The sequence below is a fragment of the Burkholderia sp. Leaf177 genome (genome assembly GCF_001424345.1).
GTDB lineage: Bacteria > Pseudomonadota > Gammaproteobacteria > Burkholderiales > Burkholderiaceae > Caballeronia.
The window spans coordinates 56,483-113,909 of the sequence record NZ_LMPF01000002.1; the positions used below are offsets into that span (position 1 = coordinate 56,483).

The following is a 57,427-nucleotide window of genomic DNA, read 5'->3' on the forward strand; positions in this document are numbered from 1 at the left end:
ACGTGCCGCGCCAGCACGTGGCCAATACTGCCGGCCCGCTGCAGCGCCGAGTAGAGCGGGTTGATTGCCGCGCCCGGCACGCCGAACGCCATCTCGATGCCTTCTTTTTCCAGCACCAGAACGGCTGCGTCTACAGCTCGCATTTTTGTCATGACTGTCTCCATCCACTTTGTGTTTCGGTGCGTCCCGCCATTGCAGAACGTCGTTTAACAAACTTTATGCGTGTGCCGGAGTGTTGATAAGATCAGCCAGAGTCGTTTGATCCGATACAAAAAGTATGGAACGGCTGAGCAACGGAGACAGAAAAATGGATCGCTTCAGGCAGATAGAGACGTTTGTGAAAGTCGCCGAGGCCGGCAGCCTCGCCGCGGCCGCGCTGGAAGAGGGCGTGTCGCCGGTGATTCTGGGGCGGCGTATCGATGCGCTGGAAAAGCGGCTGGGCGTCAAATTGATGTACCGATCGACACGCCGTCTGGTCGTAAGCGAAGAAGGCGCGGCGTTCCTGGAACGCTGCCGCGGCTTGCTGGCGGACTGGAACCAGGCGGAAAACGAGCTCGCCGATGGCCAGCGCACCGTCGACGGCCATTTGATCGTCTCGGCGCCCGCGGCATTTGGCCGGATGCATGTGGCGCCGCACGCCCCCGGTTTTCTCGCCGACAAACCCGCGTTGCAGATGTCGTTCAACCTGAACGACCGCGTTGCCGACCTGATCCGCGAAGGGTACGACCTGTCGATACGAATCGGTGGCGCGGTGGATCAGAATTTCGTGGCGGTGAAACTCGCGGAAAACCATCGCGTGGTTTGCGGCACGCCCGCGTATTTCAAGAAGCACGGCAAACCGAAATCGCTCGATGACCTGCCGCGCCACAATTGCCTCGCTTTCAACCTGCAGGGCGGCCAGAACCGCGGCTGGTACTTCCGCCGTAACGGCAAGCTGGCGACGGTGCGCGTCTCCGGAAACCTCGATTGCAACGACGGCGAATTGCTTCACCGATGGGTCTCCGAAGGCCATGGCCTCGGCTGGCGCTCGACGTGGGAGATCCAGCGGCAATTGGCGGCGGGCGAACTGGAAACGGTACTCGATGAATTCGCGCTCCCGGACTACGACATCCTTGCGGTGTACCCGCAACAGCGTTACGTGCCGGCAAAAGTACGTTACTTCATTGATTATTTGAAGAAAATCTATGCGCAGCCGGATTACTGGAGCCGTGAGCGCTGACGTCTTTCAAACGCCCGGGATCGCCGCGACGCGCCTAAGCCATTGAAAACACAGCGGAACTGAAGCGGAAAACGGCCAAATCAGTTGTACGGGCATTCATATCCCGCTATAATCGCTGGCTTCTCTCTTGCCGCACCGGTCCGACGCCCGGGTGGCTTTATATCCTCAAGGAGTAACAATGCGTCATTACGAAATCGTATTTATCGTGCATCCGGATCAGAGCGAGCAAGTGCCCGCCATGATCGAACGGTACAAGACCACGATCACGTCGCACGGTGGTTCTATCCATCGCATCGAAGACTGGGGCCGCCGTCAGCTGGCTTACATGATCGAGAAACTCGCGAAGGCTCACTACGTGTGCATGAACATTGAATGCAGCCAGGAAACCCTGGAAGAGCTGGAACACGCATTCAAGTTCAACGACGCAGTGCTGCGTCACCTGATCGTCAAGATGAAGAAGGCCGAAACCGGCCCGTCGCCGATGATGAAGGAAGTGCACCGCGAAGAAGCCAAGAAGGCGGCCAGCCAGCCGTCGACTGAAGCGCAGGCTTAATAGTCGCTTATTTCTATAAATAGGCGTCAAGCCACCAGGATTTAAGTGAACCGGCTGCAACTGACAGCAAGCGTCGTGGAACGCGAACCGGTGCGGTACACCCCCGCCGGCGTCCCCATAGCAAGCTGCACGTTGCATCACTGCACGGAAGTTGTCGAAGCGGGCATTGCCCGCCAGATCGAATTGACACTTCCTGCGGTAGCGGCCGGAGCTGCGAGCGGCAAGCTGGAAAGTCTGGCAATGGGCGTCGAAACGCTCTTTACAGGCTTCATGGCGAAGAAAAACCGCAACGCGCGAACCCTGGTGTTTCACATCACAGAATTGCAGGATATTGGAAAGGACTGAACATGCCCCGCCCGACTGGTAAGAAATTCGACAAACGTCGTCAGCAACAAAACCCGCTCTTCAAGCGCAAGAAGTTCTGCCGTTTCACCGCGGCTAATGTCGATTACATCGACTACAAGGACACGGAAACGCTGAAGGATTTCGTTGGTGAGAACGGCAAGATCACGCCGGCTCGTCTGACTGGAACCAAGGCTCACTACCAACGTCAGCTCGACACGGCTATCAAGCGCGCTCGTTTTCTCGCGCTCCTGCCGTACACCGACCTGCACAAGGCCTAATCAGACGACGCAATAAGGAAAAGCCAAATGCAAATCATTCTTTTGGAAAAAGTCGTCAACCTGGGCAACCTCGGCGACATCGTGAAGGTCAAGGACGGTTACGCACGTAACTTCCTGATCCCGGGCAAGAAGGCTCGCCGTGCAACGAAGGACGCGATCGCGGAATTCGAAGTTCGCCGTGCTGAACTGGAAAAGGTTGCGGCTGAAAAGCTGGCAGCTGCTACGGCTCAAGGCGAAAAGCTGAGCGGTGCAACCGTTCAGATCTCGCAGAAGGCTGGCGTTGACGGTCGTCTGTTCGGTTCGGTGACGAACGCGGACATCGCCGAAGCGCTGAAGAAGCAAGGCCTGGCAGAAGTCGAAAAGTCGCAAGTGCGTCTGGCCGACGGCCCGCTGAAGCTGGTTGGCGATCACGCCGTCCAGATCGCGCTGCACACGGACGTGCTGGTTGACGTGACGGTGTCGGTGCTGGGCGAGCACGCTTAAGCTTTTAGCCTGCCAGGTTTTTTGCTGGCGCTGATGCAAAAGTGATGTCGTAAAAGAAAGGCGGGAAACCTCAAGGGTTCCCGCCTTTTTTGTTTTTCCATCTCCCGCCGTCCCTTCATATCGCCGATAATTGCCCCATGAACGCACCCTCGAAAGATCCGCAAATGGATGCGCTGAAGGTCCCGCCGCATTCCATCGAAGCCGAACAGTCCGTCATTGGCGGCTTGTTGCTCGACAACGCCGCTTGGGATCGCATTGCGGACTTGATGTCGCACAGTGATTTCTACCGCTACGACCACAGGATCATTTACGAGGCGATTGGCAAGCTGATCGCGACCACGCGTCCGGCCGACGTGATCACCGTCTACGAGGCGTTGACGAATACGGGCAAGGCGGAGGAGGTCGGCGGTCTGGCCTACCTGAACGCGCTCGCCCAGAACACGCCGAGCGCGGCCAACATTCGCCGATACGCGGAAATCGTGCGCGACCGGGCGATATTGCGCCGGCTGGTTTCGGTTGCCGATGAGATTTCCGCCGATGCCTTCAATCCGCAGGGCAAGGAAGTGCGGCAGTTGCTGGACGAGGCCGAGGCGAAAGTGTTTTCGATTGCCGAAAGCGGCGCGCGGGGCACGCAAGGATTTTTGGAGATCGGCCCGCTTTTAACGGAAGTAGTCGAGCGAATCGACACGCTTTATCACACCGCAAATCCCAGCGATGTCACCGGTACGCCGACCGGGTTTGTCGATCTGGACCGCATGACTTCGGGTATGCACGGCGGTGAGTTGATCATCGTGGCAGGGCGCCCATCGATGGGTAAAACCGCGTTTTCCATGAACATTGGCGAATACGTGGCGGTCGAATATGGCCTGCCGGTCGCGGTGTTCTCCATGGAAATGCCGGGGACGCAGTTAACCATGCGGATGCTCGGTTCCGTCGGACGTCTTGATCAGCACAGAATGCGGACCGGCCGTCTCACCGACGAAGACTGGCCAAAGCTCACGCACGCCGTGCAGAAAATGAGCGAGGCGCAGATTTTCATCGATGAAACCGGCGGTTTGAACCCGATGGAATTGCGCTCGCGCTCAAGGCGTCTCGCGCGACAGTGCGGCAAACTGGGTTTGATCATTGTCGATTATTTGCAGCTGATGTCCGGATCTGGATCAGGTGGCGAAAACCGCGCAACCGAAATCTCCGAGATCTCGCGTTCGTTGAAAAGTCTCGCGAAGGAACTCGATGTTCCTGTTGTTGCGCTTTCGCAGCTGAATCGCGGGCTCGAGCAGAGACCGAACAAGCGTCCGATCATGTCGGATTTGCGCGAATCCGGCGCTATCGAGCAAGACGCGGACGTCATTTTGTTTATCTATCGCGACGAGGTTTATAACCCGGACAGTCCAGACAAGGGCACGGCCGAGATCATTATCGGCAAGCAACGTAACGGGCCGATCGGCCCAGTAAGGCTCACATTCCAGGGGCAATACACGAAGTTCGAGAATTTTGCCGGCGCTCAGAATTTTTATAGCGACTAAGGAACTAATGTTGTAACCGCGCTCGGATTGATGCCAATCAGAGTGCGGTGCCGATCCTGCAAAGGTACAATGTGGCGGTTTTATGTCAGCGCCACTTTGAGCCACTTTCCGGGATTTTCATGTTCGGTCGATTCATGCCCACCGAGGGCAAATTTTTCGAAATCTTCAACGCGCACGCAAAGTGCATCGTCGACGCGAGCCACGAACTCGAACTGCTTATCGACAACATGGACCAGATGGAAGTCCATAAGCAGAACGTCCAGACGAACGAAAAACGTGCCGACAAACTCACGCACGAAACCATCGACCTGCTGCACAAGACTTTCATCACGCCGCTCGATCGCGACGAAATCCACAAGCTCATCACGACCATGGACGACATCCTGGACCTGATGGAGGACGTCGCCACCGCGATTTCGCTCTACGACGTGCGCGAATCGACCGCGGAAATGAGCCAGTTGGCGCATATCTGCACGGCGACGTCCGAGCGCGTGCAGCAAGCCGTGCAGCTTCTCGCCGACATGAAACGCGCCAGCGAAATTCTCAAGATCTGCGAAGAAATCGACCGTCTGGAGTCGGACGCTGACCGCGTGCTGCGCTCGGCGATGTCGAAACTTTTCCGCGAAGAAGACAACGTCAAGACGCTCATCAAGTTGAAGGCGATCTACGAGTTGTTGGAAACGATCACCGACAAATGCGAGGATGTCGCGAACATTATCGAAGGCATCGTGTTGGAAAACGCCTGATTTCAGCCGCGCCACTCACTCCATAAACGATGCATTCGATTCAACTCGCCCTCTGGGCTGTCATTACGCTCGTCGTGGTCGCGCTGGTTTTCGACTTCATGAACGGCTTTCACGACGCCGCCAACTCCATTGCAACTGTCGTATCGACAGGTGTGCTGAAACCTCAGCAAGCCGTAGCTTTTGCCGCCGCATTCAACGTCATCGCGTATTTCATCTTCCATTTGAAGGTGGCGGCGACCGTGGGCAAAGGGACTATCGACCCGGCTATTGTCGATCAATATGTGATCTTCGGAGCGCTCGTTGGGGCTATCGGCTGGAACATCATCACGTGGCATTACGGCATTCCGTCGAGTTCATCGCATGCGCTGATTGGCGGATTGATGGGCTCTGCGTGGGCGAAGTCCGGTTGGGGTTCGCTCAACGTCGACGGCCTTCTAAAGACCGTTTCATTCATTTTCATCTCGCCGTTGCTCGGTTTTGTGCTCGGCTCGCTCTTCATGTTGATCGTCTCATGGATGTATTTCCGGACGCCGCCGTCGAAAGTGGACCGGCGTTTCAGGCGATGGCAACTGGTATCGGCGGGGCTTTACAGCTTGGGTCACGGCGGCAACGACGCGCAAAAAACGATCGGCATTATCTGGATGCTGCTGATTGCCGCCGGTTATGCATCGGCGACGGCCGACGCGCCGCCACTCTGGGTGATCGGCGGATGCTACCTTTCCATGGGACTCGGCACCTTGTTCGGCGGCTGGCGCATCGTGCGTACGATGGGACAGAAAATCACGAAGCTGAAACCTGTTGGCGGGTTTTGCGCGGAATCCGGCGGGGCGATCACGCTGTTCATCGCATCGTTTCTCGGGATTCCTGTTTCGACCACCCATACGATCACCGGCGCGATCGTCGGTGTCGGCGCGACGCAGAAGTTCAGCGCGGTGCGCTGGGGCGTGGCAGGCAATATTGTTTGGGCGTGGATTCTGACCATCCCGGCGTCGGCCGTGATGGCTGCGGGCGCGTGGTGGCTCGGACGACACTTCTTCTGAGCCAACCGGCCGGTCAAATCTAAAAAAACGGGCGATTTCGATCGCCCGTTTTTCGTTGGTTCAGATCAGCGGTGCACCGACACCGTCCATGGGAATGATCGCGCCCGATACGTAACTCGCGTGCCGGCTTGCCAAGAATAAAGCAACGTTGGCGATCTCCTCCGGCGTTGCGTAACGGCCGAGCGGCACTTTGGCCTGGCTTTGCGCCAACGCCTCGTCCCGCGTGATGCCTTGCCGCTGGGCCTCGAGCGCGAGTGCCTCTTCTACGCGCTCCGTCAACGTCGCGCCCGGATTGATGGCATTAATGCGAATCCCGAGCTTCGCGTAATGATGTGCAAGGCCGACTGTCGCGAGCATCAGCGCCGCGTTTGCCGCGCCGCCGGCGATATGAATGTCGCTCGCAATCTTTCCGCCCATGCCAATGATGTTCACAACAACGCCCGGGTCGCTCTTCGGATCGGCTTTCAAGCGATCCGCCATTTTCTTGAGCACAGCCTGCTGCGGATAAATACATGGAAAGTATTTAGCTTCCATCGCGGCCTTGTAGGCATCGGCATCGAGCAAATCGGGATCGTAACGTTTTGCCGCGCCCGCGGAATTTACGAGAATATCGATTGGGCCGAGCGCGCTCGTGGCTTCTTCCACCACGTCCTGCACGCTGTGTGGTTCGTGAAGATCAGCGCGCGCGAGGTGCACGTGGTGGCCGTCCTGCGCGAGTTGTTCTCGCGCGCGCGCAAGGTTCGCTGCATCGCGCGAAACAATCGCGACTCGTGCTCCTTCCGCCGCAAACGCCTTCGCGCACGCGAAGCCAATGCCCTTGCTGCCGCCGGTGATGAGCACGACTTTGCCGGCAAGTCCCAGGTCCATGAGGTCACTCCTTATCGAGGCTGATTGCGATTCCCGACGTCCGAAATCCATGCCCGGAGCCGGTTAGCAGCACACGATAGCAGAGCTCACAGTGGCGTGCGCGTTCGCGCGCGCGGAAAGATGTGCATTGCCTCGGGCTCAATAGCTACCGTTGGCGAACTTCGCGATAGGGTCGTCGGTGGCGGCGGGACGCGTGGGCGGGAGTGGATTAGTCGATGCACGCATCACGTGGGCGGCCGGGTCCGAAGCAGGAATGCGCGCGACGGACGATGGTTGTTGTTGCTGCACCGCGCGCACTTGCTGAGCGGCGAGGCGCGCGGTCGGCGGCGGCGGTTCGAAGGCGTCGGCGGCGGCCGCGATCGGATCGGGCGAATTCGATGCCGCCGCAATCGCGCTTGCTTCTGCTTGCGGTTGGCGAGCGGGCGAGGTCGCGTTGGCGGCTTGTGCCTGACGCTGTGCGGCGGCGAGCGCGGGCGGCGGCGGTTCAAACTGATCGGCGGCCGCAGTTGCGTTCGCCGTGATCGGTGACACCGCACCTGCCGATTGCGCTTGCTGCCGAGCGGCCGATAAAGCAGGGGGCGGCGGTTCGAACTGATCGGCGGCGTTAGTGGATTTGCTGGCAGCCGCTGTTGCAACTTGCGTTTCCGGCGAACGGCCGGACGGAATACCTGCAGGCACCGGCGACGCCAGGTACGTCGGCGAATCGAATGGCGTCGGGACGGCTTTCGGTGCCGCGACGCGTCGAATGCCATCGAAACGCTTCGCCCAATAAGGATTTGTCAGGTAATCGAGCCGGACGGTCCCGCCCGTGGACGGCGCGTTCACAAATCGCAGCTTGCCCACGTAGATTCCAACGTGCGAGTGCGCGCGCCCCGTGGTGTTGAAGAAAATCAGGTCGCCGGGCGCGACTTCATCGGGTTCGATGGATTCGCCGCGCGAACTCATGTCGGCGGTCGTGCGCGGCAGGTTGACCGAAGCCGCGCGATCGACGACGTACCGGACCAGTCCGCTGCAATCGAAGCCCGCTTCCGGCGTGTTCCCGCCCCATCGATACGGCACGCCAACGAGCGACATCGCCTGGATGGAAATTTCCTCCCGCCCGACGCTGTGATCGACGAAATTCGGGAAGCCGGAAGGCTTTGCGAAGGTGCGATTTGCGGCGGTCGCGCTCGATTCGGGCGGCGCACGCGAGACCCGCTGCGGCGCACTGGAGCACGCGGCAACGAGGAAGGTGAGCACCAGCAGTGACCAGAATCGACGCATCGGGAGGGCAAGCGAGCCATGATGTTAGTCTCGCGATACTAGCCCGTCAGCCGGGCCTGCGGCAAGTTTTCTTGATAAGTCACTTGAGGTTTACGCTGTAAGTTCAGCCTCATCGATGACAAAAAACCACAAAAAAAGCCCGGCAAGCATCGCTTGCCGGGCTTTTGAACGAGTTTTAAAGCTTAAAGAATGTCCGAAGCGTAATCGGCAAGACGCGAACGCTCGCCGCGCGCCAGCGTGACGTGCCCACTGTGCGTCCAGCCCTTGAAACGGTCGACCACATAGGTCAGACCCGAGCTGCCTTCAGTCAGGTAAGGCGTATCGATCTGGGCAATGTTCCCCAGACACACGATCTTCGTGCCGGGACCGGCCCGCGTGACAAGCGTTTTCATCTGTTTCGGAGTCAAGTTTTGCGCTTCATCGATGATCACGTACTTGTCCACGAACGTCCGTCCGCGCATGAAGTTCATGCTCTTCACCTTCAGGCGCGAGCGGATCAGCTCCTGCGTGGCGGCGCGGCCCCATTCGCCCGCGGCATCGTCCGTTTTCTGCAGGACTTCGAGGTTGTCATCGAATGCGCCCATCCACGGCTGCATTTTTTCTTCTTCGGTGCCCGGCAAAAAGCCGATGTCTTCGCCTACCGGAACCGTTGCCCGGGTCACGATGATCTCGTTGTAGCGTTTGTCGTCGAGCACTTGCGCGAGGCCGGCGGCGAGCGCCATCAAGGTCTTGCCCGTACCAGCCTGACCCAGCAGCGTGACGAAATCCACATCGGGGTTCATCAGCAGGTTGAGCGCGAAATTCTGCTCCCGGTTGCGCGATGTGATACCCCACACGTTGTTCTTGTGGTGGCTGTAATCGCGCAGCGTTTGCAGCAACGCTGTCTTGCCGTTCAGCTCGCGCACGATGCCATAAAACGACGGCTCGCCATTCTGTGGCTCGAAGTACACAAACTCGTTGACCAACATGGACGCGCATTGCGGACCGGTCACGCGGTAATACGTCGTGCCCGTCTTCGTGTCCTGCCAGCTTTCCATGCCCTTCGCGTGCTTCGTCCAGAAGTCCGAAGGCAGTGCGCGCACGCCGGAATAAAGCAGATCCTTGTCTTCGAGGACCTGATCGTTGAAATAATCTTCTGCTGGCAGGCCGAGCGCATGGGCCTTGATGCGCATGTTGATGTCTTTCGACACCAGTACGACCTGGCGATCCGTCCGCTCCTTTTGCAGCGCGCGGACCACGCCGAGAATCTGGTTATCGGCCTTGCCGACAGGCAGACCCTCGACCGGTTCAATGTCCGTCAGCGTTGTCTGGAAATAGAGGCGGCCGGTGGCATCGCGGTTACCCAGGGCGGAAAGCGGCAATCCCGCCGACATCTCGCCGACGTGGGCAACCAGTGCATCCAGCGTGCGGCTCACCTGGCGGGCATTGCGCGCCACTTCCGACATCCCTTTCTTGTGGTTGTCGAGTTCTTCGAGCGTCATCATGGGCAGATAGACGTCGTGTTCCTCGAACCGGAACAGCGATGACGGATCGTGCATCAGCACGTTCGTGTCGAGCACAAAGAGCTTGCCGATCTCGTTTTCCGGCTGGCCGCGCTGACGGCGCTTTTGCTGTGTGCGCGGCTGCTGGGCGGCGGCGACTGCGGGAGCAGCGGGCGCTTCGGAACGCACGCGAGCCTCGACCGGCTGCGTGGTCTCGACCTGCTCGGCAGGCGTTGGGGGCTGCAGCAAGGCTGCAGTCTGCTTCGTGCGACGCGTGCGTGCGGCGGGTGCGGTATCGGATGCTTCAACGGCCGAATCTTTCGCGGCATTCGCGAGCGTTTCGCTGGCAATTGCGCGCAACGTGTTCGCGGTGTTTGCCGCGGCGGGACGCGAAGTGCCTACGGGCGCGGCGAAATCGGTGTCGATGTCGGTATCGGTATCGGCTGTAACCAGATCGCTGTCACTCGGCTGCTTCTTCGCTGTGCGGGCAGGCCGGGCTTTGGCTTTGTATTCTTCAGACGGCAGGAGGTTGCCGAGCTTGACGGGTGCGGTAGGCAAAGGCATGGTTTCCCTCGAAAGGATCGGATCGTATGTCGTGCGTCGCCTGTCGCATCCTGCTGGGTAAGCCGTATGAAAACGGCCTGACTTCGATGCAGTTTGCGCCCGGTGACGCGCTTCGGTTTCGAAAACGCCGGTTCGCCTAGATTTCGATCGGCTCCTTGGAAGTTGCGTCCTGAAGATCAAACGGAAGTACAAACGCGCGGACGGCGCGGCGCGCAGCGGCTAAGGGAGCGTCCGCAAACAAAAAAGCCGCCGTCCCGGACGTTGGGACCAGCGGCTCGACGGCGCCTGCTTCCTGACTCCTTTCGTCTTTCGCTTCGCCCCGAAAAGACCGGAGTCCCGAGGGTTGCGTGTAGCGGAGACCCGTGCCGGCCGCGGGAATTACCGCGCTACACCGGGCGCTACGTAAAGAGAAATGGAGGAAGGGGCATGCGCTCATTGCGAATCAATATAACGTGCCTCAAAGCGCTTGTACAGCTTCCACAATCTGCTCGACGTGACCTGGAACCTTTACGCCACGGAACTCCCGGCGAAGCACGCCGCTGGCGTCGAGAAGGAAGGTCGAACGCTCGATTCCACGCACTTCCTTGCCATACATTTTCTTCATTTTGATGACGCCGAAGAGCGAGCAAATGGCTTCGTCGGAATCGGAAACGAGCGTGTACGGCAGTTCGAGCTTCGCCTTGAAGTTGTCGTGCGATTTCACGCTGTCACGCGATATGCCGATGACTTCAGCACCTGCCGCCTTGAACCGGTCGTAGAGATCGCGGAATTGCAGGCTTTCGGTCGTGCAGCCCGGCGTGTTGTCTTTCGGATAGAAAAACAGCACGACTTTCTGGCCCTTCAGGCTGGATAGCGAAAACTCGCCGCCGGTTGCGGGTGCGGTGAAATCTGGAACGGGTTGATCGACTGCGATCGGCACGGAGCTTCTCCTGTTTATATCGATGGCGCGTGTCCGGACGCCAGTTTCTGGCGAGTGAGCACTTTGAAACGGTAGATCGGCTTTCGTGTAGCGGTTGCGCGGGCGAGGGAGACATTCACGGCAGACGGTCTGGCTATATCGAGCCAGTGAGTTTTTCAGCGGACTCGCCCAAGCCGCGAAAACATCAATCAGGCTGTAGGATCAATTCTCCCGCTCGGCCCGGAATTTCGCCCCACGAAACAGGGTACGTGGGCAGCGCCGCGCGGTCCAGCGCCGCATGATAGTCGCCCATCGTGCAGAAGGTGTGGCCTTGTGCGCTCCAGCCAGCGAGCATCTGCTCGAAAACCGGCGCGAGCTTTTGTCCCTCGAGTTCGGCGTGAAGCGTGAAAACCTGATCGTGATTTTGCTTCGATGTCAGGCTGAGCAAATGAGCGGCGACGTTGCTTACGTCGATGCCATCGACTCCCAGAACTTCATCGAGCGTGGGTAGCGTGGTCGGCATCTGGACGTGGTTCAAAACACGGCCGTCGAGAACGGGAATGTAGGGCGTGTGGCCACGTCCGTCGGACGCGTACTTCATGCCCCAGGCATCGATTTGCTCGAACGCATGACCGTTCATTTGCCAGCCCGCTGCGCCATGCGTGGCCGGCGGCGTACCGAAAATCTCGATAAAACGCGCGTGGCTGCGTTGCATTTGCGCCGCAGTCCACTCGCGATTGCCAGCGCGGACATTGTCCTGCCAGTAGACGTGGTCCCACGTATGAATACCGCACTCGAAACCGGCTTCGTGGATGGCGCGCATTTCAGCAACGGCGCGCCGCCCGATGTCCGGCCCGGGCAGCAGCACGCCATACATAAGCGTTTTCACACCGTAGTGCTCGACTACCGAGGTTCGCGAAACCTTCTTCAGAAATCCCGGGCGAAACACACGGCGCAAGGCCCAACCGGTGTGATCCGGTCCGAGACTGAACAGGAACGTTGCGCGGGCGTGATATTTGTCGAGAAGACGCGCCAGATTCGGCACGCCTTCGCGCGTGCCACGCAAGGTATCGACATCGATTTTCAGAACGATACGAGCCACGCGCCGCCCTTAACTCTGGTCTTCAACAAGGCGCCGGGCCGTAGCCACATCGCCGCGATACGCCTCGAAAATCTTGCGCAGCGCGTCGTCCATGGTCGCGACCGGCTTCCAGTCGAGTTCTTCGATTGTGTTGTCGATCTTCGGCACGCGATTTTGCACGTCCTGATAACCCGCGCCGTAATAAGCGCCCGACGAGGTCTCGACCAGCTGCACGGTCTTCGCGCTTTCTGCGTACTCGCTGATCTCGTTTGCGAGCTTCAGCATCTTGTTCGCGAGTTCGCGCACCGAGAAGTTGTTGCTCGGATTGCCAATGTTGTAGATCTTGCCCGTAGCCACGCCGTCCTTGTTTTCGATGATCTTCATCAGCGCGCCGATGCCGTCGTCGATATCTGTGAACGCACGCTTTTGCGCGCCGCCATCGACAAGACTGATGTTCTCGCCGCGCACGATATGCCCGAGAAACTGCGTGACGACGCGCGAGCTGCCTTCCTTCGGCGTGTAGATGGAGTCGAGTCCTGGGCCGATCCAGTTGAACGGGCGGAACAGCGTGAAGTTCAGGCCTTCCATGCCGTAACCCCAGATCACGCGGTCCATTAGCTGCTTCGAGCACGCGTAAATCCAGCGCGGCTTGTTGATCGGGCCATAGCTCAGTTGCGACTCTTCGGGATCGAACTGCTCGTCCGTGCACATGCCGTACACCTCGGACGTCGACGGAAACACGAGATGTTTGCCGTACTTAACAGCCGAACGCACGATGGGCAAATTTGCTTCGAAGTCGAGTTCGAAGACGCGCAGCGGCTGCTTGACATACGTTGCGGGCGTTGCGATCGCGACCAGCGGGAGGATCACATCACACTTCTTGATGTGATATTCGACCCACTCCTTGTTGATCGTAATGTCGCCTTCGAAAAAATGCATGCGCTCGTGATGTGCGAGGTCGCCCAGGCGGTCGCGCTGCATGTCCATGCCGAAGACTTCCCAGTCGGTCGTCTCGAGAATGCGCTTGGAAAGGTGGTGGCCAATGAAGCCGTTGACACCCAGGATCAGGACTTTTTTCATGAATGGGGAAGTGATTGAGTGAGTCGGCCGAATTCGGCGGGACTGACGACGCGTTCGCCGCCGGCTGGTGTCTGGCGGGTTTCGCTTTCGTCCACGAATGGTTGCCGAAGTTCACGGATGGCGACGACGCGACCATCGCCGCATACGCCAAACAGCGCATTATCCTTCACGTGCAGGCCAGGGGGCAAATCCTGGAGCGCGCGTTGGGTATCGGCTGCGATGCCGGGCAGGCCCTTTTCGGGCACGAGACGGGCACGCGCGACGATAAACCGCGCCTGGCCAATATCCGTAAATGCGCCCGGATACGGCGGTGCGACTGCGCGGATCAGGTTGTAGACCTGTTGTGCGGGTTTCGTCCAGTCGATACGGCCGTCCTCCGGCTTCCTGCCACCGAAGTAGCTGCCTTTGCTGATGTCGTTCGGCAGATGCGGCGCTTCGTCCGCGATCAAGGCCGGCAATACGCGCCAGAGCGTCTGCTCGGCGGCGACCGTGGTTTTGTCGAAGACCTGGCTTGCGGTGTCGTCCGGAAGAATAGGCACGGGCGTCTGGGCGAGAATCGCCCCGGCGTCGGGCTTTGCAGCCATTTCATGCAGCGTTGCGCCCGTTTCCGTTTCACCGTTCAATACTGCCCAGTTGGTGGGAACGCGGCCGCGATATTTCGGCAGCAACGAGCCGTGCATGTTGTAAGCGCCGCGCGCGGCGAGCGCGAGCAGTTCAACCGGCAGCATGTGCCGGTAGTAGAACGAGAAGATGAAGTCCGGCGCGAGCGTCGCAATAGTTTCGTGCAACTCGGCCGATTTGGGATCGGCAGGCGTGGTCACGTTGATTCCATGATCGGCGGCTACCGATTTCACGCTGCCAAACCAGATGTTTTCGTCCGGATTGTCTTCATGGGTGACGACCAGCGCCACATCCACGCCACGGGCCAGCAACACCTGCAAGCAACGCACGCCGACGTTGTGATACGCGAATACGACTGCACGCGGTTTCATAGCGAAGACCTCATGACGGATCGACCTCGCGCGTGATCGCGGCAACGGCTTCCTGACGCGGCTTGGTGCGCGAAAGCTGGCCGTCGCGTTCTTCCAGAATGGTCTGCACCAGGTAACGCGGCCGCGCGCGAACCTGCTGATAAATCCGCCCGATGTACTCGCCGAGCAGCCCCAGCGCGAAGATGATCACGCCGAGCATGAAGAACGTAATGGCGAACAGCGTGAACACACCTTCCACTTCCGCGCCGAACATGAAGCGCCGGACCAGCAGCAGCAGGAAAAGGCCCGCGGATCCCACCGAAAGAATCACGCCGATAAACGACAACCATTGCAGCGGCACGACCGAGAAACCGGTCACGAGATCGAAGTTCAGGCGGATCAGGCTGTACAGCGAATACTTCGATTCGCCCGCAAAACGCTCTTCATGCGCGACATCGATTTCAATAGGGTTTTGCGCAAACGTATAGGCGAGGGCGGGAATGAACGTGTTGATTTCGCCGCAACGATTGATGGTATCGATGATATGGCGGCTATAGCCGCGCAGCATGCAGCCCTGGTCGGTCATGCGGATACGCGTGATGCGTTCGCGCAAGCGGTTCATCAGCCGCGAGGCTTTCTTGCGCCAGAAACTGTCCTGGCGCTGTTGACGGATCGTGCCGACGTAGTCGTAGCCGTCGCGCATCTTGGCGAGCAGCTTGCTGATTTCCTCGGGAGGATTCTGCAGGTCCGCATCGAGCGTAATGACGCTATCTCCGCGCGACTGTTCAAAGCCGGCGAGGATGGCCATGTGCTGGCCGTAATTGCCATTGAGCAGGATCACGCGCGTGGTGTCAGGGCGCGCGCGGAATTGCTGCGCGAGCAGCGCCGCGGATTTATCGCGGCTGCCGTCGTTGATGAAAATGACCTCGTAGGTCGCGCCAAGCGCGTCGAGCGCCGGATACAAGCGCGAGAAGAGCGCGGCGAGGCCCTCTTCCTCGTTGTACACCGGGACCACGACCGTCAGTTCGGGTCCGGTCGGCAGAAAATCGGTTTGACTCATATTGGCGATGGTTCCGCTAGATGTCCGTGATCAATTGATGCTGCACCGGCCGCAGCGCACGCCGCGGCATGGCTTTTCCTATTTCGCGTGGGCCGCGCAAATTTCATCTACGGCCTGTACGACTCGCGTTACATCACCGTGATTCATCTGCGTGAACAGTGGCAAGGTCACAGTGGACGCGCCGTACTTTTCGGCGTGCGGGAACATGCCTTCATGAAATCCGCGCGCCCGGTAAAGCGTGAACAAATGCAGCGCCGGGTAATGCACGCCGGTGCCGATGCCGCGTTCCTTCATCTGTCCCATGAACTCCGAGCGCGTGATCGACAGGCGTTCCAGCGGCAGCGCGATCTGGAACATGTGCCAGTTGCTGTCGGTGAAATTTTGCACCGGCAATTGCACGCCCGCGCGAACGGCCGAGCCGCCGGCAAAACTCTCGAAGTACGCGCGCGCCAGTTCGCGGCGCTTTTCGGTAAAGCGCTGGACATGCTTCAACTGCCCAAGACCAACCCGGGCTGCGACGTCGGTGAGATTGTATTTGCCGCCGAGCAGATCGCAATCCATGCCGTCGAAGCCCGTGCGCGTGATGCCTTGCAGCCGGTACTTTTGCGCAAGGATTGCTTCTTCCTCGTTGTTCAGGACCAGCGCGCCCCCCTCTATGGACGTCACGTTCTTGTTTGCATGGAAACTGAACGAAACGATGTCTCCGAACGAGCCGATTTTCTTGCCGCGCCAAGTCGAACCGAAAGCCTGCGCTGCGTCTTCGATTACCCGCAATTTATGGTCGCGCGCAATGCCGTAAAGCCGGTCCATATCCACGGGCAGACCCGAGAGATACACTGGCAGGATTGCCTTGGTGCGCGGCGTGATGGCCTTTTCCAGCAGGTCCAGGTCGATATTGCGCGTGACCGGATCGATGTCCGCGAAAACCGGCGTCGCGCCCGTTTCAATAATCACATTGCTGGTCGATACCCAGGTCATGGGCGTGGTAATGACTTCGTCGCCTTCGCCCACGCCCGCAATACGCAAGCCGATTTCCATGGTCGCCGTGCCGGAGTTGAAAGTGCGGACCGGGCGGCCGCCGCAAAAATCAGACAGTTCAGCCTCGAATTGCGTGTTTTGCGGTCCGGTCGTGATCCAGCCGGAACGGAGTACATCGGCGACGCCCTGGATCGTCTCTTCGTCAATCTCGGAGCGCACGAACGGCAGGAAAGGCAGCGTTTTGGAGGTCGCGTTCTGAGTCATGGAGTCTCTGCGTAAATAGTGGGACTGCGAGGTGCGGACACGCGCGAAACGAATGCTAGCTGCGAGTCAGCACCACTACGCCAATCAGGATGATGCCAATACCGACCAGACGCTGCATCGACAATATTTCGCCAAACAAATACCACGCCGCAAACGCGTTCACCACGTAACCCAATGAAAGCATGGGATAAGCCACGGAAACGTCGACTCGCGACAACCCCACGATCCACACCCCGACGCTGAACACATAGCAGGCGAGGCCGCCGATGATCGGCCACTGCGTCGCGATTTTCAGGCCAATCGGAACAATGTTCGATGGCGTGAATTCGAAATGGCCAACATTGTTCACACCGGCTTTTAGCAGCAACTGCGCGCCGGCGTTCAACATGACGCCGGTGATGATGCAAAAGAAGGATATAGGGTTCATCGTGGACCGTAATAGTGGTTTTTATCGGCGCATTGCAGTGCAGCATCTTCAAACGAAACGGCCTGTCTAGATGCCGCGCCATTGTTTCAAGGCTGCGGCTTTTCCACAATGACCCGCCGGTCATCGCGCGCAATCACTTTCATCGGCACGTTTTTCGCGAGCAATTCGTCGTATCGGCCGGGCGGCATCAAGGCGAGAGCATACCGGTCGGCATCCCAGCGCTGAATCCATGCATCGATCGTCGGCACCCACTTCTGCGGCTCCGTCGTCACGCCGAATTGCAACTCGTCCGGCTCCTGCACCATGATCATGGTGTGACCAAGATAAAACGGCATGGTGTGATCCAGCTTGGCAACGGAGTAGAACGGCGTGTCGGCGGGAAGTCTTGCCATGGCCGACTTGACGGCCGGCACCAGTTTCACGCCAGAACTCTCGCGGCCAAAAACATCGTGTCCCGTCCCGGCAATCGTCCCGATCAAGAGCCAGGCCGCGCCCAGCAATACAACGCCACCAATCGAACTGCGCCGGTTGTACCAGATGGCAGCAAGAGTGACCACGAACGCAACAGCGAGCGCGGCATACACCCAAAGCTGGAATTCACGGTAAAGATAGTTGGGTGTATGACCGCCGCCCATTCGGCCCAGGAAGATCGCGCCAAACGCCGCGGCGACCAGAAACACCGTGTAGCCAATTAGGTGGCGGCTCCATTGCACGCGCGTCAGCAAAGGCAAATAGATGGCGATCAGCAACGCAATCGACGGCGCGATCGGCAACGTGTAAGACAAAAGTTTGGAGTGTGACGCGCTGAAGAACAGGAAGATAAAGGCGGTCCAGACCAATAGCAACGTGACCGGCGCAAAACCGTTTGGCTGGCGCGGCACTTTCACCGCATGGCGGGCGCTCTGAAACACGACGGAAAGCCAAGGCAGGAATCCGATAATCAACACGGGCACGAAATAATAGAACGCACCCGGCCGGTTCTGTTCAGGTGTCAGATATCGCTGGAACTGCTGGACGATGAAGAAGAAATTCAAAAACTCCGGGTTCTTCATCTGCACGAGCACGAACCAGGGCACTGAGATGATCGCAAACAGGATTAGCCCGCTGCCAATATACAAACGCTTCCAGAGCGCCCAGTCGCGCGCAATCAAGGTGTACAGCACCAGAACGGCACCCGGCAGAATCAAGCCGACCAATCCTTTCGATAGCAGCGCGAGCGCCATGCCAGCCCAGCAGAGCCACATCCAGAGCCGTACTTGTTTGGCGGCCAGGTTAGGACGTTGGGCGAGCAGCAAACTGCACAGCGTAAGCTCCATCCAGAATGACAAACCCATGTCCAGCGTGTCGAAATGGGCCATCAGGTTCCAGTACGGCGACGTGGCAAGTACGACAGCCGCGCAAAATCCTGTTACGCCGTTGAATACGCGGGCACCTGTGTAGCCGACCAGAAGCACGCCGGCAAAGCCCGTCAACGCTGTGTAAAGCCGCGCTTGCCATTCGCCAATCCCGAACCACGCGAACGTCAACGCATTTGCCCAGGTTTGCAGCGGCGGTTTCTCGAAATATTTATAGCCGTTGTAGCGAGGCGTGATCCAGTCGCCGGTCACGAACATTTCGCGGGCCATTTCCGCGTAACGGCCTTCGTCGCTGGGAACGAGATGACGCAAGCCGAGCGGCGCGAACCAGATCACAGCGAGTGCAGCGATCAACAGTAGAAGCGAGAGGCGGGTGAGCGGTAGCCGGTAAGGCGTATCGTTCATAAAAGTCGACCTGTCCAGTGCCGCTGGTGCGGCGAAAAGCGAATTCAAAAAGGGGCTCGAGTGTGGCGTATCGAGACTTAAGGGCGGCTTAGGCAGGTTCCGGAGCTCAGAGTGCGCACGCCCCGCGACACATGCAGGTTCCGCTGCTTCGACAAAGTGCACAAGCTGGCCAGATGGGGTGGTAGATGAAGAAACGCGCGGCGTTTCAAATTTTTACCAGATAGCGCAGGTCCTGGCCGTTGCGACAGAGCCGCCGGGCGGCAGTTTATCGTACTGACGCGCCATTCCCGCGCGCGGACGAATGGACGGCGTATTGAAGCTGTTGCGCCAAGCGCGGATTAAGCCTCGAGCAAGAGCGCGGCGGCGACCCGGCGGCCTTCGGACATCAGAATGTTGTAAGTGCGGCATGCGGCGCCGAAGTCCATCGTCTCGACGCCAATGCGCTGTTGCGTGAGCCTGGCCGTAAGACGCGGATGAGGGAAACGCAGCCGCGAGCCGCTACCGAATACAACAACCTCGGGCGCGAGTTCAAGCAGCGCGTCGAAATTCTCAGGCGTGAGCGCCTCGAACGACGTGACAGGCCACTGGATCACGGGACTTTCCGGCATCACGATAATGCTGCCGTCATGCCGTTGAAGATTGATCGCGACGTAATCGGCGCCGTAACTCGTGATGGTGTTGAGCGCGCCGCTGGCTTCCTGATGTAATTTCAAATCGATTGTCCGACAGGCGGTTGATGGCAAGGAGTGACTGCATGCATTTGCGAAAGTCACGCTTAATCCGCTAAATTATAACTTTTCAGCCGTTTGCGGGTTGCGAGCCCCAACGGCGCAGTGCTTCGCGCGCCGCCACGAGCGGCTTGTCGAAACCCGAAAAAAGGCCGCTTTTCCTCGGCCGAATGGCCAAAAATCACACGTTTGGGCCCAAACCCGCCTCTATCCGGCGCATTTTCGCTAGACTGCCTGTTCTGCGCTGCCTTCCGGAATTCTGAAGTTTCTGCTTGGCGCTCGCGCCACAACGTCGGCCCGGTCGATCGTCGATGCTGCATTCCGGTCGGATCGGATGCATAGGCGAATTGCAGCTTTGCTAGAACGCTTTGCCGCGCAGGCCGCAATGCCCTTTGTTTGTGTCCTTCGCCGATTTTGGCCGTCGACTGCACCCGAATAACCAACAGAGCCTGTTTTCAAGTAACCGAGTGAGCCTTCCCGCCGTGAAACCGATTCTCAAGTCCAATAAATTACAGAACGTCTGTTACGACATTCGCGGGCCCGTGCTCGAGCACGCGAAGCGTCTCGAGGACGAAGGTCATCGGATCATCAAGCTCAATATCGGCAATCTTGCGTCGTTCGGTTTCGACGCGCCGGACGAGATCATCCAGGACATGATCCGCAATCTGCCGACATCGTCGGGATATTCGGATTCGAAGGGCGTGTTCGCCGCGCGCAAGGCGATCATGCATTACACGCAGCAAAAGGGCGTGCAGGGCGTGGAACTGGACGACATCTACATTGGCAATGGCGCGTCCGAATTGATCGTGATGGCCATGCAGGGTTTGCTGAACGACGGCGACGAAGTGCTGCTGCCCGCGCCGGATTATCCGCTGTGGACGGCGGCGGTAAGCCTATCGTCTGGCACGCCCGTCCATTATCTCTGCGACGAATCCGCCGACTGGATGCCCGATCTCGACGACCTGCGCTCGAAGATCACTCCCAATACGAAAGCGCTCGTCATCATCAACCCGAACAACCCGACGGGCGCGCTGTATTCCGACGCGTTGCTGACCGAAATGATCGAGATCGCGCGCATGCACGGCCTGATCATCTTCGCCGACGAGGTCTACGACAAGATCGTCTATGACGGCCGCGAGCACACCGCGGTCGCTGCGTTGTCCGAGGACGTGCTGACGGTGACGTTCAACAGCTTGTCGAAAAGTTACCGGGCGTGTGGTTATCGTGCCGGTTGGATGTTCATTTCCGGCCTGACAGGCGAAAACCGGCGTATTGCCAACGACTATATGGAAGGGCTCGGCATTCTCGCGTCCATGCGCCTGTGCGCGAACGTCCCGGGACAGTACGCCATCCAGACCGCGCTGGGCGGCTATCAGAGCATCAACGACCTGATCCTTCCGGGCGGGCGCCTGTTCAAGCAGCGCGAACTTGCGTACGACATGCTGACAGCCATTCCCGGCGTGAGCTGCGTCAAGCCGCAAGCGGCGCTGTACATGTTCCCCAAACTCGACCCGAAGATGTACCCGATCGTCGACGACCAGCAGTTCATCACGGATTTGTTGCTCGAAGAACGGACGCTGCTCGTGCAGGGCACGGGTTTCAACTGGCCGGCGCCCGATCATTTCCGCGTGGTGTTTCTGCCGAACGTGGACGATCTGGCTGACTCGATCAACCGTATCGCGCGCTTTCTCGATGGTTATCGAAAGCGTCACTCTGTTTAAACCTCTCTTAAAAGACTTACGCTGCAATGGAACCGATCAAAGTTGGCCTGCTGGGCTTCGGCACGGTCGGCAGCGGCACCTTCACGGTGCTGCGCCGCAATCAGGAAGAAATCAAACGGCGCGCCGGACGTGGCATTGAAATTTCGTGCATTGCCGTGCGCACGCCGTCCAAGGTGACGGGCGCCGAGGGCGTCGAGATTACGACCGACTTCAACGCAGTCGTGGACGATCCTTCCATCGACATCGTGGCCGAGATGATCGGCGGCACGGGCGTGGCGCGTGATTTGGTGCTGCGCGCGATTGCCAACGGCAAGCATGTGGTGACAGCGAACAAGGCGCTGCTCGCCGTGCACGGCAGCGAGATTTTCGAAGCGGCCAGCAAGAAAGGCGTGATGGTGGCGTTCGAGGCAGCGGTCGCGGGCGGTATTCCGATCATCAAGGCGCTGCGCGAAGGGTTGACGGCCAACCGGATCGAGTACATCGCCGGAATCATCAACGGGACGACGAACTACATTCTTTCGGAGATGCGCGACCGCGGGCTCGACTTCGCGACCGCGCTGAAAGCCGCGCAGGAACTGGGGTACGCCGAAGCCGACCCGACCTTCGACATTGAAGGCGTGGACGCGGCGCACAAGGTCACGATCATGAGCGCGATCGCGTTCGGCGTGCCCGTGCAGTTCGAGCGTGCGTATGTGGAAGGCATCAGCAAGCTCGATGCAATCGATATTCGCTATGCAGAAGATCTGGGGTATCGGATCAAGCTGCTGGGTATTGCGCGCCGCACGGAGAAGGGCATCGAATTGCGTACCCATCCGACGCTGATCCCCGAAAAGCGCTTGCTCGCCAACGTGGAAGGCGCGATGAACGCGGTCGTTGTCCATGGCGATGCCGTGGGCACCACGCTTTATTACGGCAAGGGCGCGGGCGCGGAGCCAACGGCGTCGGCGGTCGTCGCGGATCTCGTGGACGTGACGCGCCTGCATACGGCGGACCCTGAGCATCGCGTGCCGCATCTGGCCTTTCAGCAGGACAGCCTCGCGAACACACCCATCCTGCCCATCGAGGAAGTGACGAGCAGCTACTACCTGCGTTTGCGGGTGGCGGATGTGACCGGCGTGCTTGCCAACATTACGCGGATTCTCGCCGACAAGGTCATCTCAATCGACGCCTTGCTGCAGAAAGAATCCGAACACGTCAACGGCGAAGACAAGGGCGAGACCGACATCATCCTGCTTACGCACGAAACGGTCGAAAAGGAAATCAACGCAGCGATCACGCAGATCGAGGCGCTCTCCACGGTGGTTTCGAAGGTAACGAAACTGCGCATGGAAGGAATGAAATAAGGCACCAAAATGAACTACATCTCGACACGGGGCGCCGGCATAGGCGAGCGCCACACTTTCTCAGACATCCTTCTAGGCGGCCTCGCCAAAGACGGCGGCCTTTATTTGCCCGCGGAATATCCGCGCGTGACAGCGCAGGAACTGGACGCGTGGCGCTTACTGTCCTACGCCGATCTTGCTTACGAGATCCTGCGCAAATTCAGCGACGATATCCCCGAGGAAGACCTGCGTTCGCTCACACGCCGCACCTACACGGCGGCCACATACAGCAACGTTCGCGATCACGAAAGCGCTTCGCAGATCACGCCGATCAAGACGCTTGGCGTGGAGAACGGCACGACGCTGTCACTGCTGGAGTTGTCCAACGGGCCAACGCTCGCGTTCAAGGACATGGCCATGCAGCTGCTCGGCAATCTGTTCGAGTACACGTTGGCCCAGCATGGCGAGACGCTCAACATTCTCGGCGCGACTTCCGGCGACACCGGCAGCGCGGCAGAATACGCAATGCGCGGCAAACAGGGCGTGCGTGTGTTCATGCTTTCGCCGCATCAGAAAATGAGCGCGTTCCAGACGGCGCAGATGTTCTCGCTGCAGGACCCGAACATTTACAACCTGGCGGTGGCCGGCAACTTCGATAATTGCCAGGACATCGTCAAGGCTGTATCGAATGATCACGCGTTCAAGGCCGCCAACAAGATCGGCACGGTCAATTCGATCAACTGGGCACGCGTGGTTGCGCAAGTCGTCTATTACTTCAAAGGCTATTTCGCCGCAACGAAATCGAACGCCGAACGTGTGTCGTTCACGGTGCCTTCGGGTAATTTCGGCAATGTCTGCGCGGGGCACATTGCGCGAATGATGGGCTTGCCGATCGAGCAACTCGTCGTCGCCACGAACGAAAACGACGTGCTCGACGAATTTTTCCGCACCGGTGTTTATCGTGTGCGTACCGCCGCCGAGACGTATCACACGACGAGTCCGAGCATGGATATCTCGAAGGCATCGAATTTCGAGCGTTTCGTGTTCGATCTGCTCGGGCGCGACCCGGCTCGCGTGTTGCAACTTTTCCACGATGTCGAGGAAAAGGGCGGTTTCGATCTTGCCGCCAGCGGCGATTTCGCGCGTGTGAAGGAGTTTGGTTTTGTGTCGGGACGCAGCAGCCATGCGGATCGTGTGGAAACCATCCGCGACGCGTTCAACCAATACAACACCATGATCGACACCCACACGGCCGACGGCCTGAAGGTGGCGCGCGAACACCTGAAGCCGGGTATTCCGATGATCGTGCTGGAAACCGCGCAACCAATCAAATTCGGCGAAACCATCCGGGAGGCCTTGCAGCGCGAGCCGGAACGTCCGGCAGCTTTTATTGGCATGGAAGAATTGCCACAGAAGTTCGATATCGTCAGCGCTGACGCGGGCGTGGTGAAGGCGTACATCGCTGAGCGCGTATAGGCTCGGGAATGGCGGCGGCGGGGCATTCTGAAGAACGCTGCGCTGCCCGACTATCGGGCGTTTGCGCTGCAACGCCGCAAATCGTCGCAAAAACTGCTAAAATTGCAGGTTTTTCGCCGTACACCATTCAAAAGGACGCGCTGTGCTGTCTACTGCCAATATCACCATGCAATTCGGGCCGAAGCCCCTCTTCGAGAACATTTCGGTCAAGTTCGGGGAAGGAAATCGCTACGGCCTGATTGGGGCGAACGGCTGCGGCAAATCCACGTTGATGAAAATCCTGGGCGGCGACCTGGAACCAAGTTCGGGCACCGTAATGCTCGAGCCGAACGTTCGTTTGGGCAAATTGCGCCAGGATCAGTTCGCATATGAAGACATGCGCGTGATCGACGTGGTGATGATGGGCCACACCGAGATGTGGAAAGCCATGTCCGAGCGCGACGCCATTTACGCGAACCCGGACGCGACCGACGACGACTACATGCACGCCGCCGAACTCGAAGCGAAGTTCGCGGAATACGACGGCTACACGGCTGAGGCGCGTGCTGGCGAACTGTTGCTGGGAATCGGTATTGCGATCGAAGATCATACGGGACCGATGAGCAATGTCGCGCCGGGCTGGAAGCTGCGCGTGCTGCTGGCCCAGGCCCTGTTTTCGAAGCCGGACGTGTTGCTGCTCGACGAACCGACCAACAATCTGGACATCACGTCCATCCGCTGGCTGGAAGACGTACTGAATCAGTACAACTCCACCATGGTGATCATTTCCCACGATCGGCACTTCTTGAACCAGGTCTGCACGCACATGGCAGACATGGATTACGGCACGCTCAAGGTGTATCCGGGTAATTACGACGACTACATGCTGGCTTCGGCCCAGGCGCGCGAACGCCAGGCGAGCGCGAATCAGAAGGCGAAGGATCGCGTGGCCGATTTGCAGGATTTCGTGCGCCGCTTCTCGGCGAACAAATCGAAGGCGCGCCAGGCGACCAGCCGTGCAAAGCAGATCGAGAAGATCAAGATCGAGGAGTTCAAGCCTTCGTCACGTCAAAACCCGTTTATTCGTTTTGAGTTCGAGAAGAAGCTGCACAACATCGCGGTCGTGGCCGACGGCATCACCAAGAAATATGACCGAACCATCTTTAATCACTTCAACCTGAGCGTGCAGCCGGGCGAACGGATTGCGATCATCGGCGAGAACGGTGCGGGCAAGACCACGCTGCTACGCGCGCTGAAGGGTGCAATCGAGCTGGACGGCGGCACGGTCAAGTGGGCGGAAAACGCGCTGGTTGGCTACATGCCGCAGGACACGTACGAAGAGTTTCCAAAGGACGAGACGCTGACCGACTGGGTGGATCAGTATCGTCAGGACGGTGATGACGACCAGATGGTCCGCGGCACTTTAGGCCGTCTCCTGTTCAATGCCGACGATATTAAAAAGTCCGTGAAGGTGCTCTCGGGTGGCGAAAAAGGCCGCATGATCTGGGGCAAGCTGATGCTCGGCCGTCCGAACGTCTTGTTGATGGATGAGCCGACCAACCACATGGACATGGAATCAATCGAGTCCTTGCAGATTGCGCTGGAAAAGTACGAAGGCACGCTGATCTTCGTGTCGCACGACCGCGAGTTTGTGAATGGATTGGCGAACCGCGTGATCGAAGTGAAAAACGACGGAACGATTCGTGACTTTGGCGGCACGTACGAAGAGTAGCTGGCGAGCCAGGGCATTCAGTAATTCGTAGTTGACTATCCTGGACTGCAAAGAGCCCGTTTCGTAACGAAGCGGGCTCTTTGCGTATAGGGAAAGCAAACCCAAAAACCTGCAACAAAACAAACCGCAAACACGTTCACTCAAAGGAAACACCGCATAGTCGAACTAGGTTGATAAATCGCAAAGTGCGTTTGTCTAACCTCCTGCAAGCTCAAAACTTTGACGCAGGAGTTAACCCTTACATGACGCCTCTTTCCCCCTTGACCATTCGCGGCCGCACCTTGCTTCCTGTTGTGCAGGGAGGCATGGGCGTGGGCGTATCCGCGCATCGGCTGGCAGGTTCGGTTGCGAGAGAGGGTGCAATGGGCACGATTGCGAGCATCGACCTGCGTCACCATCATCCCGATCTGATGGAGCAATGCCGGCAGGATCCCGTAGTGGCAACGCTGGAAGCCGCGAATCAGACCGCACTTCGCCGGGAAATCATCGCAGCCAAGCAACTCAGCGAAGGCCGCGGCATGATTGCCGTGAACGTGATGCGTGCGGTCGCGTCCTACGCGACGGCGGTGAAAACGGCGTGTGATAGCGGTGCGGACGCCATTGTCATGGGGGCAGGTCTGCCGCTTGATTTGCCGGACATGACGCAAGGCGTCGATATCGCGCTGATCCCCATTCTTTCGGATAGCCGCGGTATTGCGCTGGTGCTGAAAAAGTGGATGAAGAAGAATCGTCTGCCCGATGCCATCGTGATCGAACATCCGGCGCACGCGGGCGGCCATCTAGGCGTGGCGAGCCTGGCGGATATCCCGAATGAGCGTTTTGAGTTCGCGCGCGTGATCGATGAAACTATGCTCACCTTCGATGCACTCGGTCTCAGCCGTACGCAGATCCCATTGATCGTGGCAGGAGGAATCGACAGTCACGCTGCCGTTCGGCATTGGCTTGCTGCCGGCGCGTCCGGCGTGCAACTTGGAACGGCGTTCGCGGTGACTGAAGAAGGTGATGCGCATCCGGAATTCAAGCGCATTCTCGCGGATGCAAAACCTGACGACATCGCGGAATTCGTGAGCGTGACCGGTTTGCCGGCGCGCGCCGTAAAAACGCCGTGGCTCGTGAAATACATGCGTCAGGAAACTAAGATCCGCGAGAAAATCGGCACGAAAATGCAGGAATGCGAGACCGGCTTAAATTGCCTTGTTGCCTGCGGCTGGCGGGACGGTATCGAGAAATTTGGGCATTTTTGCATCGATGCCCGTCTGTCCGCAGCTCTTCGCGGCGATCGTCAAACCGGATTATTCTTTCGCGGACGCGAGGCGCTTCCATTCGGATCGGCGATTCGCACCGTGCGCGAATTGCTCGACTTGCTGGTCGCGGACATTCGCCCTGCCGCGCAACCTTCCTGAAGACGTTCTATACGGACCCGAATCAAACTTTATCGCGTGTGAAACGCATCGCCGAGGCTTCGCGGTTGATGCGCTCCCAAATGACGCGCTTTTCGTCGTCGCTCAGAAATACCCAATTCGAGACTTCGAACGCGGTGCGGCCGCAACCCTTGCAGACGTCGTCGAAGAGAGTCGAGCACACGCCAATACATGGGCTGTCGGGTAGATCGTGAAGATTCGATGCCATAAGACGCCTGTAAAGCAAACGCTGTCTGTGTCAAACGGCAGCGTCCGCGCGAAAAGTGAATCCGATTTTACCGCGCAATGCTGTAACCGATCCGCGCGATCCAATGTTGCCGCTGGTTGTAGTCGAGAATGTCCTCGCCGTAACCGTTGAAATATCCCACCCAAAGATAACCGCCCCAGGCGCTGTTGATGAGTTTGGCGAGCGGGTAGGTGAACTGGGCATTGACGCTGCCGTATTTCGCCTTGGTCCCTTTGCGCAAGGTCGCAGCGAGCTGCCAGCTTTCCGGGCTGCCGTATTTCACGAGCAAATCCACGTATCCGCGATAGTCCTGGATGTCCTCGTTGCCGCTCTTCGTGATGTAGTAGTAAATCTTCGGCGATATGGTCAGGTGGTTCGAATTGACATCGCCGAAATCCCAGGTCGGACGTACGAACGCAATGTTGATCGCGCGCGAGTCGGCGCCGCTCTTGCCGTTCGATTCATGCCCGATGCCCGCCGTCACGCCCATGCGCGACCAGAGCGAACTCTTCCAGCCCGTGTCCTGCACGTAATAGAACAATTGCGGTTGATAGCTGGTGTCGCGGAACGGCGCGGATTCGGCGGACAAGTCCCAGATCGATGTCTGCGTGTATGCAAGATACAGGTTGTCGAGGAAGCTGCGCGAGCGCGGATCATCGGGCAGCATCAACCGGTATTTGAAGCTGAACTGGAACTTGGCGAGGTTGTCGCCGTTCTGGCCATCGGCGAAATACATGGGCTCGAACGTCGATAAACGGCCGCTCAGCATGCGGTCGCTGGTCGGCGTCGGAACAGCCGACGTATTGGCCGCTGCTTCGGCACTTGCCAATTGCTGCGGCGTTTTCGCCTGAGTCTCGGCGGTTTCGGCGGCAACGACCTGAGCCTGATTGTCCCCGCGATTCAGCACGATCAGCATCGGCGATGAATCGAAACCTACCGGATCCACTTTCACCGTGCCGCGAGCCGTTTCCGGCCAGGGCGCCGAATAACGGACTTTTCGATATTGCCCGGGGCGCAAGGTGAGTTTGTCGGGCACGTTGGCTTCGCGTGCAAGCGCGAGCGGCTTGGGCGGCAAGTCGCCGTTTGTCAGCGTGACGGTCAGGTTGCGCGGGACATCGACGGTGAGCGACTTCTTGTCGTCATCGCTGTAAAGCAACGTGAGTTCCAGCGGCTGTTGAGCTGCGGCTTCCCGAACGGGTTGCAGCACCGACACAGTTGCTTGCGCCGTCGCCGCCCAGCAGAGGCCTGCGCTGAAGGCGGCAACAAACGGGGTGCAACGGAAAGCGCCGGAAATATCGCGCTGGGCTAAACGGTTGATGAACTGCGATGGGCCTCGGGCCATGAAACGATCGTCCTTGTTGCGTTGATTGGCATCGGGCGCGCCGATGCGGCAAGGGACGACTCAGTGCTTCTCCTTGCCGTCTTTAGCGCGGCTCACATCCGCAGAACGCCGCTGCGCGCACGCATCGCCGGGCTTTTTAGTTACCGGCGATGTTTCGTGAAACGCAGAATTGTAGACGCGATGAAGGTCTAGCTCGCAATGCGCTGCAAAACGGCGAATTAGAGCAAGAAGTGGTCCCGGGCGGAAATATTGCCCGATCGTGAGACGTTAGTCGCGGAGACTTAAGGCCTCAACGTTCAAACATCCGTCACCAACTGCCACAACAAAGCGACGTTCAACACCACGATGATTCCGGCGCACATCCACGCAAGCCCAAGCGGAATGCGTCTGACGCGCCATCGGCCCATGAGGCCGGCATCGGAGGCGAAGCGCACGAGCGGAATGACCGCGAGCGGCAGTTGCAGGCTCAGCACGACCTGGCTCGCGACAAGCAGCTGATTGGAACCGTGTTCGCCGAATGCGCCAACCGCCAGCAGCGCCGGTCCTATTGCAAGCGTGCGGGTCAAAAGCGCCCGCGCCCAGCGCGCGATTTTCAGTTGCAGGAATCCTTCCATCACCGCCTGGCCCGCGAGTGTGCCGGTGACGGTCGCGTTCAGGCCGCACGCCAATAGCGCCGCTGCAAAGATGATGCTCGCCCATTGACTGCCGACGAGCGGGGCGATCAGGCGGTGTGCATCGGCGAGATCGCTTACGTCGTAATGGCCGCTTGCGTGAAAAACCGCTGCGGCCACGATCAACAACGACGCGTTCACCGTGAAAGCCAGGCCGAGGGACGCAAACGTATCGATGTTCACGCCTTTCATGGCGTCGGAGATGGCTTCGTCGTCACCGTTTTTCGCGTGATCCTTGACGAGCGCCGAGTGCAAATAGAGGTTGTGCGGCATCACGGTTGCGCCGAGGATACCCGCCGCGAGCCAGATCATGCCGGCATCGCGCAAGAGCGCGGCGGGCGGCGCGAGACCGGCCAGAGCGCCACGCCACGAAGGATTCGCAAGCGCCAGTTCGACCACGAAGCAAAAGCCGACGAAAAAAATCAGCGTCGTGATGACGATCTGCAACGGGCGTTGTCCGCGGCTTTGCAGCGCGAGCATGGCGAAGGTGCCGACGGCGGACATCAGTACGCCGACCGTCAGCGATACCCCCAGCAACAGTTGCAAAGCCACGGCGCTGCCGACGACTTCGGCGACATCGCACGCAATGATCGCGATCTCGCAGGTGATCCAGAGAAAGACCGTGGTGCGGCGGCTATAGCGCGCGCGGCACAATTGGGCCAGGTCGCGTCCGGTCACGACGCCTACTTTCGATGCCACCCATTGCAGCAGCAATCCCATCAGGCTTGCGGCCAGCACCACGCTCAACAATTGATAGCCGTACTTCGCGCCGCTTCCAAGCGCTGTCGCCCAGTTTCCCGGGTCCATATAGCCGACCGCGACGAGCGCGCCCGCGCCAATAAACGAAAACCATCGTCCGCGAACGCGAGGGGAGCCGTCGGGCGGTCCGCCGCGATGATCGACTTCGGGCGTGGTTTCAGTCGGCGGATGGTCCGCGGAGCCGGTCTGGTCGAGAGCGGACGAATTCGTGTTCATGCAGTTCTGAGGCCTCTTTCCGGTACGGGAAAGTGAAGCGGATGGAAAAATGGCGAGTCCTGCGCTTGCGGTATTCCGGCTTATGACGTCGTGATGGGCATACGCCGCTATGAGTTAATCAGCAACCATCGTTCCGCTTCAAACAGACCCCTGATGGCGCGACAAAAAAGCCCTTCAATCCGATAACAGCGGAAAAGCCTCCGAATAATGACATTACGCAAGAAAAGATGCTTTCAGATTCAATGGCGGCATTGTGGTCTTTACGGAATTCGTGCATGGCGACGCGGACTCCAGCCACAACGCATCGACCAGCGCCAGTGCTTGCCGATCGTGATGCCGCGCCTGTGAACTTTGCGCGACAATTCCTCCCAATTGTTTTTTGGTGCAACACGTTTTGGTGATAGTTTTCGTTTTTTTGCAGAGTCTCGTTTGAGCACGCAGCGCGCAGGAAAAGGGTTCATCGAGGCGAGGGTGGTCAATGGTCGGCAAGTCGAAAGGACGGAGAAACTGATATGGCAAAAAAATTGGCGGACCAGTTGTCAAGGCGCAGAAGCGCAGCGGCGCTTGCAATAACCACGCTGGCGACAGCTGGTGCAATGGCCTTGACGGCGCCCGTAGAGGCGTTGGCGAAAGACACGCAGCTCAACGTCTACAACTGGTCGGACTATATTGCCAAGGACACCATCCCGAACTTCGAAAAACAGTCGGGCGTGAAGGTCAAGTACGACAACTACGACAGCGACGACACGCTTCAGGCCAAACTGCTCACCGGCAATTCGGGCTATGACATCGTGGTTCCGACCAGCAATTACGCAGGCAAGCAGATCGCCGCCGGCATTTTTTCTCCGCTCGATAAATCCAAGCTCCCCAACCTGAAATATCTCGATCCCGATCTGATGGCACTGGTCGCCGGCGCCGATCCGGGCAACCAGTACACCGTGCCCTGGGCGTACGGCACGACAGGTCTTGGCTACAACGTGACCAAGGTCCAGCAGATCCTCGGCAAGAATGTTCCGCTCGATAACTGGGACATCCTGTTCAAGCCGGAAAACATCTCGAAACTGAAGGCGTGCGGCGTGTCGGTGCTCGATGCGCCCGACCAGATGTTCGCGGCAGCGCTGCATTACATCGGCAAGGATCCGATGAGCACGAATCCGGCCGACTATCGCGCCGCGCTCGCCATGCTCAAAAAAATTCGCCCGTACATCACGCAATTCAACTCATCGGGTTATATCAACGACCTGGTGGGCGGCGACATCTGCTTTACCTACGGCTGGTCCGGCGACGTGGTGATCGCCAAGCACCGGGCGGTCGACGCGAAGAAGGCGTTCAAGATCGAGTACTACATTCCGAAGGGCGGCGCGCCGGTCTGGTTCGACGTGATGGCGATTCCGAAGGACGCAAAGAACAAGGAAGCCGCGCTCGAATGGATCAATTACATCGAGACGCCGCAGGTTCACGCCGCGATTACCAACGAAGTGTATTACCCGAGCGCGAACAAGGAAGCGCGCAAATTCGTATCGAAGGACGTGGCTGAAGATCCGGCTGTCTATCCGCCGCAGGACGTGATCAAGACGTTGTTCTTGCTCAAGCCTTTGCCGCCGGAAATCCAGCGTTTGCAGACGCGGTTGTGGACGGAGCTTAAATCCGGCCGATAAGCATTGGAATGCAGCAAGGCATACGATTCACGCGAGGCCCCTGGATATCCGGGGGCTTTGTTCGTCGCTGGATTGAATGTCAGTATGGAATAAAGCGCAGTGGAACGAGGCAGCACGAACGCGCAAATGCGCAGGAGTTGGGCAGCAGATCATGAGTGAGCAGTGGAGCGCGGTGCCTGCCGGACAAGGTGGCCAAAGCGGCGCGGGAATTCCCAGTGGCCGCCGGCCGGAACCCGGCATGCGCAGCCCGGATTGGGCCGAAGACAACTTCGTACGGATCGTCGATGTCGTCAAGAAGTTCGATGAAACCGTCGCCGTCAAGGGCGTGAATCTGTCGGTGAAAAAGGGTGAGTTGTTCGCGCTGCTCGGCAGTTCCGGTTGTGGCAAGTCCACGTTGCTGCGCATGCTTGCCGGGCTCGAATCGGTGACATCGGGGCAGATATTGATCGACGGCGAAGATCTTGCGGCCATGCCGCCGTATCGGCGACCGACGAACATGATGTTCCAGTCTTACGCACTTTTTCCGCATATGACGGTGGAATCGAACGTTGCGTTCGGGCTCAAGCAGGAAGGCGTGCGTGGCGCGGAATTGAAGGACCGGGTTCATGCGACGCTCGAACTCGTGCAAATGGCGCGCTACGCTCAGCGCAAGCCGAACCAGTTGTCCGGCGGACAGCAGCAGCGTGTGGCGCTCGCCCGCAGTCTCGTGAAGCGCCCGAAGTTGCTGTTGCTCGACGAACCCATGTCCGCGCTCGATAAACAGATCCGCCAGCGCACGCAGATCGAGCTCGTGAACATCCTCGATAAAGTCGGCGTCACGTGCATCATGGTCACGCACGATCAGGAAGAAGCCATGACCATGGCCGGCCGGATCGCGGTGATGAGCGAGGGCGAGATCATCCAGACGGGCACGCCGCACGAGGTCTACGAATATCCGAATAGCCGCTTCACGGCGGAGTTCATCGGCTCGACCAATCTTTTCGATGGCAACGTGGTCGAGGACGAACCCGATCACGTTTTCGTGGAGTCGAAGGACTTGCCGTCGCGTTTGTACGTGAACCACGGTATTACCGGGCCGCTCGGCATGCCGGTGACCATTTCGGTCAGGCCCGAGCGCATCGCGCTGACGCGCAAGCCGCCCGAAGGCGCCTATAACTGGGGGCGTGGCACGATTGCGAACATCGCGTACATGGGCGGCTACACGCTGTATCACGTGAAGCTCGACAGCGGCAAGGTGGTGGTGGCGAACTTGTCGAGTCTGACGATCGGCGAACTCGAATCGCCCACCTGGGACGACGAGGTTTATGTGCGCTGGTCTGCATCGGCCGGCGTGGTGCTCACGGCATGAAGGCGCTGCATTCAATCCGGCAACGGTTCGGCCTTTCCGGACGGACGGCGGTAATTGCCGGGCCGTATCTGTGGCTCGTGCTGCTGTTTCTCGTGCCGTTTCTGCTGGTCGTCAAAATCAGTTTCTCCGATTCACGCCTCGGCATTCCACCCTATACGGAATTGACGACGCTGAAAGAGGGCGTGCTGAATATCGCGCTCGATTTTTCGCATTACGCGTTTCTCCTGACCGACAGCCTGTATTTCGCGACGTATATGAACTCGCTGCTGGTCGCGGGGGTATCGACGGTGCTGTGCTTGCTGATTGGTTATCCGATGGCGTATTACATCGCGCGATCGAATCCGGCGACCCGGAATCTGCTGATGATGGCCGTGATGCTGCCATTCTGGACGTCGTTTTTGATTCGCGTTTATGCGTGGATCGGGATTCTCAAGAACAATGGTTTGCTGAATAACTTCCTGATGTGGACGGGGATCATTCATTCGCCCATTGAGCTGTATCACACGAATATCGCGGTTTATATCGGCATGGTGTATTCGTATTTGCCGTTTCTTGTCATGCCGCTTTATGCGCATCTGGTGAAGATGGATTTGACTTTGCTCGAAGCCGCTTACGATCTTGGCGCGAAGCCCTGGAAAGCATTCTTGCAGATCACATTACCGCTTTCGAAGAACGGAATCATTGCCGGATGTTTGCTGGTTTTCATTCCGGCAGTGGGCGAATACGTGATTCCGGAATTGCTCGGCGGTGCGGATACGCTGATGATCGGCCGCGTGATGTGGAATGAATTCTTCGATAACGCCGACTGGCCCATGGCGTCCGCCGTCACATGCGCAATGGTCCTGCTGTTGCTCGTGCCAATGGCTGTATTCCAGTATTACCAGGCGAAGCAGCTGGAGGAAAAGCCATGATCCAGCCCAGCCGCTCGCTTCGCTTTACGTTTCTCGGTATTGGGTTTCTGTTTCTTTATATTCCGATCATCAGCTTGATCGTGTATTCGTTCAACGAATCACAGCTGGTCACGGTATGGACGGAGTTTTCCTTCAAGTGGTATCGCGCGCTGGTCCACGATGAAGAACTGATCAACGCTGCGTGGTTATCGATTCGAATCGCGGTGTTCACGGCATGTGCTTCGGTTGTGATTGGGACGTGGGCGGGTTATGTGCTCGCGCGAATGGGCCGGTTTCGCGGATTTACGCTTTATGCTGGAATGATCAACGCGCCGTTGGTGATTCCCGAGGTGATTCAAGGCATATCGCTGCTATTGCTGTTCGTGGAAATGGCGAAGGTGTTCGGCTGGCCCGCGGGGCGCGGGTTATTCACAATCTGGATTGGACACGTGATGCTGTGTATTTCCTACGTAGCGATTATCGTGGAATCGCGCGTCAGGGAATTGAATCCATCCATTGAAGAAGCGGCGCTCGATCTTGGCGCCACGCCATTGAGAGTATTCTTCTCGATCACGTTGCCGCTGATATCGCAGGCATTGGTGGCGGGGTGGCTGCTGTCGTTCACGCTTTCTATCGATGACCTCGTGTTGTCCGCGTTCTTGTCCGGTCCGGGATCGACCACGTTGCCACTGGTCGTGTTTTCGCGCGTCCGGCTCGGACTGAATCCCGAGATGAACGCGCTTGCCACCTTGTTTATTGCGTTTGTGACAGTTGGCGTGATTGGCGCCAACTACGTCATGCAGAGAAACGAGCGAAAGCGCCTGACCAACGTCCTTTAGCGGTTCTGATCCGCCATTGAAAGATGTTTGTTCAGCGTCGCCGGGTCGGTGTTCGTGCCGCACAGCAGTACGCCGACGCGTTTTCCTTCCAGCGTTTCGCGCAACGGCCCGAGGAGCGCCGCCGTCGCTGCGGCGCATGCCGGCTCCACGGCCAGCTTCAGCTCGTTGAACAGATGCAGCATGGCGTGGCGCAGGTCGGTATCGGAGACCGTCACGAGGCGGTCGATATGCCGCCGGCACAACTCGTAGCTGTATTCCTCAGTATGCGGCGCCATCAATGAATCCGCGATGCTCTGCATTGCACCCATCTTCACCGTGTGATTTGCCGCGAAGCTCTGGCCCATTGCATCGGCGCCTTCGGGTTCCACGCCGAACACATGTATCAACGGATTCGCGAGCCTGAATGCCAGCGATACACCCGCCGCCAGCCCGCCGCCGCCAACAGGCAGGATCACCGCGTCGAGATCGGGCGCCTGCGAGGTCCATTCGTAACCGAGCGTGGACGTCCCCAGAACCGTCCGATATCCGTTGAACGGATGCACGAAATAGCGGCCTTCCTCGGCCTCGATCTTCCGCACGATCTCGAACGCTTCCGCGCCGTTCTCCGCCATCACGACTTCGGCGCCGAAACGCCGGCACAGCGCGACGCGCGCCGGGCTTGCCGTCTTGATCATCACGACCTTCGCGGCGATCGCGAGACGCATGGCCGCGTACGCGACAGCCACCGCATGATTTCCCGCCGATACACACGTCACGCCCGCATTGCGTTCGCTTTCGGATAACGCCAGCAGATGCGAGAACGCGCCGCGCGTCTTGAACGTGCCGCCGACCTGCAACAGCTCGAACTTGAAGTTGACCGGCGTGCCTTCGAGCGTGGGGAAATCGTGGCGCTCGAAGGTCGGCGTGCGCGCGACCCACGGCGCGAGCGCCATGTGCTGGCTGGCGATATCGTCGAGCGTGGGGATCGGCGTGCCGTCGATGGTCTGGTCGGGGTGATGGGCGGTGGACATGGCGATATGCGTGTTTCTATTCCGGCGTTGAGGAGGAACTTTTCGAAGCTTATTTTTTGTGATGGCCGAGGTAGTCGGCAAGCCGGATCTTCTCGCTCATACCGGCGCCGCTTCTGCTAACACTCGCTCGCGAAATCTGACCGGCAGATCGCCCGGCGTGAGCAAGTCTACGGCTACGCCGAGCACTTCCTCCAGTTCCATTTGCAAGCCGCCCAGGTCGAAAAGCGTTGCACCGGGGAGGGCGTCGACCAGTAAGTCCAGATCGCTGCCATCCAGATCGGTGCCATGCAAAACCGAACCGAACACGCGCGGGTTGGCTGCGTGAAAACGGCCAACCGCTTCGCGCACAGTGTCGCGTTTCAGATCAAGGGCGGCGGAAGGTCTCATCGTGTCAACGCACCTGCGCCTCAACCGACATGCTGTGAATGAACTTGCTCAAGAACGCTTCGCAAGCGGCAAGCTGTTCCAGCGATACATATTCGTTCGCCTTGTGCGCCTGCTCGATATTCCCCGGCCCGCACACGATGCTCGGCACGCCGGCCAGTTGAAACAAGCCCGCTTCGGTGCCATACGCGACCTTGCGCTTCTCCTGATTCTCGGTGAGCGCGCGCACGAGTTGCGAGATGGCCGCTTGCTCGGACGCATCCAGCCCCGGCGCCGATGCAATCTTCGTGAACTCGATCGCCGCGTTCGCGTGTTCCTTTTGCATCTTCGGCAGCAATTCTTCACGCGCGTATTTCTCGATGCGCTGATAGATCGGCTCCGGATCGAGCGTCGGCAAGTTGCGGAATTCGAACGCAAAGTTGCAATCCGCAGGCACCGTGTTGATTGCGTTGCCGCCGCTGATCGTGCTGGTCTGTGCAGTCGTGAAGGGCACGTCGTACAGTTCGTCGAACGGACCTTGGGCACGGAATTCGTCGGCGATATCGCGGATGTAGCAAATCAGCCGCGCCGCATATTCGATCGCGTTCAACCCCTTCGGCGTCAACGATGAATGCGCCGCGAAGCCGCGCACGCAGCAGTTGTAGGCGTTGATCCCCTTGTGCGCGATGATCGGCCGCATGCTGGTCGGCTCGCCGACAATGCAACCGTCCGGACTCAAGCCGCGCTTTTGCAAATCCGTGATCATCAGCGGCGCGCCGGCGCAGCCGATTTCTTCGTCGAAGGAAAGAGCGAAGTGAATCGGGCGCGCAAGTTTTGTCGACTGCATCTTCGGCAGCAACGTCAGGGCCGCGCCAATGAACCCCTTCATGTCGCACGTCCCGCGACCATACAGCAGGCCGTCGCGGACCTCGGGCTTGAACGGATCGCTGTCCCATTTCTGGCCGTCGACCGGCACCACGTCCGTGTGTCCCGACAACACGATGCCGCCGTTCGTTACGCCGTCGTGCGTGGGAACGGTCGCGAAAAGATTCGCCCATTTGCCGGACGGATCGGTGGTGAGCGTGCTTTCGACGCCCGCCGCGCGCAGTTCGTCGCGCACGGTTTCGATCAGGCCCATGTTCGGGTTGCGGCTGACGGTATCGAAGGAAACGAGCTTCTTGATCCACGGCAGCGAAGCCGGTTCGGAGGAAGGTGTTTGGGCGGCGGAAGCCGTCGATTCAGCAATCTGCGACATGACACTCTCCTTGATTTTCACTGTTCGATGATACCGAAAAGCAATAAAAAACTAACGCGTAGGCGCGATGGCGGCAGCCGGTTTCGGTTGCCGCACCGGCGCGCCGAGCGCGCGCAATGTTTCCTTGACCGTCGAAATACGCACGGCGAGATCCGGGCTACGCACTTCAATGCGCAGTTTGTCCTGCCCCGCGAGCTTGATGTGCTTGTTCTTTTGCACCATCTCGATGATCTTCATTGCATCGATAGGCGGATTCGGCACGAATTGCAGCGAGATCACGTGCTCGGCGGCATCGATTTTGATAATGCCGAGCGGCTTGGCCGCGAGCCGCAGCTTGTGCGTTTCGACCAGCGCGTGCGCTTGCGGCGGCAGCTTCCCGAAACGGTCGACGAGTTCTTCCAGAATCGAGTCGATGGCATCGCTCGATTCGCAATTGGCCATGCGCTTGTACAGCGACAAACGCTCTTGCACGTCGCCGCAATAGTCGGCGGGAAGGATGGCGGGTGCGTGCAAGTTGATCTCGGTCGTCGCGGCGAGCGGCGCGTTCAGGTCCGGCTCGCGGCCTTCCTTCAGCGCGCGCACGGCGTCGTTGAGCATGTCGGTGTAAAGCTGGAAGCCGATCTCGTGGATCTCGCCCGATTGTTTGTCGCCAAGCACTTCGCCCGTGCCGCGAATCTCCAGATCGTGCATGGCGAGATAGAAGCCGGAACCGAGTTCTTCCATTTGCTGGATCGCTTCCAGCCGGCGCTGCGCCTGCTTGGTGAGCGCGGCCGGATCGTGCACGAGCAAATACGCGTACGCCTGATGATGCGAGCGCCCGACGCGGCCACGCAACTGATGCAACTGCGCGAGGCCGAATTTATCGGCGCGATGAATGAGGATCGTGTTGGCGCTCGGTACGTCGATCCCGGTTTCAATAATCGTCGTGCATAACAAAACGTTCGCACGCTGCCCAACGAAATCGCGCATCACGCGTTCGAGTTCGCGCTCGTGCATTTGTCCGTGCGCGACCGCAATGCGCGCTTCGGGCACGAGCTTTTCGAGCATCGAACGACGGTTCTCGATGGTTTCGACTTCGTTGTGCAGGAAATAAACCTGGCCGCCGCGCTTGAGTTCGCGCAGCATCGCCTCGCGGATCACGCCGTCTTCCTCGCGCCGCACGAAGGTCTTGATTGCGAGACGTTTTTGCGGCGCGGTCGCGATGATCGAGAAGTCGCGCAAGCCTTCCAGCGCCATGCCGAGCGTGCGGGGAATGGGCGTGGCGGTGAGCGTGAGGACATCGACTTCCGCGCGCAGCGCCTTCAACGCTTCCTTCTGGCGTACGCCAAAGCGATGTTCCTCGTCGATGATCACAAGTCCCAGCCGCTTGAACACCACGTCGCCGGAAAGCAGCTTGTGCGTGCCGATCACGATATCGACGGTGCCGTCGTTGATTGCCTGGATCGATCCCGCCACTTCCTTGGTGCTCTTGAAGCGTGACAACTCGGCGATCTTCACGGGCCAGTCGGCGAAACGATCGGTGAAGGTGTTCGTGTGCTGTTCGGCGAGCAGGGTCGTCGGCGAAAGAATGGCGACCTGTTTGCCGCCAAGCACCGCGATGAACGCCGCCCGCAGCGCGACTTCCGTCTTGCCGAAACCCACGTCGCCGCAGACCAGGCGATCCATTGGCTTGCCGCTCGTCATATCGCCGATAACAGCCGCAATCGCCGCGGCCTGATCGGGCGTCTCCTCGAAACCGAAACTCTCCGCGAACTTCGCGTAATCGCGCGCTTCGAGCGGGAACGCGTGACCCTGGCGCAGCGCCCGGCGCGCGTACAGGTTGAGCAATTCGGCGGCGGTATCGCGAATCTGCTGCGCGGCCTTGCGCTTCGCCTTGTCCCACTGGCCGGAGCCAAGCGTGTGCAATGGCGCCGTATCCGGGTCTGCGCCGCTGTAGCGCGAAATCACGTGGAGCTGCGCGACCGGCACGTACAGCTTGGTCTCGTTCTGATACTGCAGATGGAGGAACTCGGTTTCACCTTCGCCGAGATCCATCGAAACGAGACCCATGTAGCGCCCGATCCCGTGCTGCGTATGCACCACGGGATCGCCGATCTTCAGCTCGGACAGGTCGCGCACCATCGAATCGACGTTGCTTGCCTGTTCCTGGCGGCGTCGTCCGGCGCGGCGGGTGAGTTGCCCGTAAAGCTCCGTCTCGGTGACGATCGAGATGCCTTCGCCGGGCAGCACGAAGCCATTTGCGAGCGGCGCGACGCCTAATGAAAACTTGGCGTCGCCGGTGAGCCATTGCTGGAACGTGTCGTCGATCGCGCCGCGCAAGCCGTTATCGGCGAGCAATTGCTGGATCGTCTCGCGCCGTCCCGCCGATTCCGTGGCGAGCAACACGCGATTCGGCGTTTGCTCCAGATAGTGGCGCAGCGCGAGCAACGGGTCTTCAGCGTGCCGGTCGACGGCGAGACCCGGCAACGGCACCGCCCAGCCGCCTTCTGGCGAAGGCGGAAATTTGATCTGCGCGAACGGCTTGGCTAAGGAAAAGAAATCGTCGTCGGAGAGAAACAGGCGTTTCGGTTCGAGCAGCGGCCGTTCGCGATCATGCGACAAGAAGTTGTAGCGCTGCTTGGTGTCGTTCGTGAAGCGCTTGATGGCCGCGTCCATGTCGCCGACGAACGCCAGCTGCGCGTTCTCCGGCAAATAATGGAAAAGCGTGGCGGTTTCATCGAAAAACAAAGGCAGGTAATACTCGATACCCGCCGCCGGCACGCCATTGCCAATGTCCTTGTATATCGACGAACGGCTCGGGTCGCCCTCGAAAACCTCGCGCCAGCGGCTGCGGAACGCGGTTCGGGCGGGTTCATCGAAGGGGAATTCTCGGCCGGGCAGAAGGCGCACGTCGCGCACCGGATACAGACTGCGCTGCGTGTCGGGGTCGAAGGCGCGAATGGAATCGACCTGATCGTCGAACAAATCGATCCGGTAAGGCAACGGCGAGCCCATTGGAAACAGATCCAGCAACGATCCGCGCACGCAATATTCGCCCGGACGCACGACCTGGCTGACGTGCTCGTAACCGGCGAGCGTCAACTGGCTCTTGAGCTTGGCTTCATTGAGCCGTTCGCCCTGCGTGAACGAAAACGTGTACGCGGCCAGAAACGACGCTGGCGGCATCCGGTACAACGCCGTGGTGGCGGGCACGAGCAGGATGTCGCAGCGGCCTTCACCCAGATCGTGCAGCGTCGCGAGACGCGCCGAAACCAGATCCTGATGCGGCGAGAAGGTGTCGTAGGGCAATGTTTCCCAGTCGGGGAGCAGCCGCACGCGGGCATCCGGCGCGAAGAACGGGATTTCTACGGAAAGGCGTTGCGAATCCACTGCGCTTGCGCACATGACGACCAGCAACGGGACGTTTTCGCGATTCGCGAGATGATAACGCGCAAGCGCGAGGGCGTCCGAGGAACCGGTGGCGCCGTCGAAAACAAAGCGCTGACCGGCCTTGACGAGTGCGATGGGAGACGTTGACTGCAAACTGACGGCTTTTGAAGGCATAAAGTGTGCGGGGAACCGTTCGCGTGCGAAAGTGCATGCGGGACCGGCATGGTCGCGATAGACCTATTATAAAATCCGGGCTTCACTTTTGACTTGGGCGTTTTCAACTCGTGACTTCCCGCCTGTTCGCCCTCATCCCGTGCGCCGGTACTGGCAGCCGTTCCGGCGCACCCATGCCGAAGCAATATCAGACCGTCGGACGCCATCCAATGCTGCGATATTCGCTCGCCGCCTTCGACGCCTGCTCCGAATTTGCCCAGACGCTCGTAGTTCTGGCGCCGAACGACCATCACTTCGATGACCGCCGTTTTGCCGGCCTGCGTTTTGCCGTGCAGCGCTGCGGCGGCGCGACCCGGCAGGCGTCGGTGTTCAACGGACTTGCCGCGCTGGCCGGATTTGGCGCTCGTGAAGACGACTGGGTCCTCGTGCATGACGCCGCCCGGCCCGGCCTCACGCCCGAGATGGTGCGCAAGCTCGTGGGCGAGCTGAAAAACGATCCGGTCGGTGGAATTCTTGCGCTTCCAGTAGCGGATACGTTGAAACGTATCGAGGCCGAAGGCGCGGCGCACGACGAAGGGCGCATTGCCCGTACCGAATCGCGCAACGGTTTATGGCAGGCACAAACGCCGCAGATGTTCCGGCTCGGCATGTTGCGCGATGCGATCACGCGAGCCCAGCAAGACGGCCACGATCTCACCGATGAAGCCAGCGCCATTGAATGGCTCGGCCACGCGCCGCGTTTGATTCAGGGAAGTTTGCGCAACTTCAAGGTGACGTATCCCGAAGATTTCGCACTCGCGAGCGCGATGCTTGGCGCTGTATAGATTTAATCTCGCACATTCGCTTACCAATCTAGGATTTATCGATGGATTTCAGAATCGGACAAGGCTACGACGTTCACCAACTGGTCGATGGGCGGCCGCTGATTATCGGCGGGGTGACGATTCCTTATGAACGCGGTTTGCTCGGCCATTCCGACGCCGACGTTCTCCTGCACGCAATCACGGATGCCTTGTTCGGCGCGGCTGCAATGGGCGATATAGGCCGTCATTTCCCCGATACCGATGCCGAATTTTCAGGCGCCGATAGCCGCGTTTTATTGCGCGAGGCATTTTCGAGGGTTTCGGAGGCGGGATTCGCGATCATGAATATCGATTCGACGGTCATTGCGCAAGCGCCGAAACTCGCGCCGTTTATTGAGGCGATTCGGGCGAATATTGCGGAGGATCTGGAATTGCCGCTGAGTCGCGTGAACGTGAAAGCCAAGACCAATGAAAAGCTGGGATATCTCGGCCGGAAGGAGGGAATTGAAGCGCAAGCCGCCGTGCTTTTGATGCGTACGGGAATTGATGCTTGAAGTTGATGTTGCCATGCGCGCCGGAGAAATCCTCCGGCGCGCTCATTCGATTTATTTCCCTTCAGCCGTAATCGCGAGCTGAGCCGCCACGATCACCGCGGCAATGCGCCCGACATCGCGCAATTGCGTCGTGCTCATTCCTTCGGCGACCAGATTTTCGTAGTGCGACTTCACGCAGAAATGGCACTTCCCGACAATCGATGCCGCCAGCGCAAACATCTCGAAGCGCCGTTTGTCCAGGCCGCCGTGCGTGGCGTAGGCGTTCATCCGCAGATTGGCCGGCTGCGTTTTCAGATCGGCGTTATCGGCCATTTCCAGATACGGATACCACACGTTGTTCATGCCCATCAACGCGGCAGCGGTTAACGCGCCATTCGCTTCTTCGGCAGACAACACGCCGGATTCGCGGATCAGCGCCACGATTTTCGTAGCCTTCGCGGCATAGGCGGCGGCGAGCGCCACGCCGACGGCGTCGTTGCCTTCCAGCGATGACCGCGCAATCGTCCCGTCGACATTCAACCGAATATCTTTTGCGTAATCGGGAATCAGTTCTTTAATCGATGCGAGGAATTCCATAAATTTCTCCTATCCACTGCCGATAAAAAAGCCCGCCGGCTCGAGCTTACTCGCAGTCAGGCGGGCTAGGGCGCCAAGGCATGAAGGCCTCGCCGCCTGGAATGCAGCTTAGAGCGTCGTGCCGCCAACAGCGCGGTTGCACGGGCAGAGTTCGTCCGTTTGCAGACCATCGAGAATCCGCAGCACTTCTTCCGGATTGCGTCCGACGTTCAGGTTGTTCACCGAAACGTGCTGAATCACATTGTCCGGATCGATGATGAACGTTGCACGCAACGCCACACCAGCTTCCTTGTCGCGCACGCCGAGCTGGTCGATCAATTCGCCCTTTACATCGCCGAACGAATAGTGGTTCAGCTTGCTCAGGTCCTTGTGCTCGCGGCGCCATGCCAGCTTCACGAATTCGTTGTCGACGCTGCCGCCCAGCAGCACTGCGTCACGGTCAGCGAAGTCGCTGTTCAGCTTGCCGAACTCGACGATTTCCGTCGGGCAAACGAACGTGAAATCCTTCGGGTAGAAATACAGGATCTTCCACTTGCCAGGAAACGACTGTTCGGTGATTTCTTCGAATGCCGACACGCCATTTTCTTCGTGATTGTTGAAACCCGGCTTTGCAGCAGTAACGGTGAAAGCTTCAACTTTATCGCCCACGGTCTTCATATGAATACTCCTGTGTTCGTTGGAAGAAAAACCAAGACTACCTGATCGCTGTAACGCTCGCATGACGCAGCGTCAACTCCGGCCGATGATCTGGCGAGCGCGCTGCGTGGAACGAAGTTCACTATAGCCCTATTGAGCAATGATATCAATAGATTTTGACTAACGCCTCAAATAGCTTTTATCGAATGGTTCGATAGGTATTTGAAACTATGAGGCGCATCAGGATCGAATCAGGAACGCAGCGTACGTTTTTCCATCGCCGGGAAGTCGATGGTGACTTCAAAGCCCGGAAATGGCGAGCGGTTGCGCAGCCGCAGCGTGCCACGCTGGCGCGTTACGAGCCGCTGCACGATCGCCATGCCCAATCCAGTGCCGTTGGCCTGCGTACGGGCTGTGTCAACGCGATAAAACGGCCGCGTGACCAACGCGACCTGATCTTCAGGAATGCCGCGTCCTTCGTCCATCACCGATAACTCCACGCGCCCGTGGTTCACCCGCGTTTGCAGCGTGATGCGCGCGACGTCGTCGGCGGCACTGCGGCCATACTTGCGCGCGTTCTCAAGCAGGTTGCCGATCACGCGACGCACATCGGTAGGATCGCCTTCGATGATCGCACCTTGCGCAAGCTCGGTTTTCATCACCACGCCTTCCTCGGTCAGGAAGCGCGCGGTCATCTCACCGCCGATCATCGAGAGATCCACGGCTTCGGCCATGCGCTGCATCGGCCGCGCGTAGTCGAGAAAACGCCCGATGATCATGTCCATCTGCTCGATGTCATCGACCATCGCGAGTTTCGTCGCTTCGTCGGACGGGCTCATTTCGGTTTCGAGGCGCAGACGCGCGAGCGGCGTGCGCAAGTCGTGCGAGATGCCGGCGAGCATCAGGGCGCGGTCGGCATCGAGCTGTTCGAGGTCCTGCACCATCTGGTTGAAACTCCGGTTGGTTTCGGCGGCGACACCCATGCCGCGCTCTGGCAGCGGTTCGGGCGACTGCCCCGAGCCCACCTTGCGCGCGGCAAGAGCAAGACGCGCAAACGGCCGGTTGACGAGACTGGTGATGAACGCTGCCCCGAACAGCGACAGCGCAAGCGCGAAGATGCCCCAGCCGGCCCACTGAAGGCCGGTGACGGTATCGAGCTGATCGCGGTCGAGCGCGACCCAATAATCGTCGTCGTCGATCTTGAAGCTGATCCACACGCCTGGTATGTCATTCACGGATTGCGCGATAACCGTGTCGTTGCCAAGGCGGCCGCGCACATCGCGCTCGATCAACCGGTTCAGCGATTCATCGGGCTGGAGACGGTATTTATCGGTGGTTTCGCGCGGATACACGCGCACGCCTTCATTGCTCTCGAGATCCTGCAGCAAGGCGCGGCGCAGATCGGGATCGGAATAAAGGAGGGCGGTACGCGTGAGTTTGACGACCGCGACGAGCTGCAACGCCACGCGCTGCGCACGCGGTTCGCGTTCGATCACCCGGAAGCTCTGGAACCAGGCGGCAATGCTCACCGCGATCAACAGCGCGATAAGAGCGAACGTCCGCCAGAACAGGCCGCCAAACGCGAGCGTCAGTAGCCGCCTGTCAATCCGCATGGGTCGTTGATGCTCGTGCTTGTGGCGCGCATGAAGCGCGTTTGCGAGGACTCAATCAGAACTCGACTGGTGCTCAGTTCTCAAGCCGCGCCGTCCGGGATGAAGACATAGCCCAGACCCCACACTGTCTGGATAAACCGCGGGCTGCTCGGGTCCGGCTCGATCAGCTTGCGCAGGCGCGAAATCTGGACGTCGAGGCTGCGGTCGAACACTTCGTATTCACGTCCGCGAGCCAGTTCCATCAATTTTTCACGTGACAGCGGCGCGCGCGGATGCCGCGCGAAAACCTTCAACACGGAGAACTCACCCGTGGTCAGCGGGATTTCCTGGCCGTTCTTTGTCAGCGTGCGCGTAGCGAGATTCAATGCGAATTCGCCAAACTCGAACACTTCAGCAGTTTCGGACGGTGCGCCCGGCAATTCCGATGGCGACTGACGACGCAACACGGCGTGAATGCGGGCTACGAGTTCACGCGGATTGAACGGCTTCGGCAAGTAATCGTCGGCACCCATTTCCAGCCCGACAATACGATCCACGTCCTCGCCCTTGGCCGTGAGCATGATGATCGGCGTGCGGTCATTGCTGCCGCGCAGGCGCCGGCAAATCGACAAACCGTCTTCCCCCGGCAACATCAGGTCAAGCACGAGCAGGTCGAAACGTTCGCGAACCCAGAGCTTGTTCATCGACGGCGCATTTTCAGCGACATAGACATTAAAGCCTTGTTCGCCGAGATAACGCCGCAAAAGATCGCGCAAACGGGGATCGTCGTCGACTACGAGTATTTTTGAGGGATTTTTGGTTTCCATGACGGCATCTTAGCGCGATTAGAAAGAGGAGCGAGTTTGCGTGAATTATAAGGTAACAGATAGTTACAAAATTTACGGGGACTGTGGCACGGCGTAAAGGTTCTATGCGTACACTCCTTTACCTAAGCCCGTCATTCGGTAGATACTCCATTAGTACAACGATTGCGCGTCAGCAACGTGGCGGCATGACCGTCCAACTTGCCTGCCTTGCAAGCGCGCCAAAGAGCCTGAGACTGTCCGGTTGTCGAGCAACGAAGGGAATAACATGAAGGGAGCGCGGCGGCGCAAACCTGTGCGCAACATGCGCATCATCCGACTAACGCTGATCGCTAGCGCGTTTTACGCCGTGTTTGCCGTGCGCAGTGTTTTCGCGCAACCATCCCAAACCTCCAATCGCAATGCGTCGGCTTTCGACCGGCCTGATTCGTCGTGGGCTTCTTCATCGAGTTATCTAAATTCAGATACGGGGGAGAACCCGAATGCCGATAGTTCAAGTGGCTCGGGTGGTTCGGTTGGTTCAAATCAGCGCGCTCAAAAGAATCGCAGTTTCGATGGCCGGCTTATCCGCGCGCAGCATCGAATGGGAAAACAGCCGGGAAATACCCGCGCGCAGCAAATGCCCGTCATGCAGCCGCCGCCTGTCGATCCGCAACCGCCCGAACGTCCTCCAAGGCATGGCGTGATGACCGCCGATGAACGCAGGCTCTTGCGCCAGCACATCGAGGAAGCAGTGCGGGATCTGTATAAGCGGTGAGCGCCATTCGTTTGCTGCTTGCCGTTTATAGGGCGGGGACCGGTCAGTGAACCGGCGCGATTTCCTTGCAATTGGCACCGCGCTCGGCGCTTCTGCGCTGGCGCCATCAAAGCTCGTCTTCGCTCAGCAATCACCTGCCGAACCCCACGGCAAGATACTGATTCTGGTCGAGCTGAAAGGCGGCAACGACGGTTTGAATACCGTGATTCCATTTGCTGACCCGAAGTATCTGGTTTTGCGACCGGGAATCGGCATTCGTCGCGATCATGTCTTGCAACTGGACGAGCGCACCGGGCTCCATCCTGCCATGCAGGCGCTGCTGCCAATCTGGCGCGAAGGACAACTCGCGATCGTGCAAGGCGTTGGTTATCCAGCGCAAAACCGTTCGCATTTTCGATCGATGGAAATCTGGGACACGGCGTCGCACGCAGAACAATATCTTCGCGATGGTTGGCTCACACGTGCGTTCGGCGACGAAGCGGCTTCGTTCTCAAACGGCGCGCTCCCGTTTAGCGCTTCAGTCAAGACCACAATAAAAGCGCTTGCAGCCAAGCAAGGGGTATCGGTGATACGCGTCACGCTCGGCGGCTTCGATACGCATCAGAACCAGCCGGTGCAACATGCGCGCTTGCTCGGGCAGTTATCGGAGGGACTCGCGGCAATACGAACCGCGCTGATCGAACTCGACCGATGGAACGACGCGCTTGTCATGACCTGCGCCGAATTCGGCCGATGCGCGCGCGAGAACGATAGCAACGGCACCGATCATGGCAGCGCCGCGCCGCATTTCGTCATGGGCGGGCGCGTGAATGGCGGTCTGCACGGCGCCGCGCCGCAACTCGGACAACTTGACGGAAACCACAATCTGCCGATGAACGTCGATTTCCGGCAGATGTACGCGACCATCCTCGACCGGTGGTTGGGGATGGATGCCGGCCCAATCCTCGGCGCGAGGTTCGAGACTTTGCCCTTGTTGCGCGCCTGACCTAGCGAACGCGCCACGTAATCCACAATTTGCGGATCGGCGTGAGCGCGATGCGCTGATGCAATACCTTGAAATCCTCACGCTCGATTTCATCGAGCAGAGCCAGCGATAACGCCGCGTGCGAACGCAGAACGCGCTGCGTGGGACGTTCGTCGGCGGGAATCGCGGCCAGCGCCTGATTGAGCGCGTCGCGGGCGCGGCCCGTCTGGAAACGCATCAGTTCGGTGAACGCGTCGCTATATTTGTGGTTGATCAGGTCCGCCGCCGTGACGCCGAAGCGCTGCAGTTCGTCGATGGGCAAATAAATGCGGCCGTGACGCGCGTCCTCGCCGACATTTTCCACGCGTTCGGCGAGCATCAACGCCGAGCCGAGCGCCATCGCCCAGTTCGGTACATTCTCGGGCTGGCGCGCCGTGGCCCGCGCGATGATCGCGGCGAACGCGCCGCCCGCGTTATCCAGATAACGGCGCAGATTCGCCCAATCGATATACCGCGCCTGTTCCAGATCCAGCTCGAAACCGTCGACCATGTTGCCGATAAAACTACGGCCATCGTCGTCCAGGACCGGTGTGCCGGCCGCGTGCGCAGCGATGGCCTTCGTGACCGGATGCGCCGGTTCGCCGCCGAAGAGACTCGCCAATTCCTTCTGCCACCAGGCGTGTTTAGTACGTCCGATGGTCGGATCGCTCGTCTCCTTCGCCGTTTCTTCGAGTTCGCGACGCAGCGCGTGCAGCGCCGTCAGAAGCGGCTGGCGCGAAGCGGGCGCGCGGCGCAGCGCGTAGTAGGTGCTGGAGCCATCGGGTGCAGCTTTTTGCTGGCAATAGTCGTCGAAGTTCACGGCAATGAAGTGAAAACGGCGCGAAGCCGATAAACTCCCGCCCAGAAAAAAAGCCATTGAAACTCAATGGCTCTGGCTGTTCTGGTGCAAGGATCAGTTGGGGACATTTAGTCTTTTACGCCGGCGCCGGAACCAGATCGTGCGCGAGCGTTCGGCTCGAATTATCGCCGGGATGGGAACGTGCCGCAAGGCGCGGACGTGCGGGTGGCGACCACAGAAATGCCACACAAAGGAAGCGCCGCACACGATATTACTTAGAACGCCGAATCAAACCTTTACTTCTTCGGGTTCGCAAATGACGTCGAACTTGAGCAAGGCTGTAGGTCCGAAAGTATTGCTGATCGCGACATCGGCTGCATCACGGCCGCGCGCCATCAGCACGCGCCCGATCCTCGGCGCGTTGTTGCGTGCATCGAAGGTCTGCCAGCTTCCGCCTATATACACCTCGAACCACGCTGCGAAATCCATGCTGGCGTAGGGCGGCGGCAGACCGACGTCGCTGATGTATCCCGTGCAATAACGCGCCGGAATGTTCATCGCCCGGCACAATGTCACCGCCAGATGCGCGAAGTCGCGGCAGACGCCCTGACGCTCCTGATACGCTTCGAACGCGGTTTTCGTCGGCCGTGCGTGCGCGTAGTTGAAGACAATATGATTGTGAACGAAGTCGCAGATCGCCTGCACGCGCGCGCGTCCCGGCGGCGTATTGCCGAACTGTTTCCAGGCGACGTCCGAGAGCAGATCGGTTTCGCAATATCGGCTGCCGAGCAGGAATACAAGGCATTCGTTGGGCAGGTCTTCCACCGGATGCTGCTCGCCATTCGGCCCCGGCTGTTCGAATTCGCCGGAAACTTCGAGTAACGCGGATGTCGACAGGGATATCTGTCCCGCCGGCGCCACCAGCCGGCTGCACAGGTTGCCAAAACCATCGCGATACTGCGAGATCGGCACCGGCGGATCGACTATCAGCAAATCTGCGAGCAACACTTGCGGCGCAAAGGAAAAATGCGTGTTCAGCATAAGGAGCATTGGTGTCGGTTGCGGACACTCGTAGACCAGTTCGTAACCAACGCGGAGTTTCATGGGAACTACCTTTTGCTGTGAACTATAAAAAGAAGACGTCACTGGTTCTCGGTCACACTGACCTCGACATCAAGGCTGCGAAACGATCCGGGCTCGCCGTTCCAGGTGCCCCATAGCGGCAGGGCCTGATGGTGATCCCAGGCGACCGCGACGCGGATCAGGTGGCGATTACCAATAATGCTGTTGGTCGGATCGAAATCGACCCAGCCCGCGCCCGGTAAATAAATCTGCAGCCACGCATGCGTGGCGCCGCCGCCGCGCGTGGCGTCGCGGTCCGGCACGAAAATGTAGCCGCTGACAAAACGCGCCGCCAGGCCGAGCGATCGCACCGCGTCCATCATCAGCACCGCGAAGTCGCGGCAACTGCCGCTGCGCAGGCGCAAGGTATCGGTGGGACGGTTCACGCCTTTTTCCGTGCGACGGACGTACTTGAAATCGTCGCTGATCTCCTGCGTCATGGCCCGCAAGAGCGCCATTGTTCCGGTACTTTCGCCCGGAGAAAGAAAGCGCCGGGCCCAAGCGTCGACATCGCTGTCCGGTTCTGGGCGATTACGCGCATTCACGAGATCGGATGCTTCCTCGTTCGTGTATGCGAACGGGAACGTGAGGGCATACCGTTCGAGCGCGTAGTCCGGCTGCGGTGACTCGAAGTGCTCGATCGTCACTTCGCTTTCGAAGGTCAGCTCGGTCGCCTGCGTGTCGAACGTGGCGACGGCGACCGAGTTATCGAAAACATCGTGCAACCAGCGCAAACGCGCGGGTTCCGGCGTGATCTTCAACTGCGTGGTGACAAGCCGGAGATCGTGGCTGGACCTTGGCCTGAACATCATTCGATGCTCGCCGAAATCAACCGGCTCGGAGTATTTATAAACACTCGTGTGGCGGACTGTAAAACGTTGCGGCTCGTTCACCTGAGGAATCTTCCCAAGTTCAGACTCGCTGGCCGCAGGGTGCTTCCGAGCAGCCACACCGCGGCTTTTGCAGCCTGGTTGTTGAAATCCATGGTGGACCCTTTAATGCAGCGGCCAGACGTTCCGACCGCAGAATTCAGGATACACGAGAGCGTTCTGGCAAAAGAATTCGTTTGCGAGTTAGTGGGCGACTAATGAACGCAAAACGATGGCGGGGTGGAATGGCCGCACCGGCCGGCCGCAAACCGGAAAGTTTGCCTTATGCGATGGCAGTATCGGTAACGCGCATGAAATCGATGCGTCCCATTCGCAGCCGGGCGATCAACGCGCACGTCAGCATGGCCGCATGTGCGCTTGCGGTCGTCGGCGCTGCCGTACTCAGCGTCAACGCGATCAGCGCCTGAACGTCCTGCCGGGCGATGGCGTCGAGTAACGGTTCGATGGCGTCCCCGGCACCAGGCGTGGCATCCGGAAGATTGCGCCGCCGGTCGTCCCGCACGCGATCCTTCGCCCGATGCACGATCTGCCGGCAATGTGCCGCACTCCGATCGAGAATCCTGCCGATGCTTGCGTAATCCTCCTCGAACGCCTCGCGCAGCAAAAATGCGGCGCGTTCTTCCGCCGATAATCGCTCGATCACGCGGCGCATTCCATACGACAAATCGGACGCCCGCTCGGCCAACGCCTGCGTGGACGGTGTTTGATCGAGCGTTTCGAACTCATCGTACAGTCGCGAATCCTGCGCGGAACGCCGCAAACGGTCGATGGCCGTCCGTTTGGCAACCGTCGTGAGCCACGCGGCGGGCGTTTCCAGCGTATCGATACCACCATTCCGTTGCTGCAGATGCCACTTCACGAACGTGTCCTGCACGACGTCCTCCGCATCCGCGCGCACGCCGAGAATCCGGTAAGCCAGTGAAAACAGCCGCGAGCGCGACGCTTCAAAAATGGCCAGCCGTGCTGCGTCCCGATCTGATTCCGTATCAACGCTCATGCGTTTCTCCTGGTTGCGCTTTGTCGTCCATGACGGCTTGTTGACGGCCGGCGCGAGGCGAACGTGACAGCCCGCGACAAAAATATATCGCGGCTGCGGATGTCACGCACGAACCGCGGCGCGCGTCATATCGGGTGGAACTTCCCCAAGCTGCAACAGCCAGGAAACGCAAACATGAATCCGCTGAATCTCGGCCTTGTGCCGACCGTTATTGAACAATCCGGGCGTGGCGAGCGCGCCTACGACGTTTATTCGCGGCTGCTGCGCGAACGTATCATCTTCATGGTTGGACCGGTGACGGACCAGACGGCGAGTCTCGTCGTGGCGCAATTGCTGTTTCTCGAAGCGGAAAATCCCGAAAAGGACATTTCGCTTTATATCAATTCGCCGGGCGGTTCGGTCTACGACGGCATGGCGATTTTCGACACCATGCAATTCATCCGTCCCGATGTATCCACGTTGTGCACGGGTTTCGCCGCGAGCATGGGCACGTTCCTGCTCACCGCCGGCGCGAAGGGCAAGCGTTATGCGCTGCCGAACGCACGCATCATGATCCACCAGCCATCGGGCGGCTCGCAGGGAACGGCGGCCGATGTCGCGATTCAGGCGCAGGAGGTGGTGTACCTGCGCGGCCGGCTGAACCGCATCACGGCGGAGCGCACGGGGAAAACGGAGGAGGAGATTGCCCGCGATACCGACCGCGATAATTTTATGTCCGCCGATCAGGCGCGGGATTATGGTTTGATCGATGAAGTGTTGCAGCAGCGCATTTAAACCGCGCCGTGGCGGAAACGACGAAGCCCCGCAGCATTCGCTGCGGGGCTTCGTTTTCAAGCTGGTGCGTGAGGTCGGACTCGAACCGACACGACATTGCTGCCGTCAGGACCTAAACCTGGTGCGTCTACCAATTTCGCCACTCACGCGTGTCTTTTTCCGCGCCGTCCGCTACAAATGCGCACGCCGCTGAGCCCGGCATTCTAACCGAATCGATAGCCAATGTCTGCAGGCCGGCGTTTTGGCCCCGGCGTGCTGCGCGACAATCCGCATTGCGCGGCGCGAACGACGTGCCTACAATCGCAACTCATTCTCGTTTGCATCACTTCGACTTTTTACATCGATGAATCGCACATCGCGCAATCGCTTCGTTGCATGGCTCGGCATCGCCGCCATGTGGCTTGCCATTGTCGCGCCGGTGATCAGCCAGACGCTGGCCTCCCGCGAAGTGCGTTTCGATTTCATCGCGGCGCTGTGTTCCGTCGATACCCCGAATCAAGCCCAAGCCGCATCGCCGATTCCCAAAGAGTTACAAGCAGAAGAGCATGCCGGCCATCACATGTCCGGCGATTCGTTCGATGCCTGCTCGTATTGCGGACTGCTCGCGCACAACGTGCCGCTGGCCTCGGCGCCGGCAGCGGCGCTCGCGCGCATCGAACGCGTCACCCGCCTTGCCGCAGAGCCGGCCGTGCGCGCGGTCCACGTCAAGTCGTTCAACGCCGCGTCGCCACGCGCGCCTCCCATCGTTTCCTGAAGTCCGTCGTCAGAGCCCGTTTGCCGTGACCTTGCGCGCCGTTTGAGCGCGTGCGTCCGGCCGGTCTCTCGTCCACTCATTCAGGATTTTCTTCGATGCTCAAGCTCCTCGAGCGAGCACGGCAGCCTTCCGGGCGCCGTGCCGCCGTGCGTTCGCGCACGTTCAGTTTTCATCGTCATGCGTGTCTGCCGGTTTCGCTGATGGCGCCGGCCTTCGCGCTCGCCGCGCCGGCCGCTGCCGCGCCGGCCGCCGCCGTGCCGGAATCGCCGTCATCCGATCGGACCGAAACCGACGCCGTTCAACTCGCACCCGTGGTCGTCACCAGTTCCGCAAGCCCTTTAGCGCCGTCGCCGCTCGATCCGAACCTGCCGTCCACGACCGCCACCGTCACAGCCGAACAGTCGCAATACTGGAACGTGGTGACCGCGGAAGACGTGCTGAAATACGTGCCGAACATGGCGGTGCGCAAGCGCTTCATAGGCGACGTGAATTCGCCCATCGCCGTACGCGGCACGAGCAATTCGCAAACGGCGCGCGGTCTCGTCTACGCCGATGGCCTCCTGCTCAGCAATTTCCTCGGCAACACGTTCTCCTTCGCGCCGCGCTGGTCGATGGTCTTCACAGACAACATCGAACGCACCGATGTGATCTACGGCCCGTATTCCGCGCTGTATCCGGGCAATTCGATCGGCGCGACAGTCGCGATCACCACGCGCATGCCGCAGAAATTCGAAGCCGATGCCCACGTCCAGGCGTTCAGCCAGCATTTCGATTTATTCGGCGTGAACCGCAGCTTCAACGGGACGAATTCGTCGGCGACCATCGGCGATAAAAACGGCAAGCTGTCCTGGCTCATCGGCGTCGATCATCTGGAAAACACCGGGCAACCGCTGCAATTCGCGACGCTGGCGGCATCGAATGTACCGGCCCGCGCGACCGACCGGCCCGTGACCGGCGCCATTTTCTACAATGACCAGAACAACGCGCGAACTGCGGTTCTGGGCGTGACGGCCGAAGGCATAGAGCGGACGTTCCAGGACCAGTTCAAGCTGAAGGTCGCGTACGATTTCACGCCGACATTGCAAGCCGGTTTTACGGTTGGCTACTGGCGTCAGAAATACAACAGCGACACGCAATCGTTTCTTCGCGATGCCGCCGGCAACACCGTCTACAGCGGTTTGGTCAACATTGGCGGGTATGAATACAACGTCCCGGCCGCGACGTTCGCGCCGAGCCAGGGATCGAGCGAGAACTTCCTGTACGGGTTATCGCTGAAAACGCGCAACGCTACCGGATGGAACGCCGAAGCGGTCGCGTCGTATTTCGACATCACGCAGAGCATTGCGCGGACAGCGAACTCGGGCGTGCCGGGCGACGGTCCGGGCACGCTCGCTTTCGGCGATGGCACCGGATGGAAAACCCTCGATTTGCGCACGACGTGGACACCCGCTTCCCCAACGGCCGGACTGTTCGCGCATTGGTTGTCGTTCGGATACCACTACGACGATTATTTCCTCGACAACGAAACCTACAACACGGCGGCGTGGCGCGACGGCGGCGGGACATCGTTTGCAAACGCTTTCGGCGGACGCACGCAAACGCAAGCCGTCTACGCGCAAGACGCGTGGCGTTTCTTGCCACGCTGGAAATTCACTTACGGCGCGCGATACGAGAACTGGAACGCTTATGACGGCTCGCGCGCGATCGGCGCCACGTCGCTCGACTACGGCGATGTGAGCCAGAGCCACTGGTCGCCCAAGGCATCGCTTTCCTTCGATGCCACGCAAGACCTCTTGCTGCGTGCATCGATAGGACGCGCCTACCGATTCCCCACCGTCGGCGAATTGTTTCAAGGGCAGATCACGGGTTTATCGATCGTCAATAACAACCCGAATCTCAAGCCCGAAGACGATCTTTCCAGGGAGTTGACGGCCGAGTGGACGCACGGGAACGGGGTGTATCGGTTCACGCTGTTTCAGGACGATGTGAAGAACACCTTGTTCAGCCAGACGAACACCACGGTGATTCCGAACATCACCAATTTCCAGAATATTGACAAGGTGCGCTCGCGCGGCATCGAGACGAGTTACGAAGGTCAGGATGTGCTGATTCACGGTCTCGACCTGACCGCGGGTGTTGCCTATACGCAGTCGAAGATCATTGCGAACAGCGGCAATCCGGCGTCTGTCGGCAAGTATTTTTACCGGATTCCGTTGTGGCGCGCGAACGTCGCTGCAACGTGGCGTGCGACGAGCCAGAGCGCCATTACGGTCGCCGCGCGATATTCGGGCCGCGAATACAACACGCTCACCAACACCGACACCAATCCGAACACCTACGGCGGCACGAGTACATACACGGTGGTCGACGCCAAGTTCACCTTCCGGCCGACCAAGCGCACCGAGCTTGGAATCGGCGTCGATAACCTCTTCGATCATCGCTATTACGTGTTCCATCCGTATGCAGGACGAACGGTTTATGTCGAAGGGCGTATCGGAATCTAGGCTTCTATAAAAAGGACAACGCACATGCAATCCGCTTCCTTTGACCATGCCCGCGTGCTCGCGCGGCATCGAACGCTGTGGCGCTGGCATTTCTATGCCGGGCTGTTTGTCATGCCACTGCTGCTCGTGCTCGCAATCACCGGCACACTGTACTGCTTTCAGCCGCAGATCGAGCCGCTCCTGTATCACGACCGGATGATCGTCGATGCACGGACCGAGCCGCGTTTGAGCCACGATGTTTTGCTTGCAAAGGCAAAGGCAGCCGAGCCACGCGATGCAATCCCGACGACCGTCGTCATAAACACGGACGCCCGACGCAGCGCCGAGTTCGTGTTCAAGTTGCAATCGGGCGAAAGCGAAAGCGTTTATGTCGATCCCTATAGCGGCGCGGTGCTTGGTCGGCTGAGCGTCGAGAACCGGTTGATGAAGCAAGTGCGCAACATTCATCGCGGCTTGTTGCTCGGCAAGACCGGCGAGATTGTGATGGAACTCGCCGGCTGCTGGACGCTCGTGATGATCGCGACGGGCGTGGCGTTATGGTGGCCAAAAGCACAGCAGAAGAGCGGCCGTTTTATGCCGCGGTTATCGTCGGTCAAGGGACGCGCGTGGTGGCGGGAATTGCACGCGGTCGGCGGCGCCTGGCTCGCGATTGGCGCGTTGTTTTTCGTGCTGAGCGGCTTGCCGTGGTCGAGCACGTGGGGCAAGCAGTTCAAGGCGCTCGCGACATCGGCGCAACTTGGTTATCCGCAGGGCGCCTGGGGCCGAGCGCACGTGCATTCCACAACCGCCACGCCGGCGATGAACATGGCGGATCCCTCGATGGCCGGCATGAAGATGGACGACTTGCCGTTGCCGCAAACGCCCTGGGCGGTCGGCGCGACGCACGTTCCAAATAGTGTCGCCGATGCAACCGCACCCTCCATCACGCTCGACCATGTAGTTGGAATTGCGGCGCAAGCGGGCGTGCAGAGCGGCTATGACATCGCGTTGCCGACCACGCCGCAAGGCGTGTACACCGTCTCTTATTTTCCAGCCGACCCGCGAGACGAACGCACGCTTCATATCGATAGATACAGCGGCCAGATTCTCTCGGACATTGCGTATCGCGATTACGGACGCGTGGCGCAATGGATTTCGTACGGGACTTCGCTTCACATGGGACGGTATTTCGGCATCGCAAACCAGCTGCTTGCTTCTGCAATATCGCTCGGACTCGCCGCCATGACCGTGAGCGGTTTTGTGATGTGGCGCAAACGCAAGCCCGGCCGGGCGGTCGGCGCGCCATCGCGGCCCATCCTGAACCCGCCGATGCGAGCATGGATAGTCGGCATGGCGGCGCTAGGCATCGTCTTCCCGTTGATGGGGCTGACGATGCTCGCCGTATGGTTATCGGATCGCGTGTTGTTCAGTCCGGGAAGGATCGCGAGCACGCGATAGTTCAAGCCGCCTTCGATCCGAA

General features: G+C 59.3%; 54 protein-coding genes and 1 tRNA gene (2 of these 55 cut by a window edge). 25 read left to right on the forward strand and 30 right to left on the reverse strand.

Annotated elements, in window-relative coordinates:
• Nucleotides 1-152 carry the start of a glyoxylate carboligase gene (gene gcl / locus ASG35_RS04025; RefSeq protein WP_056353080.1) on the reverse strand. It extends 1,630 nt beyond the left edge of the window, so only the first 152 of its 1,782 coding nucleotides appear in the window; it begins with the start codon at nt 150-152; its stop codon lies beyond the left edge, outside the window.
• Nucleotides 153-307: 155 nt separating this feature from the next.
• On the opposite strand from gcl, the gene ASG35_RS04030 reads away from it, so the two are divergent.
• From ASG35_RS04030 to ASG35_RS04065, 8 genes are all read left to right on the forward strand, one after another.
• Nucleotides 308-1,219: a LysR family transcriptional regulator gene (locus tag ASG35_RS04030; RefSeq protein WP_056353732.1), complete on the forward strand. Its 912-nt coding sequence runs from the start codon at nt 308-310 to the stop codon at nt 1,217-1,219.
• Between the two features lie 178 nt (nt 1,220-1,397).
• A complete protein-coding gene (gene rpsF / locus ASG35_RS04035; RefSeq protein ID WP_056353082.1) occupies nt 1,398-1,772 on the forward strand; it encodes a 30S ribosomal protein S6 in 375 nt (124 codons plus the stop codon).
• 45 nt (nt 1,773-1,817) lie between these two features.
• Nucleotides 1,818-2,117 carry a primosomal replication protein N gene (gene priB, locus ASG35_RS04040; RefSeq protein WP_056353084.1) on the forward strand — a complete coding sequence of 100 codons (300 nt, stop codon included), beginning with the start codon at nt 1,818-1,820 and terminating at the stop codon, nt 2,115-2,117.
• Between the two features lie 2 nt (nt 2,118-2,119).
• Complete coding sequence (gene rpsR, locus ASG35_RS04045; RefSeq protein ID WP_056353086.1) at nt 2,120-2,395, forward strand: 30S ribosomal protein S18; 276 nt, start codon at nt 2,120-2,122, stop codon at nt 2,393-2,395.
• A gap of 27 nt (nt 2,396-2,422) precedes the next feature.
• Entirely contained in the window at nt 2,423-2,878 is a 456-nt protein-coding gene (gene rplI / locus ASG35_RS04050) for a 50S ribosomal protein L9 (protein WP_056353087.1), read from the forward strand.
• 137 nt (nt 2,879-3,015) lie between these two features.
• A complete protein-coding gene (locus ASG35_RS04055; protein ID WP_056353090.1) occupies nt 3,016-4,404 on the forward strand; it encodes a replicative DNA helicase in 1,389 nt (462 codons plus the stop codon).
• A 119-nt stretch (nt 4,405-4,523) separates the two neighbouring features.
• On the forward strand, nt 4,524-5,150 hold the full coding sequence (locus tag ASG35_RS04060; RefSeq protein ID WP_056353092.1) for a DUF47 domain-containing protein: 627 nt from the start codon (nt 4,524-4,526) through the stop codon (nt 5,148-5,150).
• Between the two features lie 29 nt (nt 5,151-5,179).
• On the forward strand, nt 5,180-6,190 hold the full coding sequence (locus ASG35_RS04065; protein ID WP_056353094.1) for an inorganic phosphate transporter: 1,011 nt from the start codon (nt 5,180-5,182) through the stop codon (nt 6,188-6,190).
• A gap of 60 nt (nt 6,191-6,250) precedes the next feature.
• Here ASG35_RS04065 and ASG35_RS04070 read toward each other — a convergent pair whose 3' ends face one another.
• From ASG35_RS04070 to ASG35_RS04130, 12 genes are all read right to left on the reverse strand, one after another.
• A complete protein-coding gene (locus tag ASG35_RS04070) occupies nt 6,251-7,057 on the reverse strand; it encodes an SDR family oxidoreductase (RefSeq protein ID WP_056353096.1) in 807 nt (268 codons plus the stop codon).
• Nucleotides 7,058-7,195: 138 nt separating this feature from the next.
• Nucleotides 7,196-8,320, reverse strand: coding sequence for a C40 family peptidase (locus ASG35_RS04075; RefSeq protein ID WP_056353098.1), 1,125 nt, complete (start codon nt 8,318-8,320; stop codon nt 7,196-7,198).
• A gap of 182 nt (nt 8,321-8,502) precedes the next feature.
• Nucleotides 8,503-10,365 carry a PhoH family protein gene (locus ASG35_RS04080; protein ID WP_056353099.1) on the reverse strand — a complete coding sequence of 621 codons (1,863 nt, stop codon included), beginning with the start codon at nt 10,363-10,365 and terminating at the stop codon, nt 8,503-8,505.
• 457 nt (nt 10,366-10,822) lie between these two features.
• Nucleotides 10,823-11,284 carry a peroxiredoxin gene (locus ASG35_RS04090; protein WP_056353104.1) on the reverse strand — a complete coding sequence of 154 codons (462 nt, stop codon included), beginning with the start codon at nt 11,282-11,284 and terminating at the stop codon, nt 10,823-10,825.
• 184 nt (nt 11,285-11,468) lie between these two features.
• On the reverse strand, nt 11,469-12,365 hold the full coding sequence (locus ASG35_RS04095) for a polysaccharide deacetylase family protein (RefSeq protein ID WP_056353106.1): 897 nt from the start codon (nt 12,363-12,365) through the stop codon (nt 11,469-11,471).
• Nucleotides 12,366-12,374: 9 nt separating this feature from the next.
• Complete coding sequence (locus ASG35_RS04100) at nt 12,375-13,424, reverse strand: bifunctional UDP-4-keto-pentose/UDP-xylose synthase (RefSeq protein WP_056353107.1); 1,050 nt, start codon at nt 13,422-13,424, stop codon at nt 12,375-12,377.
• Nucleotides 13,421-14,416 (reverse strand): formyltransferase, encoded by a 996-nt coding sequence (locus ASG35_RS04105; RefSeq protein ID WP_056353109.1) that lies wholly within the window; start codon nt 14,414-14,416, stop codon nt 13,421-13,423. Before ASG35_RS04105 ends, ASG35_RS04100 begins: the two co-directional genes overlap by 4 nt.
• Before the next feature lie 10 nt (nt 14,417-14,426).
• Nucleotides 14,427-15,455, reverse strand: a complete 1,029-nt coding sequence (locus tag ASG35_RS04110; RefSeq protein ID WP_056353111.1) for a glycosyltransferase — start codon at nt 15,453-15,455, stop codon at nt 14,427-14,429.
• Nucleotides 15,456-15,533: 78 nt separating this feature from the next.
• Nucleotides 15,534-16,697 (reverse strand): DegT/DnrJ/EryC1/StrS family aminotransferase, encoded by a 1,164-nt coding sequence (locus ASG35_RS04115; RefSeq protein WP_056353113.1) that lies wholly within the window; start codon nt 16,695-16,697, stop codon nt 15,534-15,536.
• Nucleotides 16,698-16,752: 55 nt separating this feature from the next.
• Nucleotides 16,753-17,124, reverse strand: a complete 372-nt coding sequence (locus tag ASG35_RS04120) for a DMT family transporter (RefSeq protein WP_056353115.1) — start codon at nt 17,122-17,124, stop codon at nt 16,753-16,755.
• Between the two features lie 86 nt (nt 17,125-17,210).
• The gene (locus tag ASG35_RS04125) at nt 17,211-18,884 is read right to left on the reverse strand and encodes a glycosyltransferase family 39 protein (RefSeq protein ID WP_056353117.1); all 1,674 of its coding nucleotides are present in this window, start codon (nt 18,882-18,884) and stop codon (nt 17,211-17,213) included.
• A 338-nt stretch (nt 18,885-19,222) separates the two neighbouring features.
• Nucleotides 19,223-19,597 carry an Mth938-like domain-containing protein gene (locus tag ASG35_RS04130; protein WP_056353118.1) on the reverse strand — a complete coding sequence of 125 codons (375 nt, stop codon included), beginning with the start codon at nt 19,595-19,597 and terminating at the stop codon, nt 19,223-19,225.
• A gap of 497 nt (nt 19,598-20,094) precedes the next feature.
• Between ASG35_RS04130 and ASG35_RS04140 the strand changes: the two genes are divergently transcribed.
• From ASG35_RS04140 to ASG35_RS04160, 5 genes are all read left to right on the forward strand, one after another.
• Nucleotides 20,095-21,333: a pyridoxal phosphate-dependent aminotransferase gene (locus ASG35_RS04140; protein ID WP_200945687.1), complete on the forward strand. Its 1,239-nt coding sequence runs from the start codon at nt 20,095-20,097 to the stop codon at nt 21,331-21,333.
• A 26-nt stretch (nt 21,334-21,359) separates the two neighbouring features.
• Nucleotides 21,360-22,676 (forward strand): homoserine dehydrogenase, encoded by a 1,317-nt coding sequence (locus ASG35_RS04145; RefSeq protein WP_056353125.1) that lies wholly within the window; start codon nt 21,360-21,362, stop codon nt 22,674-22,676.
• A 9-nt stretch (nt 22,677-22,685) separates the two neighbouring features.
• Nucleotides 22,686-24,131: a threonine synthase gene (gene thrC / locus ASG35_RS04150; protein WP_056353127.1), complete on the forward strand. Its 1,446-nt coding sequence runs from the start codon at nt 22,686-22,688 to the stop codon at nt 24,129-24,131.
• 142 nt (nt 24,132-24,273) lie between these two features.
• A complete protein-coding gene (locus ASG35_RS04155) occupies nt 24,274-25,842 on the forward strand; it encodes an ABC-F family ATPase (protein WP_056353129.1) in 1,569 nt (522 codons plus the stop codon).
• Nucleotides 25,843-26,084: 242 nt separating this feature from the next.
• Nucleotides 26,085-27,245: an NAD(P)H-dependent flavin oxidoreductase gene (locus ASG35_RS04160; protein ID WP_056353131.1), complete on the forward strand. Its 1,161-nt coding sequence runs from the start codon at nt 26,085-26,087 to the stop codon at nt 27,243-27,245.
• Nucleotides 27,246-27,267: 22 nt separating this feature from the next.
• On the opposite strand, the gene ASG35_RS04165 is transcribed toward ASG35_RS04160, so the two are convergent.
• The 3 genes from ASG35_RS04165 to ASG35_RS04175 form a co-directional block, all read right to left on the reverse strand.
• Nucleotides 27,268-27,471, reverse strand: coding sequence for a DUF1289 domain-containing protein (locus ASG35_RS04165; protein ID WP_056353133.1), 204 nt, complete (start codon nt 27,469-27,471; stop codon nt 27,268-27,270).
• A gap of 67 nt (nt 27,472-27,538) precedes the next feature.
• Complete coding sequence (locus tag ASG35_RS04170; RefSeq protein ID WP_082508226.1) at nt 27,539-28,831, reverse strand: phospholipase A; 1,293 nt, start codon at nt 28,829-28,831, stop codon at nt 27,539-27,541.
• A gap of 296 nt (nt 28,832-29,127) precedes the next feature.
• Nucleotides 29,128-30,477 (reverse strand): Nramp family divalent metal transporter, encoded by a 1,350-nt coding sequence (locus tag ASG35_RS04175; RefSeq protein ID WP_056353135.1) that lies wholly within the window; start codon nt 30,475-30,477, stop codon nt 29,128-29,130.
• A 596-nt stretch (nt 30,478-31,073) separates the two neighbouring features.
• Between ASG35_RS04175 and ASG35_RS04185 the strand changes: the two genes are divergently transcribed.
• The 4 genes from ASG35_RS04185 to ASG35_RS04200 all read left to right on the forward strand — a co-directional run bounded on the left by ASG35_RS04185 (nt 31,074) and on the right by ASG35_RS04200 (nt 35,212).
• A complete protein-coding gene (locus ASG35_RS04185) occupies nt 31,074-32,135 on the forward strand; it encodes a polyamine ABC transporter substrate-binding protein (RefSeq protein WP_056353137.1) in 1,062 nt (353 codons plus the stop codon).
• A 238-nt stretch (nt 32,136-32,373) separates the two neighbouring features.
• Nucleotides 32,374-33,483, forward strand: coding sequence for an ABC transporter ATP-binding protein (locus ASG35_RS04190; RefSeq protein WP_056353736.1), 1,110 nt, complete (start codon nt 32,374-32,376; stop codon nt 33,481-33,483).
• Nucleotides 33,480-34,394 carry an ABC transporter permease subunit gene (locus ASG35_RS04195; protein WP_056353139.1) on the forward strand — a complete coding sequence of 305 codons (915 nt, stop codon included), beginning with the start codon at nt 33,480-33,482 and terminating at the stop codon, nt 34,392-34,394. The genes ASG35_RS04190 and ASG35_RS04195 overlap by 4 nt, the downstream gene beginning before the upstream one ends.
• Nucleotides 34,391-35,212 (forward strand): ABC transporter permease subunit, encoded by an 822-nt coding sequence (locus ASG35_RS04200; protein WP_442854803.1) that lies wholly within the window; start codon nt 34,391-34,393, stop codon nt 35,210-35,212. Before ASG35_RS04195 ends, ASG35_RS04200 begins: the two co-directional genes overlap by 4 nt.
• Here the strand turns inward: ASG35_RS04200 and ASG35_RS04205 are convergent.
• From ASG35_RS04205 to mfd, 4 genes are all read right to left on the reverse strand, one after another.
• Nucleotides 35,209-36,222: a threonine/serine dehydratase gene (locus ASG35_RS04205; RefSeq protein WP_442854804.1), complete on the reverse strand. Its 1,014-nt coding sequence runs from the start codon at nt 36,220-36,222 to the stop codon at nt 35,209-35,211. The genes ASG35_RS04200 and ASG35_RS04205 overlap by 4 nt on opposite strands.
• 96 nt (nt 36,223-36,318) lie before the next feature.
• On the reverse strand, nt 36,319-36,609 hold the full coding sequence (locus ASG35_RS04210; protein ID WP_056353142.1) for a nucleotidyltransferase family protein: 291 nt from the start codon (nt 36,607-36,609) through the stop codon (nt 36,319-36,321).
• A gap of 4 nt (nt 36,610-36,613) precedes the next feature.
• Complete coding sequence (gene argE, locus ASG35_RS04215; protein ID WP_056353143.1) at nt 36,614-37,840, reverse strand: acetylornithine deacetylase; 1,227 nt, start codon at nt 37,838-37,840, stop codon at nt 36,614-36,616.
• A 51-nt stretch (nt 37,841-37,891) separates the two neighbouring features.
• Entirely contained in the window at nt 37,892-41,383 is a 3,492-nt protein-coding gene (gene mfd / locus ASG35_RS04220) for a transcription-repair coupling factor (RefSeq protein WP_056353145.1), read from the reverse strand.
• A 110-nt stretch (nt 41,384-41,493) separates the two neighbouring features.
• Between mfd and ispD the strand changes: the two genes are divergently transcribed.
• Nucleotides 41,494-42,207 (forward strand): 2-C-methyl-D-erythritol 4-phosphate cytidylyltransferase, encoded by a 714-nt coding sequence (gene ispD, locus ASG35_RS04225; protein WP_056353147.1) that lies wholly within the window; start codon nt 41,494-41,496, stop codon nt 42,205-42,207.
• A gap of 41 nt (nt 42,208-42,248) precedes the next feature.
• Nucleotides 42,249-42,740: a 2-C-methyl-D-erythritol 2,4-cyclodiphosphate synthase gene (gene ispF / locus ASG35_RS04230; protein WP_056353149.1), complete on the forward strand. Its 492-nt coding sequence runs from the start codon at nt 42,249-42,251 to the stop codon at nt 42,738-42,740.
• 51 nt (nt 42,741-42,791) lie between these two features.
• Here ispF and ASG35_RS04235 read toward each other — a convergent pair whose 3' ends face one another.
• From ASG35_RS04235 to ompR, 4 genes are all read right to left on the reverse strand, one after another.
• Nucleotides 42,792-43,316 (reverse strand): carboxymuconolactone decarboxylase family protein, encoded by a 525-nt coding sequence (locus tag ASG35_RS04235; RefSeq protein ID WP_056353151.1) that lies wholly within the window; start codon nt 43,314-43,316, stop codon nt 42,792-42,794.
• A gap of 108 nt (nt 43,317-43,424) precedes the next feature.
• Entirely contained in the window at nt 43,425-43,973 is a 549-nt protein-coding gene (locus ASG35_RS04240) for a peroxiredoxin (protein WP_056353153.1), read from the reverse strand.
• Between the two features lie 230 nt (nt 43,974-44,203).
• Entirely contained in the window at nt 44,204-45,565 is a 1,362-nt protein-coding gene (locus ASG35_RS04245) for an ATP-binding protein (RefSeq protein ID WP_056353155.1), read from the reverse strand.
• An 80-nt stretch (nt 45,566-45,645) separates the two neighbouring features.
• Entirely contained in the window at nt 45,646-46,371 is a 726-nt protein-coding gene (gene ompR, locus ASG35_RS04250; RefSeq protein WP_056353156.1) for an osmolarity response regulator transcription factor OmpR, read from the reverse strand.
• Nucleotides 46,372-46,951: 580 nt separating this feature from the next.
• Between ompR and ASG35_RS31190 the strand changes: the two genes are divergently transcribed.
• Complete coding sequence (locus ASG35_RS31190; protein WP_156392998.1) at nt 46,952-47,125, forward strand: hypothetical protein; 174 nt, start codon at nt 46,952-46,954, stop codon at nt 47,123-47,125.
• Between the two features lie 46 nt (nt 47,126-47,171).
• On the forward strand, nt 47,172-48,110 hold the full coding sequence (locus ASG35_RS04260) for a DUF1501 domain-containing protein (protein ID WP_056353161.1): 939 nt from the start codon (nt 47,172-47,174) through the stop codon (nt 48,108-48,110).
• Nucleotide 48,111: 1 nt separating this feature from the next.
• Here ASG35_RS04260 and ASG35_RS04265 read toward each other — a convergent pair whose 3' ends face one another.
• The 4 genes from ASG35_RS04265 to ASG35_RS04285 all read right to left on the reverse strand — a co-directional run bounded on the left by ASG35_RS04265 (nt 48,112) and on the right by ASG35_RS04285 (nt 51,936).
• Nucleotides 48,112-49,005 carry a squalene/phytoene synthase family protein gene (locus ASG35_RS04265; RefSeq protein ID WP_156392999.1) on the reverse strand — a complete coding sequence of 298 codons (894 nt, stop codon included), beginning with the start codon at nt 49,003-49,005 and terminating at the stop codon, nt 48,112-48,114.
• Between the two features lie 210 nt (nt 49,006-49,215).
• Nucleotides 49,216-50,031, reverse strand: a complete 816-nt coding sequence (locus tag ASG35_RS04270) for a transglutaminase-like domain-containing protein (protein WP_056353163.1) — start codon at nt 50,029-50,031, stop codon at nt 49,216-49,218.
• Nucleotides 50,032-50,069: 38 nt separating this feature from the next.
• Entirely contained in the window at nt 50,070-50,999 is a 930-nt protein-coding gene (locus tag ASG35_RS04275) for a transglutaminase family protein (protein ID WP_327019637.1), read from the reverse strand.
• 202 nt (nt 51,000-51,201) lie between these two features.
• On the reverse strand, nt 51,202-51,936 hold the full coding sequence (locus tag ASG35_RS04285; RefSeq protein ID WP_056353169.1) for a sigma-70 family RNA polymerase sigma factor: 735 nt from the start codon (nt 51,934-51,936) through the stop codon (nt 51,202-51,204).
• 174 nt (nt 51,937-52,110) lie between these two features.
• Between ASG35_RS04285 and clpP the strand changes: the two genes are divergently transcribed.
• A complete protein-coding gene (gene clpP, locus ASG35_RS04290; protein WP_056353748.1) occupies nt 52,111-52,710 on the forward strand; it encodes an ATP-dependent Clp endopeptidase proteolytic subunit ClpP in 600 nt (199 codons plus the stop codon).
• Between the two features lie 62 nt (nt 52,711-52,772).
• On the opposite strand, the gene ASG35_RS04295 is transcribed toward clpP, so the two are convergent.
• Nucleotides 52,773-52,859: transfer RNA gene (locus tag ASG35_RS04295), tRNA-Leu, on the reverse strand.
• A gap of 194 nt (nt 52,860-53,053) precedes the next feature.
• Here ASG35_RS04295 and ASG35_RS04300 point away from each other — a divergent pair.
• The 3 genes from ASG35_RS04300 (at nt 53,054) to ASG35_RS04310 (ending at nt 57,405) form a co-directional block, all read left to right on the forward strand.
• On the forward strand, nt 53,054-53,464 hold the full coding sequence (locus tag ASG35_RS04300) for a DUF2946 domain-containing protein (protein WP_056353171.1): 411 nt from the start codon (nt 53,054-53,056) through the stop codon (nt 53,462-53,464).
• Between the two features lie 95 nt (nt 53,465-53,559).
• Nucleotides 53,560-55,968, forward strand: a complete 2,409-nt coding sequence (locus ASG35_RS04305; RefSeq protein ID WP_056353173.1) for a TonB-dependent receptor — start codon at nt 53,560-53,562, stop codon at nt 55,966-55,968.
• A gap of 24 nt (nt 55,969-55,992) precedes the next feature.
• Nucleotides 55,993-57,405 (forward strand): PepSY-associated TM helix domain-containing protein, encoded by a 1,413-nt coding sequence (locus ASG35_RS04310; protein WP_056353175.1) that lies wholly within the window; start codon nt 55,993-55,995, stop codon nt 57,403-57,405.
• A 1-nt stretch (nt 57,406) separates the two neighbouring features.
• Here the strand turns inward: ASG35_RS04310 and ASG35_RS04315 are convergent, their stop codons facing one another.
• A protein-coding gene (locus ASG35_RS04315) for a glycerate kinase (protein ID WP_056353177.1) crosses the window boundary here: on the reverse strand, nt 57,407-57,427 show its 3' portion. 1,137 nt of this gene lie beyond the right edge of the window; the window shows 21 of its 1,158 coding nt (coding positions 1,138-1,158); its start codon lies beyond the right edge, outside the window; it ends in the stop codon at nt 57,407-57,409.

What these genes read in the sequence shown, in the direction of transcription:
- ASG35_RS04030 (WP_056353732.1), top strand. Translation starts at nt 308, where the DNA reads ATGGATCGCTTCAGGCAGATAGAGACGTTTGTGAAAGTCGCCGAGGCC.
- rpsF (WP_056353082.1), top strand. Translation starts at nt 1,398, where the DNA reads ATGCGTCATTACGAAATCGTATTTATCGTGCATCCGGATCAGAGCGAG.
- rpsR (WP_056353086.1), top strand. Translation starts at nt 2,120, where the DNA reads ATGCCCCGCCCGACTGGTAAGAAATTCGACAAACGTCGTCAGCAACAA.
- rplI (WP_056353087.1), top strand. Translation starts at nt 2,423, where the DNA reads ATGCAAATCATTCTTTTGGAAAAAGTCGTCAACCTGGGCAACCTCGGC.
- ASG35_RS04055 (WP_056353090.1), top strand. Translation starts at nt 3,016, where the DNA reads ATGAACGCACCCTCGAAAGATCCGCAAATGGATGCGCTGAAGGTCCCG.
- ASG35_RS04060 (WP_056353092.1), top strand. Translation starts at nt 4,524, where the DNA reads ATGTTCGGTCGATTCATGCCCACCGAGGGCAAATTTTTCGAAATCTTC.
- ASG35_RS04065 (WP_056353094.1), top strand. Translation starts at nt 5,180, where the DNA reads ATGCATTCGATTCAACTCGCCCTCTGGGCTGTCATTACGCTCGTCGTG.
- ASG35_RS04070 (WP_056353096.1), bottom strand. Translation starts at nt 7,057, where the DNA reads ATGGACCTGGGACTTGCCGGCAAAGTCGTGCTCATCACCGGCGGCAGC.
- ASG35_RS04075 (WP_056353098.1), bottom strand. Translation starts at nt 8,320, where the DNA reads ATGCGTCGATTCTGGTCACTGCTGGTGCTCACCTTCCTCGTTGCCGCG.
- ASG35_RS04080 (WP_056353099.1), bottom strand. Translation starts at nt 10,365, where the DNA reads ATGCCTTTGCCTACCGCACCCGTCAAGCTCGGCAACCTCCTGCCGTCT.
- ASG35_RS04100 (WP_056353107.1), bottom strand. Translation starts at nt 13,424, where the DNA reads ATGAAAAAAGTCCTGATCCTGGGTGTCAACGGCTTCATTGGCCACCAC.
- ASG35_RS04105 (WP_056353109.1), bottom strand. Translation starts at nt 14,416, where the DNA reads ATGAAACCGCGTGCAGTCGTATTCGCGTATCACAACGTCGGCGTGCGT.
- ASG35_RS04110 (WP_056353111.1), bottom strand. Translation starts at nt 15,455, where the DNA reads ATGAGTCAAACCGATTTTCTGCCGACCGGACCCGAACTGACGGTCGTG.
- ASG35_RS04115 (WP_056353113.1), bottom strand. Translation starts at nt 16,697, where the DNA reads ATGACTCAGAACGCGACCTCCAAAACGCTGCCTTTCCTGCCGTTCGTG.
- ASG35_RS04120 (WP_056353115.1), bottom strand. Translation starts at nt 17,124, where the DNA reads ATGAACCCTATATCCTTCTTTTGCATCATCACCGGCGTCATGTTGAAC.
- ASG35_RS04125 (WP_056353117.1), bottom strand. Translation starts at nt 18,884, where the DNA reads ATGAACGATACGCCTTACCGGCTACCGCTCACCCGCCTCTCGCTTCTA.
- ASG35_RS04145 (WP_056353125.1), top strand. Translation starts at nt 21,360, where the DNA reads ATGGAACCGATCAAAGTTGGCCTGCTGGGCTTCGGCACGGTCGGCAGC.
- thrC (WP_056353127.1), top strand. Translation starts at nt 22,686, where the DNA reads ATGAACTACATCTCGACACGGGGCGCCGGCATAGGCGAGCGCCACACT.
- ASG35_RS04160 (WP_056353131.1), top strand. Translation starts at nt 26,085, where the DNA reads ATGACGCCTCTTTCCCCCTTGACCATTCGCGGCCGCACCTTGCTTCCT.
- ASG35_RS04165 (WP_056353133.1), bottom strand. Translation starts at nt 27,471, where the DNA reads ATGGCATCGAATCTTCACGATCTACCCGACAGCCCATGTATTGGCGTG.
- ASG35_RS04170 (WP_082508226.1), bottom strand. Translation starts at nt 28,831, where the DNA reads ATGGCCCGAGGCCCATCGCAGTTCATCAACCGTTTAGCCCAGCGCGAT.
- ASG35_RS04175 (WP_056353135.1), bottom strand. Translation starts at nt 30,477, where the DNA reads ATGAACACGAATTCGTCCGCTCTCGACCAGACCGGCTCCGCGGACCAT.
- ASG35_RS04185 (WP_056353137.1), top strand. Translation starts at nt 31,074, where the DNA reads ATGGCCTTGACGGCGCCCGTAGAGGCGTTGGCGAAAGACACGCAGCTC.
- ASG35_RS04190 (WP_056353736.1), top strand. Translation starts at nt 32,374, where the DNA reads ATGCGCAGCCCGGATTGGGCCGAAGACAACTTCGTACGGATCGTCGAT.
- ASG35_RS04195 (WP_056353139.1), top strand. Translation starts at nt 33,480, where the DNA reads ATGAAGGCGCTGCATTCAATCCGGCAACGGTTCGGCCTTTCCGGACGG.
- ASG35_RS04200 (WP_442854803.1), top strand. Translation starts at nt 34,391, where the DNA reads ATGATCCAGCCCAGCCGCTCGCTTCGCTTTACGTTTCTCGGTATTGGG.
- ASG35_RS04205 (WP_442854804.1), bottom strand. Translation starts at nt 36,222, where the DNA reads ATGTCCACCGCCCATCACCCCGACCAGACCATCGACGGCACGCCGATC.
- ASG35_RS04210 (WP_056353142.1), bottom strand. Translation starts at nt 36,609, where the DNA reads ATGAGACCTTCCGCCGCCCTTGATCTGAAACGCGACACTGTGCGCGAA.
- argE (WP_056353143.1), bottom strand. Translation starts at nt 37,840, where the DNA reads ATGTCGCAGATTGCTGAATCGACGGCTTCCGCCGCCCAAACACCTTCC.
- mfd (WP_056353145.1), bottom strand. Translation starts at nt 41,383, where the DNA reads ATGCCTTCAAAAGCCGTCAGTTTGCAGTCAACGTCTCCCATCGCACTC.
- ispF (WP_056353149.1), top strand. Translation starts at nt 42,249, where the DNA reads ATGGATTTCAGAATCGGACAAGGCTACGACGTTCACCAACTGGTCGAT.
- ASG35_RS04235 (WP_056353151.1), bottom strand. Translation starts at nt 43,316, where the DNA reads ATGGAATTCCTCGCATCGATTAAAGAACTGATTCCCGATTACGCAAAA.
- ASG35_RS04240 (WP_056353153.1), bottom strand. Translation starts at nt 43,973, where the DNA reads ATGAAGACCGTGGGCGATAAAGTTGAAGCTTTCACCGTTACTGCTGCA.
- ASG35_RS04245 (WP_056353155.1), bottom strand. Translation starts at nt 45,565, where the DNA reads ATGCGGATTGACAGGCGGCTACTGACGCTCGCGTTTGGCGGCCTGTTC.
- ompR (WP_056353156.1), bottom strand. Translation starts at nt 46,371, where the DNA reads ATGGAAACCAAAAATCCCTCAAAAATACTCGTAGTCGACGACGATCCC.
- ASG35_RS31190 (WP_156392998.1), top strand. Translation starts at nt 46,952, where the DNA reads ATGGGAAAACAGCCGGGAAATACCCGCGCGCAGCAAATGCCCGTCATG.
- ASG35_RS04265 (WP_156392999.1), bottom strand. Translation starts at nt 49,005, where the DNA reads ATGGCTTTTTTTCTGGGCGGGAGTTTATCGGCTTCGCGCCGTTTTCAC.
- ASG35_RS04270 (WP_056353163.1), bottom strand. Translation starts at nt 50,031, where the DNA reads ATGAAACTCCGCGTTGGTTACGAACTGGTCTACGAGTGTCCGCAACCG.
- ASG35_RS04285 (WP_056353169.1), bottom strand. Translation starts at nt 51,936, where the DNA reads ATGAGCGTTGATACGGAATCAGATCGGGACGCAGCACGGCTGGCCATT.
- clpP (WP_056353748.1), top strand. Translation starts at nt 52,111, where the DNA reads ATGAATCCGCTGAATCTCGGCCTTGTGCCGACCGTTATTGAACAATCC.
- ASG35_RS04300 (WP_056353171.1), top strand. Translation starts at nt 53,054, where the DNA reads ATGAATCGCACATCGCGCAATCGCTTCGTTGCATGGCTCGGCATCGCC.
- ASG35_RS04305 (WP_056353173.1), top strand. Translation starts at nt 53,560, where the DNA reads ATGCTCAAGCTCCTCGAGCGAGCACGGCAGCCTTCCGGGCGCCGTGCC.
- ASG35_RS04310 (WP_056353175.1), top strand. Translation starts at nt 55,993, where the DNA reads ATGCAATCCGCTTCCTTTGACCATGCCCGCGTGCTCGCGCGGCATCGA.